The following is a 57,671-nucleotide window of genomic DNA, read 5'->3' as shown; positions in this document are numbered from 1 at the left end:
TAAGCCATTCTCCCGCGGGCGGCGTCGAGGTCCTGAACTCGCGCCGCCCGTCCCTTGTCCAGCTATGCGTCCGTCCTGCCCGGTGCTAGCGTCGCTACAGGCGGGAAGCAGTGGGGAAGTTTTGATGCCAGATGGCGATGGCGGGGAGGCCGTACGCCCTTTTCTGCGGTTGGTCGGCGTGCGCAAGACCTATCCTGGGGTCGTCGCACTTGCCGGCTTCGACATGACCGTCGCGCCCGGCGAGGTGATCGGCATTGTCGGCGAGAACGGCGCCGGCAAATCGACCCTGATGAAGATTCTCGGCGGCGTCACCAAGCCGGACTCCGGCACGGTGGAGATCGATGGTGCGCTCTATGACGGGCTGACCGTCGGCGGCTCCATGAAGGCGGGCATCGCCTTCGTCCACCAGGAACTCAACCTCTTCGACAATCTGGACGTCGCCGCCAATGTCTATATCGGGCGCGAACCGCGCCTGGGCGGCATCCTCAACCTCGTCGACGAGAAGAAGATGCGTGCCGATGTGGCGCCCTATCTCAAGCGGCTGGGCGCCAATTTTGCGCCCGAGACGCCGGTGAGCCGGCTGTCGCTGGCCCAGCAGCAGATGGTCGAGATCGCCAAGGCGCTGACGATGAACGCCCGCCTCGTCATCCTCGACGAGCCCACCTCGTCGCTGCCGCTGTCCGAGACCGAGAAGCTGCTCGAAGTCATCGCCGGCCTCAAGGCCGAAGGCATCGCGGTGATTTTCATCTCGCACCGCCTCGCCGAAGTGGAACAGTCCTGCGACCGCGTCATCGTCCTGCGCGACGGCGTCCTCGTTGGCGCGCTGACCAAAAGCGAGGTCACGCATGATCGGCTGGTCAAGCTGATGATCGGCCGCGCCCTCAAGGTTGCCTATGCCGCGCCGAGGCACGAGCCCGGCGCTTCCGTGCTCAGCGCCCGCGGTGTGCGGACCTCGAGCTATCCGACACACGACGTCGATGTCGATCTCCATTCCGGCGAAATCCTCGGCCTCGCCGGCCTGGTCGGCTCCGGCCGCACCGAGCTTGCCCGCGTGCTCTTCGGCATCGACCCGGCCCACGCCGGGACCATCCGCCTCGATGGCAAGCCGCTGGTGCTGAAGTCCGCATCCGATGCCGTGGTCAACGGGATCTTTCTCGTTCCCGAGGACCGCAAGGGCGCCGGCATCCTGCTCGACCTGTCGATCGCCGAGAACATCTCGCTGCCCAATCTCGAGGCCTATGCGGCGAACGGCCTGGTGGTCCCTTCCCGCGAGCGCGCGCAGGCCGAGGAGAGCAAGCGCGAACTGAGCATCAAGGCCCCGACCGTCTTGACCCGTACCGGCAGCCTCTCCGGCGGCAACCAGCAGAAGGTCGTGCTGGCCAAATGGCTGGCCATGCAGCCGCGCGTGCTGATCTTCGACGAGCCGACACGCGGCATCGACGTCGGCGCCAAGGCCGAGATCTATCGCCTGATGCGCGGTCTCGCCAACGAGGGCGTCGCCGTACTGATGATCTCCTCCGACATGGAGGAGGTGATCGGGGTCTCCGACCGCATCGCCGTGATGCATGAGGGCCGTATCTCCGGCCTGCTCACGCGCCCGGACTTCACCGAAGAAAACGTGCTGACGCTGGCGATCGGCAAACCGCTCCGGAAGGCAGGCTGAGGGACAAATGAACAAGAAGGACTCGACATGAATAAGAAGGACCTGGGCCTCTTGGTCCTCATCATCGTCGTTGGCCTCGGCGTCTACCTCAAGAACCCGCTGTTCCTGAGCCCCAACAACATCGCCAACACGGCCAACCTGATCGGCCTGTTCGGCCTCTTCTCCATCGCCCAGGGCTTCGTCATCATCACCGGCGGCATCGACCTCAGTGCCGGCTCGATGATCGCCCTGCTCGGCGTGCTGTTCGTCGATCTCGTCGGCAACAAGGGCGTGCCGTGGCCCATCGCCTTTGCCATCGTGATGGTCATCGGGCTGGTGCTCGGCCTCATCCACGGGTTGCTGATCACCCGGCTCAAGATGCAGCCGTTCGTCGTGACGCTCTGCGGCCTCTTGATCTATCGCGGCGTCGCCCGCGGCTACACCGCCGATGCCACCGCCGGCTTCCCCTTCGGTTCGGAATACCCCGGCCTCGATTTCTTCGTCGCACGGGTCGGCGGCGTACCGGTCTCGGTCTACCTGCTCGCGGTCGTCGCCATCATCGCCTGGTTCACGCTGCACCGCTCGGTGTTCGGCCGCTACCTCTTCGCCATCGGCAAGAACGAGGAAGCCGCCCGCTTCTCAGGCATCCGCACCGGCGTCATCGTCACCTCGGCCTACATCATCTGTGCCGGCCTTACCGCGCTCGCAGCGGTGTTCTTCGCCATGTACACCCGCTCCGTGCAGCCGAGTTCACAGGGTAATTTCTATGAGCTCTACGCTATTGCGGCCGCAGTGCTCGGCGGCTTCTCGCTGCGTGGCGGCGAGGGTTCGATCGTCGGGGTGATCCTCGGCACTATCCTGCTGCAGGAGTTGCAGAACCTCGTGAACCTCCTCGGCATCCCCTCCTCGCTCAACTTCGCCGTGATGGGCGGCGTGATCCTCATCGGCGTGCTCGTCGACCAGCAATGGGGGGCCTTCCGCGCCCGCCGGCGGATCGCCGAAGCCGCGCGCGAACGCGACCCGCGCAGCCCGCCGGCGACGACGAGTGCCGAGACGCAGTAGCAGCCCTACGAAGTGCTTTTCGGCGGATGCATGGCGCTGATCTCGATGCTCGCCCAGGCAAACAGCCCTTCGAGCTCGGCGAGATCCGGCACCGGCGGCCCCAACTTGAGCGCCGCCTCGGCCTCTTCGCCGGCCGGCAGTGCCATGACGGCGGTCATCAGCACCGTAACCCCCTCCGGAATTGGCCCCCGAAGCTGCGGCACGATCGTCCGCGCCGAGATCAGATTGGTATTGGGCAAGGCCAGGTAGTTCCGCCCCGCCCGCTCACCCCTGAGGTCCGCAATGGCGCTGACGTCGGTCGGCGCGTGGGTGATGGCGAAGCCGGTCCCCACACCGGTTGTCACGCCGTCCGTGCCGTCCGGGCGGGGAATGGCAAACCCACCCTCCGTCGCGTGCAGCTTGCGCGGCGTGGTGATCCGGTGGATGCGGATGTGCCATGGCGAGGCGGGCTTGAGCCAGGTCTCAACCTTCACGTCGCGCCACGGGTGCCACCTGGCAAAAATGGCGTCGCCGGCGATCCGTGCCGTCGCATTGTCCTCGCGCACCCGGTAGTGCCGGCGGTCGTCCGACAGCGCCAGCATGCCGTCGAACGCCCCCAGTTCGTAGGCCCCATCGTGCACTTCGACCGAGAAGGCGTAGCGCGATGAATAGACGAACTTCGAGTACTTCTCGGGGCCGGCCCGTAGCCCGGCATTCTGCTGGCCGCCGGCGAGGGCGACGACATTGCCCGGCGTATGCATCATCACCATGCCCGGATGGCGCAGCACTACAGTCCGCGCATCGTGGGCTGCCGGCAGTTCCTCGGCGGTCCAGAACGGGTGATCCGCTGGCAGCGCCAGCGGCAGGAAGGCCTTGAACGCCCAGTAGGGCGAGCCGGCCGAGTTATAGCTCTCGGACATAAAGAGGTTCGGATAGGCGTAGCCCACCGATAGCACACCGTCACGGTTGGCGATCGGTTGCTTCGACCACCAGCGCAGGTGCCTCAGGTAGTGCCCCTTGATCTCGCCCCACGGCAGGGCCTCGATTCCCGCATAGGCGAGCCCGCCCCAGAAGGCGCCGCAGGCATAGCGGTAGGTCAGGCTCCGCCCGAACGGCAGCACCCCACCCTCGTCGTCGAACCAGTGCTGGAAGTCGCCCGCGAACTGCCGGGCCCGCTCGGCCAGGCGCTCGGCCCGCGCATCGTCGCCTTTCTGCAGCTGCGAGTAGAGCAGGCTATAAAATTGCATGGCGAAGGGGATGTAGTGGTCGACCTGGCGGACATTGCCGTCGCGATACCAGCCGTCGCCGATATAGAATCTCTCGAGGTCATCGAGGTAGTCGGTCGTCAGCTGCCGGTCGAATTCGATGCCGCACTGCTCGAGGCCGAGGTCGAGGAGGACGCGGAAGAACTTCCAGTTGTTGTCGATATAGCTCTGCTGGCGCGCCTGTAGAAGGTGTTGCGCGACATTGGCCTTGGCCCGGGCATCGAGCGGCTCCCACAGATGCTGTGGCACCATGCGCAAGGCGAGACCGATGGCCGCCATCTCGACCAGTTGCTGGTGGATTCCCTTGATCGCGCCCCAATATTCCGGATGCTCGGGGTCTGTGCCATTGGCCAGCCCGCGCCGGTAAAGCTCCCAGTGCGGAAACTCGCCGCCGCCGGCGACGAATGGGACAATCCCCCAGAGCGGCCGGGCGAAACCCTCGAGATCGGCCGTGGCGCGATCGAACGTCGCGGCTGTCGCGTCGAGACGCACCCGCGCCCCGCCCGGCGAGAAATAGGGGAGCAGCGGCGCGAACGAGTCCTCGAACGCCCTGCGCACATCGTCGCGGGTCTTGAGCGGGTTGCCCCACATCGGATTGAACCGGACCGGATCGAAAGCCGACATCCCACCTCCAGTGTCGCGGCGAACCCGTCTCGGCGCGCCCGGCCCTCTGGTAGAAAGAAATGCCCCCTCGCTCAAGCGGAGCTTTCGCCGCGCCACGACAAATGCAAGGCGCGCGTTAGGCGGATGGCCGTCCTGTACTGGCGCGGGCGATGAGGCGTGGCTCGAACAATTCGACGCCTCCGCTAGGCTCCGCCTTGCTGCGAATCTGCCCGAGCAGGGTGTCGATCGCCCGTTGCGCCATGGCTTCGACCGGGGCGGCAACCACGGTCGGCGGCGGGCTCATGATGTTGGCGAAGTCGAAATCGTCGATGCCGATCACCGAAACATCGTCGGGCACGGCGATGTCCAGCTCGCGCAGGGCGTTGAGCGTGCCGAGCATCATCATGTTGGAGAGAGCGAAGATGGCGGTCGGCGGGTTCCCATTGCGCATCAGCCGCAGTACCGCGTCATGCGCCACGCCCTGGTCGAACCGGCCCTCGATCAGCAGCCGTTCCTCGACCGGGATGCCGTGCGCCTCATGCGCGGCGAGGTAGCCCCGCAGGCGGTCCTCGCCGGTGATGATATTGGCCCGGCCGCGCGTTACGGCGATGCGGCTATGCCCGAGCCCGATCAGGTGCTCGGTGGCGAGCCGCCCGGCGGTGATATTGTCGAGCTTCACCACATCATAAGGCAGGCCCTCGACGAAGCTGTCGAGCAGCACGGTGGGCACGTGGATCTGTTCGCCGAGGCGCCGGCCGTGCTCGATATCGGAGCGCGTAGGGATGATGATCAGCCCCGCGACGCGCTGCAGCCGCATCATCTCAAGGATCTGCCGCTCGCGATCGTAGTCCTCGCTGGTCGAATAAACGGCGGCCATGTAGCCGGCCTCGAGGCAGGCCGATTCCACCACCTTGGCTACCTTGGCGAAATGCGGGTTGGTGATATCGGGGAGGATGAGGCCGATGAGCTGGGATTGGCCCATCCTGAGGCTGCGCGCCGCCATGTGCGGCACGTAGCCGATCTCGCGCACCGCCGCTTCGACCTTGGCGATGACATCCTCGCTGACCGGCGCCGAGCGGTTGATTGCCGCCGATGCCGTGGACACCGCCACCCCTGCCCGCCGGGCCACATCCTTGATGGTGGCCAATTAGCCAACTCCTCCGACAGCGCCACTCCGACAAAACAGTCTTGCCAAGCGCATCGCGAAATGCACTATACGAAACGTTTCGTGTTAGCAAATCCGGTCATTCGCGGCGGAGGGAGATCCACCCCGCACCACTTTACCGCACCGAGCACGAAACGTTTCGACCACAGAGGCGAAACCGCAACGCGCCAACGGCGCACAAGGGGAGGACTACATGACCAAGCTTTCACGGCGCAGCCTGCTGCTGTCGTCCGCGGCTCTCGCCGCCGGGGCCGGCCTCGGTATCGGCCGCAGCTTCGCGCAATCCGATGTCGCGGCGGCGCTGAAGCTGCAGACCTTCGGCGGCGACGCCGAACTCGCCGGCATCCAGAGTGCCATCGCGCGCTTCAACAAGGCCTATCCGAACGTCACGGTCGAAGTGTCGATCGACCCGATCTCGACCGGCTGGGGCGACTACGTCACCAAGGTGCTCGGCCAGTTCACCTCTGGCTCGGCGGCCGACGTCTACGGCACCGCCATCGAGACCTTCCAGGCCTTCTCCGCGCGCGACCTGTGGCTGCCGCTCAATGATTTCGTCGCCGCCAACACGGGCTTCTCGGACTTCGCACCCAGCCTGTTCGAACAGGGCTCGTACAAGGGGAACATCAACTACATCCCCATCGGCTGGAACAACATCATGATCAACTACAACCGCGACCTGTTCGACAAGGCAGGCGTGGCCTACCCGGCCCGCGGTTGGACCTGGGACCAGTTCCGCGAGACCGCCAAGGCGCTGACGGTCAAGGATGGCTCCGGCACCGTCACCCAGTTCGGCTATGAAGTGCCGAACCAGAACTTCTTCATCCAGCCCTGGTTTTTCTCGAACGGCACCGGCATCCTCAATGCCGACTGGTCCGCCTCCAACATGCTCGACCCCAAGGTCGCCGACACGCTGCAGTTCCTTTACGACCTGATCCATGTCGATGGCGTCTCCCCCATCCCGGGAGCCGAGACCATGGACAACCAGTTCATGGCCGGCCAGGTGGCGATGATCAATCGCGGCCAGTGGATCGTCCAGAACGCCAAGAAGAACAGCGTCAACATGGACATCGCCATTCCTCCGCAAAAGGAGAAGGAAGCGACCGTCATCGGCTTCGGCGCCTACGCGATCAACAAGACGGCGGCCAATGTCGACCTCGCCAAGGCCCTCGTCCTCGAACTCACCAGCGAAGAGACGCAGCGCGAACAGGGCGAGCGCGGCGGCGGTGTGCCGGGCCGCAAGTCGGCGGCGTCGACCGAAGCCTTCCTCGCATTCCCGCCTAGCGCCTTCCTCTACTACGAGACGCTGCCCTTCACCGTTCCGGTGCCCTCGCCTGCCAATTTCCAGGAAGTCGAGAAGATCTTCATCCGCCACTACACCGCGATGATGTCGGGCCAGGAAACCATCGCCGACGGCACCAAAGCCGCCGACGCCGAACTCAACGAGTCCTTCGCGCGGCTGAAGCAGCAGATGGGCGGCTGAGTTCCTCCCGCGGGAGGGGGATAGTTTGCCGATGCAGACGGCCCCCTCCCATCCTCCCCATAAGGGGGAGGTGCCCCGCCGGCGTAGCTGGCACTGTCGAAGACCGAGCCTCGCCTCTTCACCTCCCCCTTTATGGGGAGGCCGGGAGGGGGTCGTCTCTATCAGTCGGATCAATGCGGACGAGCACCGTGTCCACAGCAAGCATCACAGCACCACGAAAGCGCCAACCCTCAGATCTCCGTCGTGCGCAAGCCCGGACCGGCTATCTCTTCGTGCTGCCGACCTCGCTGCTCTATCTCACCTTCGTCCTCGCCCCGGTGATCCTCACCGTCATCCTGAGCTTTGCCTTCTACGATCCGATGCTCGGTTCGCGCTGGGTCGGGCTCGAGAACTTCCAGCGCTTCTTCACCGATCGGCGCTCGCTGGAGATCCTCTGGAACACGCTGCGCTTCACCTTCTTCGCGGTGACCTTCAACGTCTCGATCGGGCTGATCCTCGCCATTGCGCTGAACCGCGCCATGCCCGGCTGGCTGCTCTATTTCTTCCGGCTCGCCTTCTTCCTGCCGGTGATCATCGCGGCGGCCTTCGTCTCGATCGTCTGGAGCTACTTCTTCGGCGACGACCTCGGCGTCATCAACTACTTCCTACGCCTTGTGGGCATCCCCGGCGTACGCTGGCTCACCGATGCGAGCACGGCCATGACCTCGATCGTCATCATGGACGTGTGGAAGAACACCGGCTTCTTCATGATCATCTTCATCGCCGCCCTCCAGGGCGTGCCGAAGAACATCATCGAAGCCGCCGTGATGGACGGGACGCCGGCGTGGCGGCAGTTCTTCCGCATCACCCTGCCCTACATCTCGCCGGTCGTGTTCTTCTGCATCGTCTACGCCTCGATCGGGGCGCTGCAGGTCTATGAGTCGATCGTCATCCTGACCCAGGGCGGGCCCGGCGACGCCACGCGCTCGCTCTCGATCCTTATCGTCGAGCAAGGCTTCGGCAGCTTCCAGATCGGCTACGCCGCGGCGATCTCGGTGGTGATGACGGTGATCATCCTCATCATCACCGCCATCCAGCAACTCCTGTCGCGCAAGTGGGTGCAGCGATGAACAACGCCCTCCAGACCCAGGCCGCGAAGCGCTGGCTCGACTACACCATCATCGCCGTCATCGCCGTGCTCGCCATCGGCATGCTGCTGCCGTTCCTGTGGCTGTTCTCGGTGTCGTTCAAGCCGGTCTCAGAAGCCTACAAGCTGCCGCCGACCTTCTGGCCGACCAGCCTCGACCTCTCCAACTACGCTGCCGTACTCGCCTCGCGCGTTCCGTTCGTCCAGATTTACGGCAACTCGCTGCTGATCGCCGTGGTGGTGACCATCGGCCAGCTCGTCACCTGCACACTCGCCGCCTTTGCCTTCGCGCGGCTCGAGTTCCGCGGTCGCGATACGCTGTTCTTCATCCTCCTCGTCGGGCTGATGTTCCCGGCGCAGGTGACGATCCTGCCGATCTATCTTGGCTATGCGCGGGTCGGGCTCATCAACCAGCCGATCGGCCTCGCGCTCATGTACCTGACCTCGAGCTTTGGCGTGTTCCTGATGCGCCAGTTCATGCTCAGCCAGCCCAAGGCGTTGGAGGAAGCGGCCCTGATGGACGGTGCCGGCTACCTCAAGATCTTCTGGCGCATCTCGCTACCGCAGCTGCGCCCCGCCCTCTCGGCACTCGGCATCATCACCTTCACCCAGACCTGGAACTACTATTTCCAGGCGCGCGTGCTGCTCGGGCGTGAAACCTCGATGACCCTGCCGGTCGCCATGGACGTGCTGCGCGGCTACCTCGGCTCGGGCAGCCTCTCGCTCGTGATGGCGGCCATGAGCATGTCCATCCTGCCCGTCGTGCTCCTCTTCCTCATTGCCCAGAAGTTCGTGATCGAAGGCATCACGATGAGCGGCATCAAGAACTGACAGGGACTGCTTTTCATGTGGGACGACCTCGCCGCCATCGACAAACGTTTTCACTATGCCGGTGAGCGCTCCCGCTACCTCGCCTTCCCGTTGGGCGGCATCGGGTCGGGCGGATTCTCGATCTCTGGCAGCGGCCGGCTGATCGATTGGTCGTTGCGCAACCGTCCGGCGCTGCAGAGCTACAACGGCTACTCGCACTTCGCCATCAAAGCGGAGAAGAACGGCGAGCTGGTCGACGCGCGCGTGCTCAACGGCCCTTACGACCTCAACCCCTCCGGCGCGCCGGGAATGCGCAAGATGTTCGACGGCTTCGGCCATGGCGCCAACCGCCAGACCATGGTCGGCGTACCGCATTTCAAGCATGTCGATTTCTACGGCCGCTTCCCCACCGCCGACCTCGTCTTCTCCGATGAGCGCTTCCCCGGCGCCGTCCGCATGACCGCCTTCTCGCCCTTCATCCCGCACGAGGATCGCGACAGCTCGATGCCGGCGGCGATGCTGGAATTCGAGATCGTCAACTCGACTGGGGAGGAGCTGACCTACACGCTCGCCGGCACGCTCGGAAACTACGGCTCCAACAGTGGCCGCCACGAGTTCCGAACGGCCAGTGGCATCAGCGCCATGCACCTCACCTCTGCTGACCCGGAGCTCAAGGAAAGCGACCGCGGTGACCTCACCATCGCGACGGATGCCGACGAGGTCGAACACACCGACTACCATTTCCGCGGCCAGTGGTTCGACGACCTTGCCGTCTACTGGAAAGAGTTCGCCCGCCCCGGCCCGCTCCCGACCCGCCACTACGAAAAGCCGCGCACCCGGCACATGTACCTCCAGCCCGAGCACACGACGCTCGGCGCCAAAGTCACCGTGCCGGCCGGCGGCCGCAAGACCGTGCGTTTCGTCATCTCCTGGAGCTTCCCCAAGGGCGATGTCTACTGGGCCCATCGCTCGAAGCCCGACGGAGTGATCCCCGATAAGGCGACCCCGACCTGGACCAATTACTACTCGACCCAGTGGGCCGACTCGCTGGCCACGGCCACCGATGCCCTCACGCGCTGGGACCAGCTCAAGGCAAAGACCCTCGCCTTCCGCGATGGCCTCTTCGACACCACCCTCCCCGCCGAAGTGAAGGACGCGGCGAGCGCGACCCTGGCCCTGCTCCGCACCGCGACAGTGATCAGGCTCGAGAATGGCGAGCTCTGGGCCTGGGAAGGCCAGCACACCAATGACGGCTCCTGCGAAGGCTCCTGCACCCATGTCTGGAACTACCAGCAGGCGCTGGCGCATCTCTTCCCGGCCATCGAACGCACCCTGCGCGAGACCGAGTTCACCTACAACATGCTGCCCTCGGGCGGCCTGACCTTCCGCCAGAAGCTGCCGCTCGGCAACGGCTTCGACATCATCGGCCCCTGCGCCGACGGGCATTTCGGCGCCATCATCAAGACCTATCGCGACTGGAAGCTCTCGGGCGACACCGAGTGGCTGAAGCGCTACTGGCCGCAGGTGAAGCGCGCCATCGAATATGCCTGGAGCGAGGAAAACTCCGACCGCTGGGACCCGGACCAGACCGGCATCCTCTCCGGCCGCCAGCACCAGACCCTCGACATGGAGCTCTTCGGCCCGAACTCATGGCTCGGCTCCATGTATGTCGCGGCCCTCCTCGCCACCTCGGAAATGGCCGATGTTGTTGGCGACGCCGAGCTCTCGGCCAAGACCGCGGAGATGGGCAAGGCCGGCGCCGAATATATCGACCGCGAGCTCTTCAACGGCCGCTGGTTCGTCCAGAAGATCGACCTTTCCGACAAGTCGGTGCTGACCCCGTTCGACACCGGCCGCGCCGCCGGCGTCCTCGCCGATAGCTTCATGGACGTCTACTGGTCCGACGAGTTCGGCGAGATCAAGTACCAGATGGGCGAAGGCTGCATCTCCGACCAGATCCTCGGCCAGTGGCATGCGGAGGTCGCCGGCATCGGCCAGTTCCTCGACAAGACCCGCATCGAGACGGCGCTGAAGTCGGTCCATGCGAACAACTTCCGCCCCACCCTTGCCGATCACTTCAATCCCTGCCGCAACTATGCCTTCGAGGACGAGGGCGGGCTGCTGATCGCCACCTATCCCGAAGGCATCCGCCAGCCCATGGTCGCCGCGCCCTATGCCGAGGAAGTGTGGACCGGCATCGAGTACATGTCGGCCTCGCACATGATCATGCACGGCCTTGTCGCCGAGGGCCTCGAGATCGTCCGCGCCGCCCGCGACCGCCACGACGGCGCCGCCCGCAACCCGTGGAACGACATCGAATGCGGCTCCTACTACGCCCGCTCGATGTCCGCCTGGCAGTTGGTCAATGCCTTCTCCGGATTGCAGGCCGATTTCGTTGCCGGCACGCTCAGTTTCTCTCCGAAGGTCGCAGGTGACTACCGCCTCTTCTGGTCGGCCGGCACTGCTTTCGGCACCCTCACCCGGTCCGGCGACGAAATCAGCATCGAGCTTCTCGGTGGGTCGCTGAAAGCCGGCCAGAAGATCATAGTCGATGGCCGGACATTCGCCGCGCCATCACCCGTTGTGACCCCCGACTGCCAGTAGAGTCCATGGCCGAGATTCAGCTCAAATCGGTGACCAAGAGCTTCCAGTCGCTGGAAGTTATCCACGGCATCGACCTCACCATCCGCGACGGCTCCTTCACCGTCTTCGTCGGCCCCTCCGGCTGCGGCAAGTCCACCTTGCTACGCATGATGGCCGGCCTCGAAGAGGTCACCAGCGGCGAAGTCCAGATCGACGGCACCCGCTGCGACCACCTGCTGCCCTCGGCCCGCGGCATGGCCATGGTGTTCCAGTCCTACGCCCTCTATCCCCACATGAGCGTCGAGCAGAACCTGAAATTCGGGCTGGAAAATCAACGACTTGCCAAGCCAGAGATTGCTACCCGGGTGAAGAAAGCCGCCGACATCCTGCAGATCGGCCACCTCCTCAATCGCCGCCCGAACCAGCTCTCGGGCGGCCAGAGCCAGCGCGTCGCCATCGGTCGCGCCATCGTCAAGGAACCCAAGGCTTTCCTCTTCGACGAACCCCTCTCCAACCTCGATGCCGAACTGCGCATCAAGATGCGCGGCGAGCTGATTGCGCTGCACAAACGCCTTGGTTCGACAATGGTTTACGTCACGCACGACCAAGTCGAAGCGATGACCATGGCCGACCAGATCGTCGTCCTCAACGACGGCCGCGTCGAACAGGTCGGCTCCCCGATCGAGCTCTACGCCCGCCCCCGCAACCGCTTCGTGGCCGGCTTCCTCGGCGCCCCGCCGATGAACTTCCTGACCGGCAAGGTGCAGGGGCAATCGGTGCTGCTCGACGGCGGTGCCGTCGCATCGCTGCCAGGACGCACCATCCCCCTCACCGAGGGCGCGCCAGTCACTCTCGGTATTCGCCCGGAGCACGCTGAAGTCCGCGGCGGCCCGCTCCTTGTTACGGTAACGACGACCGAAGTGCTGGGTTCGGAAACCATCGTCCATGGCATGGCACCGGGCGATGCGCCGTTCACCGTCGCGATCCGCGGCATCTCTGCGGTGAAGGCAGGCGACACGATCGAAGTCGGCTTCCCGCCGGCCTTCGTGCATCTGTTCGACGAGACCGGCGCTGCCATCGCCGCCACGGACGACTGGCGCGCGGCCTATCTGACCGGCTGAGGCCCCACAGGCGGCGCGCCCACGCTGTCGCGCAGCACGATCGTGCAGGGCACCTCGAAGCGCTGCTCGTTGCTCAGGTGTTCGCCGAGGACGTTATCAATGATCAGGTTGGCCGCGCGGCGACCCAGTTCGGCGGTGTCCTGCTGAACGGTGGACAGCGGCGGCGTCATGAAAGGGCCCACGGCGGCGCCATCGAAGCCGATGACGGATACGTCGTCCGGCACCGTCAAGCCGCCGTCGGTCACGGTCTTGATGAAGCCGATGGCCGTGTCGTCGTTGGCGCAGATCACGGCGGTAGGCCGGCTTTCCGCGGGAAGCTGCAGGAAATCCTGGGCCGCCGCGATGCCCCCGGTGAAGCTATAGTCACCCTGGCTGAGCCGGAGAGCAGTTTCGGGCAGACCGATACCCGACAGCGCATCCCGCACCCCGCGAAGACGCTCGAAATCATGATAGTTGCCGAGCCGACCGCGCACATAAAGGAAACGCTCGTGCCCAAGCGCCGCGAGCTTTTTCGTTGCCGCAACAATGGCGTCGTGATCGTCGCTGACGACACTCGGGATACCCAGTCGGCTCAGATCGAAGTGCAATGAGACGATCGGCAGGCCGGCTTCGACGAGGCTGCGCCCGTTCACTTCCGGCACATTCGTCGCCATCAGCAGGATGCCGGAGACCGTGCCGCCGAGCGCCACCGTGAGAATGTGCTCGTCAGTCTCCGCTTCGCGCGAGACGTTGGCGATCAGCAGCGAGAACCCCCGCTCCACGAGGCTGCTCGCCACGACCCGCAGCACCTCGGTCACGGTCTGCGACGCACCGATATAGAGCTCGTCTGGCATCACGATCATGATGGTAGGCGGGGTCCCGACCCGCAGGTTGCGGGCAGTCTGGTTGCCACCGGTATAGCCGAGCTTACGGGCGGCGGCCTCGACCTTGAGGCGGGTCGGTTCGGCGATGCGCCCTGGGATGGTCAGCGCACGGCTGACCGTCGACGTTGCCACTCCGGCTTCCCGGGCGACGTCGGCAATCGAGGGTCCTGCCGTCCGAATGTCCGCCCGCTTCGCCATGGCCTCTCGATCCTGACCCGCTTTTAGCGGGATTTTCTCGCATCGGCAGACAGTTATGACCGTCTACCCACAGCTCTCTTGGTGCGCCCCGATTACCGCAAGTCTCCGTTTTCCGCCTGTTTACAGTTGCCCGGACTTCAGCTCGGCAGCGAGGTGACGACAGGCACGGACCGTCATCGCCATGATCGTCAGCGTCGTTCCCGACACTCCGCTGCCGGCAAAGGCGCTGGCATCGGTGACGAGGAGGTTGGGGACATCCCAGCTCTGGTTCCAGCGATTGAGCACCGAGTCGGTCTTTGTGCTTCCCATCCGCGCGCCGCCCGCTTCGTGAATGGCGGCGCCCATGACCATGGTCTTGCCGAACAGGGTTCGGAACGCCAGCCGGCTGAACGGATCCGCATCGGGGTAGGCGCCCCTGCCCTTTTCGACGAGCCCCAGGGGCGAGCCGACAAACTCGAGCTCGCCGCCGACGCCCTCGACGGTCTCGACCAGTGCGTCGATCTCACGCTTCAGCGTCTCTTCGTCCTCCGGCCCGATCTTGCAGCGGATGTGTGGGATCGGCACGCCCCAGCTGTCCTTGCGGCGAGGATCGAGCGTGATCCGGTTCTCGGCATCAGGCACCATGGCGCCGTAACCGAAGAAGCTGAACCGCGATGGGCCATCGTCCGCGGTTCGGCTGCGCCCGACCGACCCCTGGTAGGCGAAATCGGTGCCGGCCGTGACGCCATCCTCCTCGAGAAAACGCGGCAGGTAGATGCCACCGGACGGCCGGTAAAACGAATCGGCCGGCGCGGTATCGGCCGTAGACCAGCCTTTGGCCGGCGGGAAGGTGCCGGCTGCGACGCAGGGCAGTTGATCCATGAAATAGCGTCCGAGCGTGCCCGAACTGTTGGCGAGGCCCTGTTGATGGGCCGGTGAAGCGGAGTTCAGCATCAGCCGTACGCTCTCGACCGGGGACGCGCAGAGGACGACCGACCGGGCGTGCAGCACCGTCATTTGTCCGGTCTGCGTGTCGATGGCCTCGACGCCGATGGCCCTCGTGCCGCTCGCGTCGGTCAGGACCTTGCGGACGACGGTGTTGTAACGAATGTCGAGCCTGCCGCTGGCAATCGCCTCCCGCATCGGCCGCAACACCCGGGTCGGCTCCGGACCGATATAGCGCCAGGTCACCACTTTGCGTTCGGGCCACCTCGCCTCCACCGCCTCCTTGAACAGCAATTCGGCCCCGGTCAGTTCGGCACGATGGGCATAGGCGCTGTCGGGCAGCGTCGGCACGCCGTCCACCTGGCCGTAGAGCTCGAGCGATCGTTCGACTTCTTCGTAGAACGGGGCCAACTCGGCGTAGTCGATAGGCCAGTCTACACCCCGCCCGGTGCGGCTCTGCACCTTGAAGTCGTCGTCGGTCCAGCGCAGCAGGACGCGACCGAAGACGTGCGTCCGCCCCCCCGCCTGGCGCGCCCTGATCCATACGAACGGGGCGTCGGGGGGAGTCGAGTATGGGTTCTTGCGGTCGTTGATGAACAGGTGGCGCATCCGGCCATCGAAGAAGGCCGCGCGCGCCTGCACGCCCTGCCCGAGCAATGTCGCCTTGGCGCGCTGCCACAGGTTGATATCCGACTGGCGGGGATTGGCGGACGGGTCGAAGTCGGCCGGGCCGATTTCCGGGCCTGCCTCCAGTTGCAGGACCTTTAGCCCCTGCGCCGAGAGTTCGTGTGCCGCAAAGGACCCTGAGGCACCCGAACCGACTATCAGCGCGTCGAAAGTGACTTCGGCCATCGTAACTATTTGCTCCATCTGGAAGAATTCGCCGGCAGTTGCACCGGCAGGTCCGCCGATTGTTCGGCAAACGAGTCGTCAATCATCGCCAAGGGCTTAGCGAGGTTCGGCGACGACGGCCCGCCAGCCCATGCCAGAGCCGCAGCTCCGGCCGAGACACGACTCGAGCAGTCGCCTATCTCGTGGGCACAAATCCCGCTTGCGTACAAAATCATCATATGCAACCAATAGCCGCGTGGCAATCGATTGCCAAGAGAAACCGGTACCCGACGAAGGAAGCTTCGGCAACCTCCTGGAGGGCTCCAGATGTGCCTACTCATCCCCCAGCTTGAGACAGAGGTATCATGTCCATCAAACACCTAGCCCGAACGGCAGCCCTGCTTGCTGCAACGTCACTGACCGTCTCGCTCGGCCTCGCCGGCACCGCCTTCGCCCAGGCCATCGATGATGCCCCGGCCACCGGCGCCTTGCAGGTCTGGATCGGTGGCGCCGAAGGCGAGAAGCTCCCGGCCTTTCTCGCGGATTTCGAAAAGGCGAACCCGGAGCTCGATATCCAGGTAACGCAGATTCCGTCGGACCAGTTCGACGCCAAGCTGCTGACCGCGATCGCTGCCGGCACGGTGCCTGACCTCGTGCGGGTCTACTCCCAGAGCCAGGCCAGCCTGATGGCCACCGGCGCCTTCGCCGCGGTTCCGGATGGACTGGTCAATCCTGACGACTTCTTCCCGGGCGCCTATGGCACCAACGTCAAGGGCGGCGTGGCCTATGGTGTGCCGATGGACGCCTACGCCACCTTCTTCCAGTACCGCAAGGATCTGGCGGAAAAGGCCGGCCTCTCGGCTCCCAAGACCTGGGACGAGATGAAGACGTTCGCCAAGGCCATGCAGGCCCAGGGTGCCACGTGGGGCCTCGGCATGGATATCGGCTACGACATCTACAACGCACAGGGTCTCAACGAATACGTCCACCAGAACGGCGGCAGCTTCATCAACGCCGACCAGACGCAGTGGACCATCAATTCCGCTGAGAACATCGCGGCGCTGGAATACTGGGGCTCGTTCTTCACCGAGGGCCTGGCCTCGCCCGACGGACCGAAGTTCCTCGATACCGTGCCATGGTTCACCACCAATGAGATCGCCGGCAAGGACATCGGCCCCTGGTTCGAACAGTGGCTCGTCGACGCCAATGGCAGGGACTGGGTCGACCAGAACCTCGGCACCGCGATCATGCCTGCCGGTCCGGCCGGCAGCTTCTCGGCCCTCGGTTCGGGTAGCCTCGCCGTGCTGAAGGACGGCAAGAACCAGACCGCAGCCTGGAAGCTCGTGCGCTACTGGAGCCAGCCCGCAACCCAGGTTGCCTGGTACAGGGAATTCGGCAGCCTGCCGGCCGTCAAGGCCGCATGGGACGATCCCGCCATCGCTGGCAACGCGCTGCTGAATGCCGAGCGCGAGGCGCTGCTGACCGCCGTGGACATCCCCCAGGTCCCGACCTGGAATCAGGTGGGCACCTATCTCGGCCAGCAGATGGAACTGGTTGCCCGCGGCCAGGCGACCGCCAAGCAGGTGCTCGACGACGTGCAGAGTTTCGCGGAGTCGGCCGGCGTCGGCAACTAAGGCCCCGAGTTCGCAGGGGAGGCGCGCCGTCTCCCCTACCCTTTTCCTTGATTGTCTCTCTCCCGGAGAACTCCGTTGGCTCACGCGGATATCAGGCAAGCCCGGCCCACGCGATGGCAGGCCGCGACGGCATGGATGTTCGTGGCGCCATTCCTCTTGGTGTTCTTCGTCTTTACAGCGATCCCCGCCCTCATCGCGCTGTTCTACAGTTTCACCGATATCGGGGTTGCCGACATAAGGCGTCCATTCGGCGTCGACTTCGTGCTCTTCGATACCTTCGTCCGCGTCCTGACCAATGCCGGCTTTCTCAAGTCGCTGGGAACGACCGGCACCTTCATCGTCCTGGGCGTGCCGCTGACCATGGCCATCGGCCTGGCACTGGCCCTGGCGCTCAACAGCGGCATCAAACACCTGCGTGCCACCTATCGGGCCGCCTTCTATCTCCCGGTCATCACCAACGTCGTCGCCGCAGCCGTCATTTGGCAATACGCTTTCACGCTCAAGGGGCCGGTCAACACCTTCCTCGCCTCGGTCGGACTGGCAGGGCCGAACTGGCTCGGCGACCCCAACATGGCGATCACCACGGTCATCCTGCTGACCACCTGGCGCAATGTCGGCACCTGCATGGTGCTGTTCCTCGCCGGGCTGCAGGCCATCCCCGGCGACGTCTATGAGGCCGCGGCCATCGACGGCGCTTCGTCGTGGCGGCGGTTCACCTCGATGACCCTGCCGCTGCTGCGGCCGGCGACCGTGCTGGTGACGGTGCTGATGACCGTCTCCTACATGAACATCTTCGATGAGCCCTACCTGCTGACCAAAGGCGGGCCGATCGGCTCGACCCGCTCGGTCGCCCTCTGGGTCTACGAGCAGTTCGGCCATGGCAACATCGCTTCGGCCATGGCCGGCTCCTACGTGATGCTCGCCATCGTCGTGGTGCTCGGGCTCCTCCAGTTGCGCCTGCTGCGGGCAAGCCAATGATCAAGAATTCGGCCCTCCGCACCTCGATCCTCTACGCCGCGCTGACCCTCGTCGCCGTCATCGCGCTGCTGCCCTTCGTCTGGGTGTTCTTCGGGGCGTTCAAGACCCAGGGCGAAATCCTCGCCGCGCCCGGCGCCTGGCTGCCGCAGGATTTCGGCAATTTCGGCAACTTCATCGAGCTGTTCACGAACCGCCAATTCGGCACCTACATGACCAATTCGCTGATCGTGTCGGCGCTGACGGTCATTGCGAACGTCCTGTTCAGCTCGCTCGCCGGCTACGCGTTGGCGAAGATCCCGTTCAACGGCAGCCGCTTTGTCTTCGGCTGCATACTGGCGGCGATGATGATCCCCTACATCGCCCTGTTCGTTCCCTCGTTCTTCATCATCGTGCAGTTCGGCCTCGTCAACACACTGGCCGGCATCATCCTGCCCATCACCGTGATGCCGATCGCAGTTTTCATCATGCGCCAGTTCGCCCAGTCGGTACCGGACGAGCTTCTCGAAGCCGCGCGCCTCGATGGTGCCGGGGAACTCCGAATCTTTTTCGGCATCTTCCTGCCGCTGGTCGGGCCGGCCCTTGCCACCGTCGCCATCATCACTTTCCTCAATTCCTGGAACTACTTCCTGTGGCCGCTGATCGTCGCACAGGACCAGGGCACCTATACATTGCCGGTCGGTCTCGCCGTCGCCTCGCAGGCCGCGCGCTCGACCGATTACGGCCTGTTGCTCGCTGGCGCTGTCGTCGTGCTGCTGCCGGTGCTGATCCTCTTCCTTTTCCTCCAGCGCTACTTCGTCCGCGGCGTTGCCGTTACCGGGCTCAAATAGCCCCAAGCCATTTCACCAGTGCACTTAAGGGAGACGCCCATGACCACGAGGCTGGCGACCGATATCATCACCTTCTACCACCCCCAGTTCTGGGGCCTCGAGACCGAGGGCCAGTTGCAGGAGTGGGCCTCCGCCAACCTCGACACATTCTGGACCAGGGTCCTCGGCTCGCTTGCCGAGGCAGGCGTCACCGGCCTCGAACTGACCTTCGCTCCCGGCAGCATCGACAACGTGCTCAAGGCCTTTGGCAGCGCCAAGGCTTTTCGCGCCGAACTCGAGGGCCGCGGGCTCGCCGTCGTCAGCTCCTTTATGGCCGATGCGCCGGCCTGGACCGCCGATGCCGACCTCCCGGCAATCGTCGCAGATGCCGAGAAGCGCGCGGTGTTCCTGGCCGAGGTGGGCGGCGACATCCTCGTCACCGGACTTCCGATGCGCCGGACCGCGGGTGAGCGGCCGCCCCTGTTCGTCGATGCGGCCTATATAGGCCACATGGCCCGCATCGCCCATGCCGTCGGCGAGGCGATCAGCCATCAGGGCGTCAAGCTCGCCCTCCATACCGAATCGAACAGCACCCTGTGGTTCGAGCGCGACATCGACCTGTTCATGGCCTTCACCGATCCGCGTTACGTCTGGCTGTGCCCGGACTCCTGCCACATCACCCTGGGCGGCGGCGATCCGGTACACGTAGCGCGGCGCTACGATAACCGGATCATCCTGGCGCACTGGAAGGACGCGGTTGGCAAGATCGAGTCAGACCTGGTGATCGACAAGACCATCTACGCCCAGCAGCAGCGCTACATGGCCGATTTCGGCGCCGGCGTCGTCGACTGGAAGGCGTGGTCCGACGCGATGCTGGCGACCCCCGGCCGCGACACGATCCTCCTCGAACTGGACGCTGCTAGCGATCCAGTCGCCGCGCTCAAGGCCGGCCGTGCAGTCGTCGAGACCGCCCGCTCGTGATCGACTTCAGCGTCTCCATCGAGATGGCCTTCGCCATTGGGGACCCGCCGTTTCCCGATCGCGTCCGGGCAGCAGCCGATGCCGGCTTCCGGGCAGTGGAGATCTGGGACTGGCGCGACAAGCCGTTGCGCGAACTCGGACAAGCGCTGCGGCAGACCGATACCAAGCTGCACACGCTCTGCGTCGAGGACTGGCGCGACAAGTCCCAACTCGGCGACCCCGGCTCGCACGCCGAGTTCGTCCGGCGCGTATCGGAGACAGCGGCGGTCGCTGTCGAACTCGGCGCCCCCAAACTCGTCGTCCTGGCCGGGGACCTCGTCGCCGGCACCGACATCGATGTGCAAAGGGCTACCGCCCGCGACGCCCTTGCCAAGGCCTCCGACGCCGTCTCGGCCTTGCCGACCGAACTGCTGGTGGAGGTCGTGAACCGGCAGTTCGAGGGTCCGAACGCCCTGCTGCAGGATTCCGCGACGGCCCTGCGCCTGCTGCGCCAGCTGGCGCGGCCGAATGTGCGGTTCCTCTATGACCGCTATCACGCCATTCTCAACGGCGAGGCCCTGGGCTGGGCGGTGGACGGGAGCATGGACCTTGTCGGCCACGTTCAGGTCGCCGACGCCCCCGGACGGCACGAGTTCGGCACCGGCGAGCACGACTGGGTCGAGGAATTCCGCTGGCTGATCCCCGCGGGATACAGCGGCTACGTTGGCATCGAAGCCGAGCCCCTCGGCCCGAGCAGCGCGCTCCACGCGGGGGCAGTTTCGCTACTACACAAGGCCATGTGATCGGCGTCCGCCAGCCGCGTGGCTAGCGCTCCAGCCGGGCCAGGAGGCTGGACGTATCCCAGCGTTCGCCGCCCATGGCCTGCACTTCGGCGTAGAACTGATCGACCAATGCGGTCAGGGGCAACGTGGCACCGTTGCTGCGGGCTTCATCGAGCACGATGCTGAGATCCTTGCGCATCCAGTCGACGGCGAAGCCGAAGTCGAACTTGCCGACATTCATCGTCTTGTAGCGGTTTTCCATCTGCCAGGACTGAGCAGCGCCCTTCGAAATCACCTCGATCACGGCCTCGATGTCCATGCCGGCTTGCTTGCCGAAATGAATGGCCTCGGCAAGGCCCTGCACCACGCCGGCAATGCAGATCTGGTTCATCATCTTGGCCAGCTGGCCGGAACCGGAGGGGCCGAGCAGCCTAGCGGCCTTGGCAAAACTCATGATCACTGGCTGGGCCCGATCGAAGATCGGCTGATCGCCGCCGACCATGACGGTGAGCTGACCGTTCTCCGCCCCCGCCTGCCCGCCGGACACCGGGGCGTCGAGGAAATCGAAACCAGCCTTCCGGGCAGCGGCATAGAGTTCGCGGGCCACATCGGCCGACGCGGTGGTGTGGTCGACGAAGATCGCGCCCTTCGCGATGCTCCTGAAAGCGCCGCTCTCCCCCAGCGTCACTTCGCGCAGGTCATTGTCGTTTCCGACGCAGGCGAACACCAGGTCCTGGCCCTCAGCCGCCTCGGCCGGGGTCTTTGCCAGCCGGCCACCGTGCTCGTTAACCCATGTCTCGGCCTTGGCAGTGGTGCGGTTATAGACCGTCACCTCGTGACCCTTGGCCTGGAGGTGCCGCGCCATCGGGTAGCCCATTACGCCGAGCCCCAGGAATGCTGCTTTGACCATTGTCGTTCGTCCTTCGTCGACGCGAGTGTGCGTTTCATGCGTGGGTGCCGCGGATCGGGATGCGGCACGGCGGTGATGATGCTGTCTTGGTACAGGGGCGTTCGGGCGTCGAACAGATGGTTTTCACGGACTGGATCTCGACGATCTTCCCGCGCCGCATCAACGGCGACCCCATCGCAGAAATAGTGAACCACGCATCGCCACGCCGAGCTTGCGCTGCATACGCGAAATGAGGTTAGCAGTTCCGGCAATTGCGCGGGCAGCCGCCACAACATGCGGCGCCGGTCCGTTTTATCTATTGCGAGCAATAGCCCATTGGACGAGTATCCGCCCGATAGGAGTTACGAATGGTTCAGCGTCAGGACACCTCTGGAAATCGGCTTGACGATGCGGCGCGGGCGGGTTGGCTTTATTATGTGGCCGGGAACAACCAGGAGCAGGTGGCGCAGAAGCTTGGGGTGTCGCGGCAGACGGCACAGCGGCTGGTTTCGCTGTCGGTGAGCGAAGGGCTGATCCGCGTCCGGCTCGATCATCCGATCGGGCGGTGCATGGAGTTGGCGGAGCAGCTGCGGCAGCGGTATGCGCTCGATTATGCCGAGGTCGTGCCTACCGATCCCTCCGCCCCCGACGCCATCCACGGCGTCGCCATCGCGGCCGCGGCGCAGATCGAGCGGCGGCTCAAGGAGAGTGCGCCGACCGTGATGGCGCTCGGCACCGGCCGCACGCTGAAAGCCGCGATCGAACAGCTGACGCCGATGGAGGCGCCGCAGCACAAGATCGTATCGCTGACCGGCAGCATGGCGCCCGACGGCTCGGCCGCCTTCTACAACGTCATTTTCAACATCGCCGACGCCGTGAAGGCCCGCAGTTTTCCGATGCCGCTGCCGGTCATCGCCTCCTCGCCCGAGGAGCGTGACATGCTGCTCAGCCAGCCGATGATCCGCGAGACACATGCACTGGCCGCGCAGGCCAATATCAGCTTCGTCGGCATCGGCGATCTCGGACCCAATGCGCCGCTGCTCGTCGACGGCTTCATCTCGCCGGGCGAACTGAAGCAACTGCAGAAGGCAGGCGCCGTCGGCGAGATCGTCGGCTGGACTTTTGACGCGCAGGGTAAGCTGCTGGACGGCCTGACCAACGATCGCGTGGCGAGCGCGCCGCTGCCGTCGCGTGAGACCTCCACCGTCGTGGCAATCGCCATCGGCGAGAGGAAATTGCCCGGCATTCTTGCCGCATTGAGCCGCCGCCTGGTCAACGGCTTGATCACCGACGAGCGCACCGCCGAGTCGCTTCTCTCGGCCAAATAGTCAGCATATCTGCCATTTTTTCCGAGCCGTATGAACCGTGCATGAGCAGCGGATGAACGCGTTTTCTCTGCATTTCCGGGGTTTCGTGCCCGCTTGACATCATCCTAAAGTTGGTGAGTAATTGCCCAAGCGCGAGACAAATGCTCGCCTATGGGAGGACATCGATGAAACTGCTACCGCTTCTGTCGGGCGTGCTTGCGCTTGCGCTCGGCTCGACAGCCTACGCCCAGACGACGCTCACCATCGCCACCGTGAACAATGGCGATATGGTCCGCATGCAGGGCCTGACCGACGACTTCACCGCCAAGAACCCCGATATCCAGCTGCAATGGGTGACGCTCGAGGAGAACATCCTGCGCGAGCGCGTCACCACCGACATCGCCACCAAGGGCGGCCAGTTCGACGTAATGACCATCGGCACCTACGAGGTTCCGATCTGGGCCAAGAACAACTGGCTGCTGCCGCTCGACAACCTTGGGGCCGATTACGACGTCGATGACCTCTTGCCCGCCATCCGCGGCGGACTGAGCGCCGACGGCAAGCTCTACGCCGCGCCGTTCTACGGCGAGTCGAGCTTCATCATGTATCGCAAGGACCTGTTCGAGAAAGCCGGGCTGACCATGCCCGACGCTCCGACCTGGGAGTTCATCGGCGAGGCGGCTCGCAAGATCACCGACCGCGCTGCCGACATCAACGGCATCTGCCTGCGCGGCAAGGCCGGCTGGGGCGAGAACATGGCATTCCTGACCGCGATGTCGAACTCGTTCGGCGCCCGCTGGTTCGACGAAGCCTGGAAGCCGCAGTTCGACCAGCCCGAATGGAAGAACACGCTGCAGTTCTATGTCGACCTGATGAAGGATGCCGGCCCGGTCGGCGCCTCCTCGAACGGCTTCAACGAGAACCTGACGCTGTTCCAGCAGGGCAAGTGCGGCATGTGGATCGACGCCACGGTCGCCGCCTCGTTCGTCACTGATGCCAAGGCAAGCTCGGTCGCCGACAAGGTCGGCTTCGCGCTGGCCCCGGATACCGGGCTCGGCAAGCGCGGCAACTGGCTCTGGGCCTGGTCGCTGGCCATTCCGGCCGGCTCGCAGAAGGCCGAAGCCGCCCAGAAGTTCATCTCCTGGGCAACCAGCAAGGACTACCTGGCGCTCGTCGCAGCCAAGGAAGGCTGGGCCAACGTCCCGCCGGGTACCCGCACCTCGCTCTACGCCAACGCCGACTACCAGGCAGCGGCGCCCTTCGCCAAGATGACGCTCGACTCGATCAACGCGGCCGATCCGACCGCACCGACCGTCAAGCCCGTGCCCTATACCGGCGTGCAGTTCGTCGCCATTCCCGAGTTTGCCGGCATGGCGACCACGGTTGGCCAGCTGTTCTCGGCGGCACTTGCCGGCTCGACCAGCGTCGATGATGCCCTGGCCCAGGCCCAGCAGACCGTCGATCGCGAGATGCAGGCGGCTGGGTATTACTGAGGTCTCCCTCCCGAGCGACTGCCCGGCGGTTCGCCGCCGGGCTTCTTCAAAGACGAAAACTCGATGAGGGTGGTGATCCTCCCCTGTGCGCAGCACGGGGGAGGATGACGGAGAGACCGGCGCACGCCAGCGCCAAGAGGGGGGAACGACATCATGGCCACCAAGCAGACACATCGCCTCGCACGGCTGATGATGACGCCTTCGGTCGCGGTGCTGCTGGTGTGGATGATCGTGCCGCTGGCGCTGACCATCTGGTTCGCTTTCCAGCGCTACCGGCTGACCAATCCCGCGATCTCCGGCTTTGCCGGGGTCTCGAATTTCAGCTTCTTCGTCACCGACCCGGCGTTCTGGCCGGCCATTTTCAACACCCTGCTGATCGTCGTCGGCGTGCTGGTGATCACGGTCGGCCTCGGCATCGGGCTCGCCCTGATGCTGGACCAGCCGATCTGGGGCCAGGGGATCGTCCGCATCCTGATGATCTCGCCCTTCTTCGTGATGCCGCCGGTCGCCGCGGTGATCTGGAAGCACGAGCTGATGAACCCGACCTGGGGCGTGTTCGCCGCGATATCCCGGTTCTTCGGACAGGAGCCGGTCAACTGGCTCGGCAACTATCCGCTGTTCTCGATCATCCTGATCGTCGCCTGGCAGTGGCTGCCGTTCGCGACGCTGATCCTCTTAACCGCCATGCAATCGCTGAGCGAAGAACAGAAGGAGGCGGCCGAAATGGACGGCGCCAACGTGTTCCGGCGCTTCTGGTACATCATCCTGCCGCATCTGGCGCGGGCCATCACGGTCGTGATCCTGATCCAGACCATTTACCTCCTCGGCGTCTATGCCGAGATCCAGATCACCACCGGTGGCGGCCCTGGCTTTGCCAGCACGAACCTGCCGTTCCTCATCTACAACGTCGGCGTCCTGGGCGGAAACATCGGCGCGGGCGCTGCGGGCGGGTTGGTGGCGGTGGTACTGGCGAACATCGTCGCAGTATTTTTGATGCGGGCGGTAGGGAGGAATTTGGATGCGTAAGTTGCTCCACACGCAGGCCGTCATCCCGGCGAAAGCCGGGACCCACTGCTCGGAGGGTGCCTGCGGTCCCATCCATCCGGTCCATCGTCGGCGGAAGGTCGGCAAACTCAGCGCTCGTGGAGCGGTCCGCGCACTGGGTCCCGGCTTTCGCCGGGATGACACCGTGCCAAAGTTCGAAGCCGGCGCTTCCCGCCGCCCCCTCCACCGCCTCCGGCGGTCCCCTTCCCCCGCTTCGCAGGGGAGGATGGCGGAGAGGCCGGTGCGGTTGGCTCCCCCTTCATCCGCCCGTCGGGCACCTTCTCCCACAAGGGGAGAAGGGTCCTCCACAAGCAGCTCAGTCGGGCCTTCTCCCTTGATGGGAGAAGGTGGGCGAAGCCCGGATGAGGGTGGGGCAGCAGTCACGATTTCTGGGGGAGAACTCTAATGGCACGCGCCGTATCCACGCGCCGCAAGCTCACCATGACGGTCCTCGTCTGGCTGGTGGCGCTGATCATCTTCTTTCCCATCCTCTACACCATCATCACGAGCCTCAAGACCGAGGGCGAGGCTGCGACAGGGTTCTCGATGATCCCGTCCTTCACCTTCGAGAGCTACTCGGCGGTGCTCGACCAGCAGGATTACTTCCGGCCGTTCTTCAACTCGGTGGTGATCTCGATCGGGTCCACCGTCATAGCGCTGCTGATCGCGGTGCCGGCGGCCTGGGCGATGGCGTTCACGCCGACGCCCAAGACGCGCGACGTGCTGATGTGGATGCTCTCGACCAAGATGATGCCGGCGGCGGGCGTCTTGGTGCCGATGTACCTAATCTTCCTCTACACCGGGCTGCTCGATACGCTCCTCGGCCTCACCATCATCCTGACGCTGGTGAACCTGCCGATCGTAGTGTGGATGCTCTACACCTACTTCAAGGAAATCCCGGTCGACATCCTCGAGGCGGCGCGCATGGACGGCGCGACCCTGCCCAAGGAGCTGGTCTATGTGCTGCTCCCGATGGCCGTGCCGGGCATTGCCTCGACGCTTCTGCTCAACGTCATCCTCGCCTGGAACGAGGCCTTCTGGACGTTGCGCCTTTCGACCGACGACGCGGCGCCGCTGACCGCCTTCATCGCGTCGTTCTCCTCGCCGCAGGGACAGTTCCTCGCCAAGCTGAGCGCCGCATCGGTGCTGGCGATCCTGCCGATCCTGTTGCTGGGCTGGTTCAGCCAGAAGCAGCTGGTGCGCGGTTTGACCTTCGGCGCCGTGAAATAGAGGATTTCAAATGGGCTCGATCACGCTCGAACACGTCAACAAGAGCTTCGGTGGCCACCAGGTCATTCCCGATGCGTCGCTGGAGATTGAAGACGGCGCTTTCGTCGTCTTCGTCGGGCCCTCGGGGTGCGGCAAGTCTACTCTCCTCAGATTGATCGCCGGCCTCGAGGACACGACCTCGGGTGTCATCAAGCTCGACGGCGTCGACGTTACCGACAAGGGGCCGGCACATCGCGGCCTCGCCATGGTGTTCCAATCCTATGCGCTCTACCCGCATATGACGGTGCGCCAGAACATCGAGTTTCCGCTGAAGATGGCCAACCTCGACAAGGCGGTAGCCGCTCGCAAGGTCGAGGAGGCCGCGCGCGTCCTCAACCTCAATGACTATCTCGATCGCAAGCCCCGCATGCTCTCGGGCGGCCAGCGCCAGCGCGTCGCCATCGGCCGCGCCATCGTCCGCGAGCCCAAGGCGTTCCTGTTCGACGAGCCGCTCTCGAACCTCGATGCCGCCTTGCGCGTCAACATGCGCATCGAAATCACCGAGCTGCACCAGCAGCTCAAGACCACCATGGTCTACGTCACCCACGACCAGGTCGAAGCCATGACCATGGCCGACAAGATCGTGGTGCTGAACGCCGGCCGGATCGAGCAGTACGGCTCCCCGATGGAGCTCTACAAGACACCGGCCAACAAGTTCGTCGCCGGCTTCATCGGCTCGCCCAAGATGAATTTCCTCGAAGGCGAGCCGGCCAGCAAATATGCCGCCGCGAGCATCGGTATCCGGCCCGAGCATATGCGGATTTCCCGTGAATCGGGCGAATGGGCTGGCCGCGTTGGGGTTGCCGAACATCTGGGCTCCGATACCTTCCTTCACGTGCATGTGGATGGTGCGGGTCTCCAGACGGTTCGGACCGAGGGGGATAGGGATTTCACTCCAGGCGAAACCGTCTGGCTCAGTCCCGACCCCGGCCGAATCTACCGCTTCGACCAGTCCGGCCTGGCGCTCCGCTGATTTACAGGGCCGCTTCCCCCGGGAGCGGCCTCATCTTGACGAGGTTACCCGATGCCCACCGAGCTCTCCGCCGCAAATCTCGAGGCGATTTCCACCTTCGCCGCGGTCCCGCGCTACCAGCAGTCGGAGCTTGAGGCCGGCATCGTGCATTTCGGTGTCGGCAACTTCCACCGGGCCCATCAGGCTGTGTACCTCGATGAGTTGTTCAGTCTAGGCCTCGACCACGACTGGGCCCTTGTCGGCGCCGGTGTCCGCGACACCGATACCGCCATGCGCGCGACGCTCGAGGAGCAGAACTGGCTGACCAGCGTGGTCGAGCAGGAAGCGAAGGAGAGCACTGTTCACGTCACGGCCCCGATGGTCGACTTCCTGCCCGTCGGCGATACCCGGGCCATTATCGGCAAGCTGGCCGATCCGAAGATCCGCATCGTCTCGCTGACGATCACCGAGGGCGGCTACTACATCGACCCGGCGACCCAGAAGTTCGACGCCAGCCATCCCGATATCCGCCATGACGCCGAGCAGTTCGATGCACCCAAGACGGTGTTCGGGCTGATCCTCGCCGGCCTGAAGCGCCGCCGCGACGGCGGCATCCCGCCCTTCACCGTGATGAGCTGCGACAACATCCCGGGGAATGGCCATGTCACCGAGAACGCCGTGGTCGGCCTCGCCGAACTGATCGAGCCCGAACTCGCCAGTTGGGTCCGCCACTCCGTCGCCTTCCCCAATGGCATGGTCGATCGCATCACGCCGGCGACCGGCGAGCGGGAGCGAAGGCTCGTTGCCGAGGAGTTCGGCATTGCCGATCGCTGGCCGGTGTTCTGCGAAGGCTTCAAGCAGTGGGTGCTCGAGGACAAGTTCCCTCTCGGCCGCCCGGCCCTCGAGAAAGTTGGCGTGCAGTTCGTGCACGATGTCGCCCCGTTCGAGCTGATGAAGATCCGCATCCTCAACGGCGGCCACGCCACCATCGCCTACCCCGCCGGCCTCATGGACATCCACTTCGTCCACGAGGCGATGGAGCATCCGCTGGTTCGCGGGTTTCTCGAAAAGGTCGAACGCGATGAGATCATCTCCGTCGTCCCGCCGGTCCCGGACACCGACCTCGACGACTATTACGCGCTGATCGAACGCCGCTTCTCCAACCCCAAGATCGGCGATACCATCCAGCGCCTCTGCCTCGATGGCTCCAACCGCCAGCCCAAATTCATCCTGCCCTCGGTCCGCGATCGCCTGGCCCAGGGCCAGTCCGTCATCGGGCTCACGCTCGTCTCCGCCCTCTGGGCCCGCTACTGCTATGGCGAAAGCGACAGCGGCAAGCCGATCCCGCCCAACGATCCCAGCTGGTCCCGCCTCACGGCCCTCGCGGCCAGAGCCAAGGCCGATCCCGCCGCCTGGCTTACGATGACCGACATTTTCGGCGATCTCAGTGGTAACCCCACCTATGTCGCCGCCTTCACCCATGCCCTGTCGACGCTCTGGCAGGTGGGTACCAAAGCAACGCTGGAGCGGTATCTGGCGGGATCGCTCTGACCGCCTTGCCCACGGCTTAGGCCCAGTCTACCGATAAGTGAGGGAGGGCCTGTCGTGACCGGAAAGAGCAGCGCGCACCGTTGCTGATGGCGCCGATCAAGCTTGTCATCTTCGATTGCGACGGCGTGCTGGTGGACAGCGAGCCGCTCGCCATGCGGGTGCTGCTCAGGATCATCGCCGAGCAGGGCATCGAGATCGATCGCGCGACGGCCTTCCGCTCATATCTCGGGCGCAGCCTCGCCTCGATCTCCGAGAGTCTCAACCAAAGTCACGGCGCGCGGCTCAGCGACGCCGCGCTGGAGGGCATGCGCGACCAGCTTTTCGCCCTCTATCGCCGGGAGCTGAAGCCGACCGCGTGGATCGGAGAGGTGCTTCAAGGCCTCGAACTGCCCTTCTGCGTCGCCTCGTCGAGCCATGTCGAGCGCATCCGGCTGAGCCTCGAGCTCACGGGGCTGTTGCCGCGCTTCGAGGGCCACATCTTCTCGGCCAGCATGGTCGCGAACGGCAAGCCGGCGCCGGACCTCTTCCTGCACGCGGCGCGCGAAATGGGTGTGGCACCGGAGAACTGCCTCGTCATCGAGGACTCGCCTGCCGGCATCATGGCGGCGCGGGCGGCCGGAATGCGGGTCTTTGCCTATCTCGGCGGCGGGCACATCGAGGAGAGCGGTCTTCGCCCCGAGATCGAAGCGCTGCGGCCCGATGCGATCATGGACGATATGCGGGCCCTGCCCGGCCTGCTCGAGCTGCATCATGCCCGCGAGGCGGGAGAGGCGAGGCTGCTGGTCGCCGTCGATGTCGGCACGGCAAGCGCGCGCGCCGGGGTCGCGACGCCCACCGGCCATCTCATCGGCCGCGCCGAGCATCCGATCGAGATCGAGCGCACCGACGCGAACGTGGCCGCGTACAGCTCCGAACAGATCTGGGGCGCAGTGGGCCAGGCGGTGCGCGACGCGATGCGGGTTGCGGGGGCCTACCCGGACGAAGCGGTCGGCATCAGCTTCGATGCGACCTGCTCGCTGGTCGTCCGCGACGCCGAAGGCGGACCGCTCGCGGCGACGGCCGGCGGCGAGGCGCGCTGGGACACGATCGCCTGGTTCGATCACCGCGCGCGGGCCGAGGCGGAGAAATGCACGGCCGGCGGCCACCGTGTGCTCGATTTCATCGGCGGCGTGATGTCACCGGAGATGGAGGTGCCCAAGCTGATGTGGCTGAAGCGCCATTTGCCCGAGACGTGGCGGCGCGCCGGCTACATCTTCGACCTCGTCGACTTCCTGACCTGGAAGGCCTCGGGCTCCCCTGCCCGCTCCGAATGTACGCTGGCTTGCAAATGGACCTATCTCGCCCATGAAACGCCCGGCTGGCAGCGCGATTTCCTCGCTTCCGTCGGCCTCGCGGACCTGTTCGAACATGGCGGCCTGCCTGAGGTCGCGAGCCCGATCGGCCATTCACTCGGACCGCTGACACCGGGCGCGGCGGCTTTCCTCGGCCTCTCGCCCGGGTGCAGGGTCGGCGTCGGCCTTATCGACGCTCATGCCGGTACGCTCGGTTCACTCGCGCGCTTTGCCGACGAGCCCGGCAACATCCATCGCCACCTCGCGCTCATCGCCGGCACCTCGAGCTGCGTCATGGCGTTGTCGAGCGAACCGCGCCCGACACCGGGAGTTTGGGGTCCATACGCCGGCGCAGTTCTGCCTGGCACGTGGCTCAACGAGGCCGGCCAATCGGCGACCGGGGCGCTGCTCGACCACCTGCTGCGCGTACACGCAGCCGGCGGCGAGTCGACGCCGGCGCTCCACCGGCGCGTCGTCGAGCGGATATTGGAGCTGCGCGCCGCCGAAGGTTTCGGCCTCGCGTCGCGCCTCCACGTATTGCCGGATTTCCACGGCAACCGCTCCCCGCTCGCCGATCCCCAAGCGCTCGGGGTGATCGCCGGCCTGTCGCTCGACAGCGATTTCGACAACCTCTGCCGGCTCTACTGGCGCGCCTCGGTCGCCATTGCCGTGCAGGTGAGGCACATCCTCGAAACGCTGAACGAACGTGGCTACGCCATCGACACGCTGCACGTCACCGGCGGCCACACGCGCAACCCGCTGCTGATGGAACTCTACGCCGATGCTACCGGCTGCATCGTGATCCAGCCCGCGACCCAGGATGCGACCCTGCTCGGCGTCGCCATGGTCGCAGCGACAGCCGCCGGCATCTTCCCGGACCTCGCCGCCGCCTGCGCCGGTATGGCGCAACCCGGCCACGCCCGCCGGCCCAACCCGGCTGCCCGCGAGCAGTTCGAGCGCGATTACCAGGTGCAACTCGCCATGCAGCGCCACCGCATCGAGCTCGACGCCATCGCCTGATTTGGCGCGCGCCGCCCCCGTCAGCCGACGCGGCCGAAGAGGTTCCCGGCGTTTGGAATATGCCGGACGATGTCATCGCTGATATCAGCCAGGCGCTCGAACACACTCGGGTCGACGTCGCCCGCGAGGGCACCGGCGGCTTCCTCGACCTGCCGCGCTGTCCGGCCGCCGATCAGGGCCATGTCGATACCCGGTCGGGACAACACCCAGCGGATGGCGAGATGGGCGAGCGGGCGGCCCGTTTCGGCCGCAACGGCCTTCAACCTCTCGACGCCAGCGTGGACGGTTGGCCAGAGATCGGGGCGAAACGGCAGGATCGTATGGCGCTGATCACCGGGCGGCAGGCCATGGTCGAGTCCGAACCGGCCGGTCAGAATGCCGTGCGCCAGGCTCGAATACCCGATGACCTTGATGCCATGCGCCATGCAGTAGGGGATGACGTCGTCCTCGGCGTAACGCCAGAGCAGATTGTAGCCGAGCTGGTGTGCGTCGATCGTTCCGACTTTGCCAACCTGCTGCATCTCGGCGACCGAGAAGTTGCTGACGCCGACAGCGCCGAGCTTGCCTTCGGCACGCGCCCGTTCGAGCCCTTCCATCACCGGCCGCATGTCGCGTCCGGTACGCGGCCAGTGGATATAGTAGAGGTCGATCCGATCGACACCGAGCCGGCGCAGGCTGCCCTCGACCTGCGCGTACATCGCGTCGGTGGTGCTGTCGGCGGGATCCGCCTTCGAGGCGATGAACAGCTGGTCGCGGCGTTCGCGGATGAAGCGGCTGTAGAGGTCCTCGGAGTGACCCTTGCCGTAGCCGGCGCCGGTATCGAAATGGCGAACGCCGGCGTCGAAGGCGGCCTGCATCGCGGCGAGCCGGTCCTTGTCCGCATCACTCGGTGCGGCATAGGGCATGTACCACGAGCCGCCAAAGGCCAGCGGCGGCTGATCGATGCGGCTGTTGCCGATGCGGATCGGTGCAAGCGGCCCGAGACTGTCCATCGGCTCAGACCGGACGGACGAGCGAGTGCGGAGGTTCGCCGCTATGCAGCGCGCGGATCGCCTCGTACTGCACGCAGTTGGGCGCCATCTCCATGATCTCGATGCGGTTGCCGTCCGGATCGGTCACCCACATGCCGCGGTTACCATCGACACCGCGCCGCGTCGGAATCAGCGGCGCGCTCGCCGGGATTCCGACGGATGCGAGATGTGCGGCCGTGTGCTCGATGTCGTCGGTGGTGAGGCAGAGATGATGCACCCCGGTATGCTCCGGCCCGACGGCACGGACGCCATCTCCACCCGGGAAAAGCTCGAGGTAGAGCTGGTCGGTTATCCGCACATAGGCGATCCAGGGCCGTCCATCCTCCTGCGTCAGGCGCAGGAACTCAGGGAAGCCGAGCTTGCGATAGAATTCGAGGGACTGTTCCAGGTCGTTTACCCGGAACGCTACGTGCCCAAGGCTGTTGAACGCTGCCATCTGCTGCTTCCTTTTTCGTTCGTCGTGTCAGGTGCTGTCGCGAACGACGAGCTCCGGTTCGATGAGGGTGATGCGGGGTTCGGGCGGCTGGTCGCCGGCCGAAATCAAGCGAAGCAGGCGGTCGACGGCCAGGCGCGAGACGACGTCGACGGCATAGTTCATCGTCGACAGCGTCGGCTCGGCGAACTCGGCAAACTCGATATTGTCGTAGCCCATGATCGCCACGTCCTCAGGCACCCGTCGGCCGTTGCGATGGCACCAGCGCAGGGCCCCGAAGGCGAGCGAGTCGTTGTGGCAGAACACCGCCGTCGGCGGCCGGTCGATGCTCATCAGTTCATCGAACCCATAAAAACCGTGCGTGGCGTAGTGGCCGTTGGTCGCAACAACCAGCTCCGGATCGAATGGGATGCCGGCTTGCAGAAGGGCCTGCTGGTAGCCCTCGAACTTCTCGTTGTTGCCGCTGCCGGGCGTCGGGTTGAGCAGGCCGATCCGCTTGTGGCCGAGTTCGATCAGGTGGCGGATGGCGCGCTGGGCGCCGCTGCGGTCGTCAACGCTTACTGCATCAATGCCCGCATCGGGGCCGGCAATCAGCAGCACCACCGGGAACTGTCGGCTCAGCGCCTTGATATGATCGAGCTCGTGGTGCACCGCCGGGTAAATCAGGATGCCGTCGACGCGACGAGCGCGGAATGTCTCGAGCGCCCGCTTTTCCTCCGCCAGGGAATGGTTCGAGGTGGCGAACAGCGTGCCGTAGCCACGCTCGGCCAAAGCCAGTTCGACCTGCTGTGCCGTTTGGGTGAGCGTGGGGTTCATGATGTCGGTGAGCACCAGCCCGATGGTCTTGGTCTCGCGGCTTACGAGCGACCGCGCGACATGGTTGGGCTGGTAGTTGAGCTCATCGGCAGCACGACGGATCAGCTCGCGCGTCTCGGCCGGGATGCGCGGACTGGCGCGCAGCGCTAGCGACACGGTGTTCGCGGAGAACCCGGTCTTGAGGGCGATATCCTTGAGGCGGATCGTCGAGCGTACGCTCATCTGGGATTAATCCGGTTGCCGGGCAGCGCCCTGAGGTGCTGCCTGGAGCATTTCACCGTTTCGGTGAAATGGTGAAATGCTCCATGTTCTTGAGTTGTCGCGCTTTCGAACCGGAAAAGTCTGCAACTTTTCCTGAAAGCGCTTAGCTACGTGAACCCGGCAGGCTCCGCAACGCGGGGCTCAAGCCAGCGCCTTCTCGCCGCGCAGCCGGGCGATGGCCTTGAGCTGCAGCGAGTCGGCGGCCATTTCCATCAGTTCGATCCGGTTGCCGTCCGGATCCTCGATCCAGGCCTGCCAATTGCCATCGAGCGCGAGCTTCAGCGGCATCAGCAGCGGGATGCCGGCGGCCTCGATCTGCCGCACCAAGCCCTCGATGTCTTCGACCGCGAGGCACATGTGGTTCATGCCATTGGCGTTCCAGCCCGGGGCCCGATCGTTCTCGGCGCCGGGGAACACTTCGAGATACTGGTCGTCGGTGATGCGGAGATAGACCAGCCAGGTGCTGCCGTTGTCATGGTGAAGCCGCAGCATCTCGGGAAAGCCGAGCTTGTTGACGTAGAAGTCGAGCGACCTGTCGAGGTCCGTGACTTTGATGGCGACGTGCGCGAGACCCGCGATGCCCTTCATTCTTCTCCACCCTGTTTTCCCGCAGTTCGACCCACGGATATGAACGATAATACGTTCGGCTTAGCCTAGTTGGCTACAAAAGCCTGTCAATACCTCATGTTGAGGCTCGATTGACCGGCAGGGGTTGACCCATCGCACGATAACAGATTATCGATAATACGTTCGATGCGAGACCGGCCCGGCAAGTGGCAGGCGGCGTCGAGGGGAGGGAGCATGCCAATCCGCTGGAGCCGGACATCGCCTCAGCTGGCCCTGACGCCAGCCCTGCTGATCACAGCTGTCGCGTTCATCGGCGCGATCGGCTGGACGGTCTACATGAGCCTGACGCGTTCGCGCCGGTTTGCTGAATACGAGATCGACTGGAGCGAATGGGGCCGCCAATACGAGCGCCTGTTCAAGGACAATGGCTGGCAGATCTCGCTGCAGAACCTCGTCATCCTCGGTATCGGCTCGACCCTGGCCATCGCCTTCGGCTTTGTGCTCGCGGCGCTGATCGACCGCGAAAAGCGGGGCGAGGGCTTCTTCCGGACTGTGTTCCTCTATCCGCTCGCCGTGTCGCTGATCGTTACCGGCGTCGCCTGGCGCTGGATGTTCAACCCGAGTTTCGGCGTGCAGAAGTTCCTGCACTCGATCGGGCTCACCTTCATCGATTTCGACTGGCTGTCGCACGCCGACACGGCCATGTACGGCATTATCCTCGCCTATATCTGGCAGGGCTCGGGCTTCTACATGGCCCTGATGCTGGCAGGGCTCAAATCCATCAACAGTGAGATCTGGAGCGCCGCGCGCCTCGATGGCGTCAGCGTCTGGCGGCTCTATGTCGAGATCATCATCCCGATGATGAAGTTCACCTTCCTGACCTGCGCCATCCTGCTCTCGCTCGGTGTGGTGAAGGCCTATGACGTGGTCGTCGCCATGACCAATGGCGGACCGGGTCAGGCCACCTGGGTGCCCGGCTACTTCACCATCAACGCCTACTGGGCAAAGTCGAACCTCGGCTACGCCTCGGCCGCCGCCGTGATCATGCTGCTGATCACTGCCGCACTGTTTCTGCCTCTGGCCCTGCTCACGGTCCTCCGTGAACGCGCCCGGCAGGCGGCTGCACAATGACCATCGCCCTCGAACGCTCATCGCTCGAAAAGCCGGCCGCCTTGCCTGTCGTGGAGGAACGCGCGCCGCGTTTTCCGCGCCGAAAGAGGGGCATCACCGGGCGCTCGATCGCCATCATCGCGTTCCTCGCCATGTGCGCGCTGTTCTTCTGCGTGCCGCTCTACGTCATCGTGACGACGTCGTTCAAAACCATGGACCAGATCCGGCAGGGCGAGATCTTCTCGCTGCCGGCCCCCTTCACCCTCGATCCCTGGTGGAACGCCTGGAACAACGCGTGCTCCGGCATTCGCTGCGAAGGCCTCAAGATCGGGTTCTGGAACTCCGTCGCCATCCTGCTGCCGAGCCTGTTGCTTTCGATCAGCCTCTCGGCGGTCACCGGCTATGCGCTGGCGCTGTGGAAGGTGAAGTGGGCTGGAGCCTTCTTGTTCCTGCTATTCATCTGCGCCTTCGTGCCGTTCCAAATCATCATGATCCCGCTGATCATCATGACTTCGTGGGTGAAGGTCTACGGCACCGTCCTCGGCATCGCGGTAATCCACGCGGTCCTGGCCATGCCGATCCTGACGCTGATCTTCCACAACTACTACAAGGGCATTCCGTCCGAGATCATGAGCGCCGCGATGATGGACTCGGGGTCCTTCTGGCGCGTCTTTCTCGAGATCATTTTGCCGATGTCGGGCAACATCCTGATTGTTGTCCTCATCCTGCAGATCACCTCGATCTGGAACGACTTCCTGATCGGGCTGACCTTCGGCGGCCTGGGCACGCAGCCGATGAGTGTGGTGCTCGCCAACGTGGTGATCACCACCACCGGCGAGGCCGCCTACAACCAGAACATGGCGGCGGCCCTGCTCACGGCGATCCCACCGCTCTTCATCTATTTCGTCCTCGGCAAGTTCTTCGTGCAGGGCATCACGTCCGGCGCGGTCAAGGGGTAGGCATGCCACGCGTTCAGTTCGAAGACATCATCAAGAGCTACGGGCGCTTCACGGTGCTCAAGAATCTCGATCTTACGGTGGAGGACGGCGAGTTCCTGGTGCTGCTCGGCCCCTCGGGCTGCGGCAAGACCACGCTGCTGAACCTCCTCGCGGGCCTTCTCGACGTCTCGGCCGGGCGCATCACCATCGGCGAGCGCGACGTCACCGATCTTGATCCCAAGGATCGCGGGCTGGCGATGGTGTTCCAGTCCTATGCGCTCTATCCGACCAAAACGGTCGAGGGGAACCTGCGCTTCGGGCTATCGGCGCAGAAGCTCGACCGGGCCGAGGTCGACCGGCGCGTCGCCTGGGCGGCAAAGCTGTTGCAGATCGAACCGCTGCTGGCGCGGAAGCCGGCCCAGCTCTCGGGTGGGCAGCGGCAGCGCGTGGCGATCGGCCGGGCGCTGGTCAAGCAGGTGCCGGTGTTCCTGTTCGACGAGCCGCTCTCCAACCTCGATGCCAAGCTTCGCACCGAGATGCGGCTCGAGATCAAGAAATTGCACGACGAGCTCAAGTCGACCATCGTCTACGTCACGCACGACCAGATCGAGGCCATGACCATGGCCACCAAGATCGCGGTAATGGACGGCGGCGTCATCCAGCAGCTGGGCACGCCCGACGAGATCTACACAAGGCCGCAGAACCTGTTCGTCGCCGGCTTTATCGGCTCGCCCGCCATGAACCTGAGGCGCGGCACGGTGACCAAGAGCAACGGCAGCGTCCGTGCCACCGTCGATGGCCATGAGTTCGATCTCGGCGCCTATCCGTTCGAGACCGCGCCGACCGACGGTCAGCCCATCGTCGTGGGCCTCAGGCCGGAGCATTTCGGCGTTCCGGGCGAGGCGGTTCCGGACGCGGCGGGAAGCTTCGAACTGCCGGTCCAGTACACCGAGCGCACCGGCGCCGACGCCACGGGCTATCTCAGGCTCGGGGACGGTTTGCTGGCGGTCCGCATGGATCCCGAACGCTCGGGCGCCCTGAGGCAGGGCAACACGATCCGCGTCGCCTATCCCGGCTCACGGCTCAACGTCTTCGACGCCACCACGGGCCAGCGCCTTTGACGCGCTCGGTAAAAGACACTCCGGGAAGCATCTGACCACCGGAGCAGCAGGAGACTTCGTCAAAACGACTGCAACGCCCCGCAAAGGGGACAGAGGGAGAGAGAAGATGACCATTCGCAAGTTACTCGTGGGCGCCACCGCCGCCCTGATGCTGGGGATCGCGCCACTCGCCAGCACCGCCGCGGAGCTGATCGTCTACCACGGCTGGTCGACCAAATCGGAAGTCAACGCGCTCAACACGCTGCGCGCGGCGCTGGAGGCCAAGGGCCACAGCTGGAAGGATCTCGCCATCCCGCACAACTCGGGCGTCAACGTCTCGATCGTCAATCTCGTCACGGGTGGCGAGCCGCCGAACGCCTTCGTCAACTCCGACCCCGGCGTCTTTCGCGACCTCGCCGGCATGGGCCTCGAGCGCGACCTGACCGATTACTACAAAGAGATCGGCGCCTATGACGGCTTTTTCCCGATCATCCGCGATCTCTCCACCGTCGATGGCAAGATGGTGAAGGTGCCGCTCTTCATGCACATTGACGGCATGGTCTACTGGAACAAGTCCGTGGCCGAGAAGGCCGGCGTCGACCCGGCCAGCTGGACCAGCGTCGACCAGATGATCGGCGACTTCCAGAAGGTGAAGGATGCCGGCTTCGCCCCGGCCGCCGTCGGCTCGCAGGCCTTCCAGGTCGGTTACCTGTTCCACGCCATGCTGGCGGCGATCGGCGGTCCCGACATCTACAACCGCATGTACGCACCCGAGCCCGACCCGACGGTGTTCGATACGCCCGAGTTCAGGAAAGCCGTCGAAGTGGTCCGCACCTTCTCCAACGAAGCGGGCCCTGACGCCGAGAACCGGCCGTGGAACGAGACCACCAATACTGTGATCGCCGGACAGGCGCTGTTCCACATCATGGGCGACTGGATGAAGGGCGAGTGGCTCGCCGCCGGCAAGGTGCCGGGCGTCGATTTCGGCTGCGTCGTGATCCCGGGCTCGAAGGCGGTGTCGGTGACCTCCGACGCGATGGGCGTACTGGGCGGCCAGGCGGAAGACGTGGACAAGGCCGAGCTCGACCTCGTCGCTGCCTTCGTCGATCCGGTCGTCTCGGCCAAGGCGAACCAGCAGAAGGGTTCGACCTCACCACGGGCCGACGCGCCGACCGAATACCAGGACGCCTGCAACAAGGCGGCGATGGATGCGCTGAACGTTCCGAACGGCCAGGTGCCGAACCCTTTCAACGTCATCGACGCCGACTGGAACAACGCCATCTGGAACGTGATGTTCAACTACTGGTCCGACAAGTCGCAGACTGTCGACGACGTAATCGCAGCGCTCAAGGATGAGCGCGATGCCATCTTCGGCTAACCTCCCTGGGGCACGCCGGGCTTCGGCCCGGTGTGCCCTGCGTTTTCGGCGGCCGGTTGGCGGGCAGCTACCAGTTGGCGATCCGGCCGTCCGGCAGCACGGCTGTGAGGGCCGGAATGATTTCCTGCTGGAACGGGTAGCGTGCGGCGGCGACCTCGTCGATCTCGATGCCGAGGCCGGGCGCCTCCGGGACAGCCCAGGAACCGTCGACCAGCTGCAGCGGATAAACCGAGCAGATCTCCTCGAACCAGGGAACGATGCCGACGGCCTCTTCCTGGATGACGAAATTGGTGGTGGCGACATCGAACTGCAGCGCCACGGCCCCGGCAACGGGGCCCATGGGGTTGTGCGGGCAGACGCCCATGTGAGCCGCCTCGGCGATCGCCGCGATCTTGCGGCCGCCGCCGATCCCCATGCAGTGAGCGAGGTCGGGCTGGATATAGGCCACGGCCCGCGTCTCGGCCACTTCGGCAAACTCGCGTGGCGTGAACAGCCGCTCGCCCGTGGCCAGCGGACAGTCCACCCGGCGCGCGATGTCGGCCATCGCCGGCGTATCGCCGGGCTGGATCACTTCCTCGCAGAACAGCGGTTTGATCGGTTCGATCGCCTTGATGTAGGCGATCGCCGCATCGAGCGAATCCGGGCGGCCGTGGAAGTCGGTCATGACATCGACACCGTCGCCGACCCGCTCGCGTACCGCGGCGGCGAGCTTTTCCACATGCCTCACGGCCGGCAGAGGGGCGTCGTATCCGGTGTAGGGGACAAAGCCGAGCTTGATGGCATTGTACCCCATCTCGACCGTCTCCTGCACCGCATCGCAAAAGGCGCTGATGTCGGTATTGGAAACCCGTGCGCTCGAAGCGCCGCGCCGCAGGTGGGTGTAGACGCGGACCTTGTCGCGCACCTTGCCGCCCAGCAGTTGCCAGACGGGAACGCCGAGCGCCTTGCCCTTGATGTCCCACAGGGCGTGCTCGATGCCCGAGACGGCCGTGAGGCCGATCGAGCCGAGCGGCCAGAAGCTGAAGCGGGTCATGGCATTGACGATGTGCTCGATGTTCATCGGGTCCTGGCCGACGACAAAGGGCGCGAGATCATCGATGGCGCCCTTCACGGCGCGCGTTTTCCATTCGAGCGTCGCCTCGCCCCACCCCCACAGGCCGGGTTGGTCCGTGAGCACCTTCACGAAGATCCAGTTGCGGTGCACGGCGTTGACGACGACGGTTTCGATGCCGGTGATCTTCAAGACTTCCCCCTCGGTTTGTTCGAGGCAGGCGCCTCGCTTGTCGCTGCAGGCCCGGCGGGCGGTACCCGCCGGGCGAGGTGTGCGCTAGGCCAGTTCGAGCTGGTTGGCGGTGAGATAGTCCCGGTTCATCTCGATGCCGAGACCGGGGCTGCGCGACAGTTTCAGGCTGCCGCGGGAATTATCGAGCGGGGTGTGCATCAGCACATTGTAGATGCTGAGGTCCCAGCGCGAGGTCTCGAGCCGGTAGAAGTTGGGCACCGTCATCATCACATGCGCGCCGGCCAGCACATTGATCGGGCCGCCGGCATCGTGCGGCGAGATCGGCACATAATAGGCCTCGGCCAGCGTCGCGATCTTCTTGAGTTCGGTGATGCCGCCGGTCCATGTCACGTCCGGCATGATGTAGTCGGCGAGCTTGTTCTCGAGGATGGGCACGAAGTCCCACTTGGTATGGGCGCGTTCGCCGACCGAAATCGCGGCGCTGACCTTATCGCGCACCTGCTTCAGCGCCCCGTAGCTCTCGGGCGGCACCGGCTCCTCGAACCAGTCGATATTGCCGGCCTCCTCGAGCGACCGGCAGAGCCGGATGGCCGTCGGCACGTCGAAGCGTCCGTGCGCGTCGATCAGGATCTCGATCTCGGGACCGGCGGTTTCGCGGATCAGGGCGGTCAGCTCCGCGGCCTTGCGTTCGTCGCTTCTAGACATCATGCCGTCGAGATAGCCATCGCGCCGCTCGCGTTCCCGGTGACCCTGATAGGGGTAGGGATCGAACTTGAGCGCCACATGGCCGGAATCGACGATGGCGCGGATCTCGGCGACGACTCCTTCCTTGGTGGTGAACTTGCTCTGGTCGGGGTGCGTGTAGAGCGAAATCTCGTCGCGCACCGGACCGCCGAGCAGTTCGTAGATCGGCTTGTCGAGCACCTTGCCGCGAATATCCCACAACGCGATGTCGATGGCGCTGACGCATTCGCAGGCGGCGCCGCGGCTGCCCATGTAGGTGAAGCTGCGGAACAGCTTGTGCCACAGCCGCTCGATATGGCTCGGGTCTTCGCCGGCGATGACGGCCCCGACCTGCTTGAGGATGGCGCAGAGCGCCCGGTTGGCGATCTTGGTGGTCGAGGTGATCTCGCCCCAGCCCGAGATGCCTTCGTCCGTCGTCACTTCAACGAACAGGTACTCGCCCCAGTACGAACTGTCGGCCTTGACCAGCCACGGCGTTACGCCGGTTATCTTCATCGTCGCCTCCCAAATTGCTTGCGAGCGGCAGGCTCCTCCCGGTCGCTCAAATTCCTAGCTCGCGCGTGCCACCGAGGCCGCCCGCATCTGTTCGAGAATGTGCCGGCCGGAGCCCTCGACATGCGCCGCGACGAGCGCGGCGGCCTTGTCGGCCTCTCCCTCCTTGATCAGCTGGATCAGTTCGCGATGATCGCGCATCACTTGGGCGCGGCGCGCCAGCGTGAACTGGAACCGACGGGTCACGGCGCGCAGCACCTCGCGGTGCTTCCACCAGATCTCGGCGGCCAGCCGGTTGTAGTGACGCTCGTACATGAGCGTGTGAAAGCGGGTGTCGAGCTCGCTGTGGAGGATCAGGTCGGCAAAGTTGTTGGCCTCCATCGCCTCCTGCAGTCGCTCCAGCTCGGCGATGTCGTCGTCGGTCGCCATCCCGACGAACCAGCGGGTGAGCGCCGGCTCGGTGAGGACGCCTATCTCATAGATGTCGCGGACGAACTCCTGGTCGATCGGGCGAACGCGGGCACTCTTGTTGTGCACCATGATGACGAAGCCCTGCGCCCGCAGCAGCTGCAGCGCCTCGCGCACCGGGTTGCCCGAGTAGCCGTGGCGTTTGGCGAGCTCGCCGACAATCAGGCGGTCATTGGCCTCGAGTCGGCCCGAGATGATGTCGTCGCGGATCAGGTCGTAGACCGCCGCGCCCTCCTCGGAGACACCCGTCGGATCGATGCCGGCAGGTGGCCGCGCCTTGAACATGGTCATCCCAGGGCCCCTTCGCGTGGGGCCGCCAAAAGCATTCGACATCGCTCGATCAAGGGTTGGCGTCCAGATAATGTACGATCTGGATTGCTTATAACGAATTTTGGTCCGTATAGTAGGAAAAACCGACATGAAATCGCCAAGTCGGTCGAGATTGTCCACGACCATGCGCGAGGGGCGCCTGGCGGGGAAAAGAGGAGGAACGGAAATGTCTGGGTTAGGACTGGACCGCGCAATTGCGCGAGGGGTGATTGCGGCCGCTTTGGCCACATCGCTGCTGGCGTCGACCGCATTTGCTCAAAGCGTCGACGTATCTAAATGGTCGCCGGAATATGTGCGTTCGATTGCCGGCACGGAGACCTTCGACACGGTCGGGCACTGCAACTCGATCACGCCCACCGACTACAAGGGCAAGCTCACGTTCTGGTACCAGGGCATCTTCGAGGCTGACCCGCAGATCATGCGCGACAACTACCGCGACTTCTTCGCGGCGTTCCGCGCCACCTATCCCGGTATCGAGCTGGTCGAGCAGGGCATTACCTACAACGAGCTGCTCGACAAGTTCCGCACCGCGCTGCTCGGTAACTCCGCCCCGATGGCGATCCGCCTGCAGATCCTGGGCGGCACCGAGTTCGCGTCGAAAGGGTATCTCGAGGAGCTGAAGCCCGAGGACGTGGGCTACGCTGCCGCCGACTTCTGGCCCGGCGCGATGAAGGCGGTCACATGGGACGGCGTGACTTACGGGATCCCGACCAACAACGAGACCATGGCCTTCATCTGGAACGCGGACATCTTCGAGCGGGCCGGCCTCGACCCGAACAACCCGCCGGCCACCTGGGACGATGTCGTCACCTATTCCAAGCAGATCAAGGACAAGTTGGGCATCGCCGGCTATGGCCTCGTCGCCAAGCAGAACGCCGGCAACACACCATACCGCTTCATGCCGCAGCTCTGGGCCTATGGTGGCGGCGTGTTCGACGAGGCGGACCCTTCGCCGACCTATAGCGAGGTCAGGCTGGACAGTCCCGAAAGCAAGCGGGCGCTGCAGGCCTCCTACGACATGTATGTGCGCGACAAGTCGGTGCCGACCTCGGCCCTGACCAACACGCAGGGCGAGAACCAGGCGCCATTCATCTCCGGCCAGTTGGGCATGATGATCTCGCATCCATCCGAATATGCCCGCATGGTCGAGCTCGCCAGCCAGGCTACCGGATCGGACAAGGAAGTCGCCGACAAGGTGCTCGAGAACATGCGCTACGGCCTCATCCCGACGGGACCGGATGGCAAGCGCGCCGTGGTGTTCGGCGGCTCCAACATCCACATCGTGAAGTCCGAGTTTGTCGATGGCGGCAAGGTCGACGAGCCGGCGGCCAAGGCGCTGATCTGCATGTGGACCAGCCCCGAATGGTCGCTCAAGCTCGCCTGGGCCGGTTCTAATCCGGGCAACCTCGGCGGGTTCAAGACCGAGTGGATGAAGCAGCGCCTCGACAGCATCAAGTTCCTCGACATCACGACCTCGATGCTGACCAACGGCATTCCGTTCCCAGCATTGCCGGAGGCGCCGGAGATCATGAACATCATCATCCCCGACATGATGCAGAATGCATTGACCGGCACGATGACCGTGGATCAAGCGGCGGAAGACGCCGCCAACAAGGTCCGTACCCTGCACGGCGGCGGCGGTATCTGACCGCCCGAGACCCAAGAGGACCGGCGCGCTTTGGCGCCGCCGGTCCTCACTGATGGAGCCGAGACGCGCGTTGCACAGCGCGTCAGTGCGCACTCCCCCACCCTGTTGGCATCGTGCCATGCGGCGCCGGATCGGGGGCATTTGGCCTCGCCGGAGGCAGCTTGCCCGTTTCCCAATGTGTCCTTTACGCTTGCCTAGGCCTGCCCTTCCTGCCTAAGCAGGACTCTCGACTGCCGGGGGAGCACTCGTGGTTACGCTCAAGGAAATCGCCAAGGCTGTAGGTGTCTCGCCCGCGACGGTGTCGCGCGTGCTGAATTTCGACCAGACGCTTTCGGTCACCGCCAAGACCCGGCAGGCGATCATCGAAACCGCCGAGGCGATGAAGTACGAGACGCCCCGCGCCCGCAACCGCGCCTATCAGCAGGGGCTCAGCAAGGTCGCGCTGGTACACTATCTGCGGCCCGACCAAGAGCTGGTCGACCCCTACTACGTGGGGCTGCGCCTCGGCATCGAGACGCGCTGCCAGGCCCTCAAGATCGAGACGATCAAGGTCTATCACACCGACAGCCTGCCCGAGGCCTCGCTGCTGCGCAGCGCTTCGGGGATCATCGCCATCGGCCGGCACGACGACAACGAGATTGCCTGGCTCAGAAAGCACAACCGCAACCTGGTCTTCGCCGATTTCAGTCCGCCGACCGACGAGATCGATTCGGTCGAATCCGACCTGATGCTGGCGACGCGCAAGCTCCTGCAATCACTGTGGCAGGCCGGGCACCGGCGGATCGCCTTCGCCGGCTGGGTCGACGTCTACGACGGCGTCGCCGCCAAGCTGCCGGAGCGGCGCTGCCGGGCCTACATCGAGTGGGCGAAGGAAAAAGGCGTCTTCGAAGAGCATCTCTGCCTCACCGGCAGCAAGACCGAAGAGGGCGGCTACAAGCTCACCCGGCAGCTGCTGTCGGGCACCGACAGGCCGGATGCACTCGTCACCGCCAACGACAACATGGCCGTGGGCGCCTATCGCGCCGCCCATGAGATGGGGCTGCGCATCCCCGACGATATCGCGATCGCGAGTTTCAACGATATCTCTGTGGCGCAGTTCATGAACCCGCCGCTGACCACCGTGCACCTCGCCGCCGAGGAGATCGGCGAAAATGCCGTCGAGCTGCTGCTCGAGCGGATGAGCGGGCGGGAACTGCCCAAGCGCGTGACCCTCGCGACCAGTTTGCGCTGGCGCGGCAGCACGCGGCCCCTGCCCCCGGAATCCCCGAACTAAATATTTACTGAAAACTTGCGCAGCGTTCTCCGCGTCGCTAACAATGGCGTCGTGGCGAGCAAACTCGTCGCGATCTTGGAGGAGATCATCGCATCGTTCGACCCGGCTTCGGCCGGACGTCAGGCATAGCCAGCGCTATGCCGGGACCATTGCGACGTTCGCTTAGGTCGCAGCGTCTGGAGGGACGCGCGGCTGACGGCAGAGAGGGGGAATATGTCGGGAACCGATACGCCCATGCGGCAAAAGTCTCTGCTTCGGCAGCTGGCGGACAGCAAGGTCCTCTTGCTCATGTGCGTCCCGGCGATCGTGTTCTTCATCGTCTTCAACTACATGCCGCTCCCCGGCGCGTGGATCGCCTTCACCAATTTCAACTACCGGGAAGGCATTTTCGGCAGCCCGTTCGTCGGCTTCAAGAACTTCGAGTTCCTGATCAAATCCGGCCAGCTCTGGATGCTGACCCGGAACACCATCCTCTACAATCTCGCCTTCATCGTGCTGGGCAACATCCTCCAGATCGCGATCGCGGTAATGCTCAACGAGATCCGGCTGGCCTGGTTCAAGAAGGTCAGCCAGGCCGCGATGTTCCTGCCATTCTTCATCTCGTCGGTGCTCGTCGGCGTCATCGCCTTCAACCTCCTGAACTACGACACGGGCGCCCTCAACGCGCTGATCAAATCGACCGGCGGCGATCCGATAAAGATCTATTCGACCGCCGGGGCCTGGCCGCTGATCATCATCATGGTGCACCTGTGGCAGTCGACCGGTTATGGCTCGATCGTCTATTTCGCGGCGATCATGGGCATCGACCGCAGCCTCTATGAGGCGGCGACGGTCGACGGCGCTTCGGCCTGGCAGCGCATCCGCTTCGTCACCCTGCCGAGCCTCAAGCCGACCTTCATCATCCTCGTGCTGTTCTCGCTGGGCGGCATCATGCACGGCAATTTCGGGCTGTTCTGGAACCTCGTCGGCAACAACGCCGCCCTGTTCCAGACCACCGACATCATCGAGACCTCGGTCTACCGGATGGTGCTGAGCCAGAACAACTTCACCACCTCCACCGCCGTCGGCCTCTACCAGTCGCTGTTCGGTTTCGCCCTCGTCATGACGGCGAACTGGATCGTGCGCAGGATCAACAAGGACTACGCGCTGTTCTGATGACCGACCGTATCGACACCATCATCGCAGAAGGCGGCGTCGGCTTCGGGCCGGCCAAGCCAAAGGCCATCAAGCTCGACGGCAGCGACTTCGTCATCCGTTCGATCTCCTATGTCACCATCACACTCTTCGCGCTGTTCTGCCTCCTGCCCTTCGTCCTGATGCTCTCAGCCTCGTTCTCGAGCGAGTCCGCCATCATGCGGAGCGGCTTCGGCATCTTGCCCAAGGACTTCACCTTCGCCGCCTACGAGTGGATCTTCCGGGCGCCGCGGCAGATCATCGGCTCCTATGTCGTCACCATCGTGATGACGGTTTTCGGCACCGCCATCGGCCTCTTCGTCATCGCCATGACCGGCTACGCGCTGAACCGGAAGGACTTTCCCTTCCGCAACCACATCTCGTTCTTCATCTACTTCACGACGCTGTTCTCGGCCGGGCTGGCGCCGACCTTCCTGTGGATCGCGCGCGACCTGGGGCTGCGCGGCAACTACATGGCGGTGTTCCTGCAACTCCTAATGACGCCGTGGCTCATCATCCTGATGAAGAGCTTCATGCGCACCGTGCCCTACGAGATCATCGAGAGCGGCAAGGTCGACGGCGCCGGCGATTTCCGCATCTTCGCCCAGCTCTGCCTGCCGATGATGAAGCCGGCGCTCGCGACCGTAGGGCTGTTCCTTGCGCTGGGGTACTGGAACGAGTGGTACCTCAGTTCGCTCTACCTGGGCAGCACGGTCGAGTTCAAACCGCTGCAGTACCACCTCTACAACGTGATCAACACGGCGAACGCGCTGCGCAACTCGGTTGCGGGTTCGAATGTCAGCGTCACCGACTTGCCCAGCAATACGCTGAAGATGGCGAGCGCGATCGTGGCCACCGGCCCGATCCTGCTGCTCTACCCCTTCGTCCAGAAATACTTCGTCTCCGGCATCAGCATCGGCGCGGTGAAGGGATGACGATCAGGTCTTGAGTTTCGCGACCGGCGCGGATGACCGGTCGCACCCTCGAAATGCTTCGAGTTGAGGGAATTCACCGCACAAAACGCAGCAACTGAATTCAGAGGAGGAGTCAGAAATGCACAGAAGAAGTATCGTTAGGGTTGGGGCGGCTCTGCTGGTGCTCGGCATCAGCATGCCGGCACTGACGGCGGGCGCGCTTGCCCAGGACGCGCCCACCGAGATCACCATGCTGACGATGGGCAACAAGCCCACCAACGGCCGCCTCGAGGCGATGCTCGAAAAGCTCAACCCGCTGCTGATCGAGAAGGCCAACGCCAAGCTCGACCTGTTCTACATCGAGTGGGCCGACTGGCAGACCCAGTACAATGTCCAGCTGCTGTCGGGCGACGACAATGTCGATCTCGTCGCTACCGCGACCGACTGGCTTTACGCCTGGGAGAACGCCGAAAAGGGCGCCTTCCTGCCGCTATCCCCGGAGATGCTGCAGGCCAACGCCCCCAAGACCTGGGCGCAAGTCGAAGCCGCTGGCCACTGGGACCTCACCAAGCTCCCCGACGGCCAGATCTACTTCGCCCCCGAGGACAACTACACCCAGTACACCAACCACGGCTTCTTCTACCGCGGCGACTGGGCCAAGGAGGCCGGGTTCGAGAACGGCGAGATCACCAAGTTCGAGGACTTCACCAAGTATTTCGAGTGGGTGAAGGCCAACAAGCCCGAAGCCTATCCGTGGGACATCGCGGGAGCCAACGAGGCGGCGCTCACCGGCTACATCCAGGGCCACACCGACTTCCAGACGCTGCAGGGCGTGAGCGCAGGCAACTACGCACCGTTCCACACCAAGGCGTCCGATCCCTACACCGTCACCTCCTGGTACATGGAGGGCGACGCGCTGATCGAAGCGGCCAAGGTCGCCAAACAGTGGAATGATATCGGGGTCTGGCGCGAGGACGCGCTGAACTTCGACGGCGAGCCGCGTGAGCTGTTCTACGCCGGACTCTCTGGCGCCGACCAGCACCACACGCAGACGTTCGTCAACGACATCGTCTACAACATGAACATCAAGCAGCCCGGCTCCGACCCCAAGTTCTTCTACTGGGGCAAGGAGAACGGCAACTTTTTCAAGGACATCTTCACGCACGGCGCCATGGCCGTGAGTGCCTACTCGAAGCACCCGGAGAAGGCGCTGCAGGTCTATGACCTGATCCGCAACGACAAAGAGCTCTACATGCTCTTCAACTACGGCATTGAGGGCGTCGACTACACGATCAATGCCGACGGCGTTCTGGAGCGCCCGGCCGGATGGGACTCCTCGACCATGTCGCTGGGTACCGACTACTGGTGGGGCCGCATGGACGAATTCGAGCCCAAATTGGCCACGCAGGCGCCCAATAAGGACGCCATCATCGCCGAGCTCGATGCGACGGCGAAGGACTACCCGTACTCGACGCTGCAGATCAACAAGTCGAACATCGACCCCACGCTCGCAGCCATGGCCGGCGTGCTGTCGGAGTACATCCCTCAGCTGCAATACGGCAAGTTTGAGGATCCCGCCGCGGCCATCGCCGAGATGCGCCAGAAGCTGAAGGACGTGGGCTACGAGGACGCACGCGCCTCGATCCAGGCGGACATGGACGCCTGGAAGGCCGCCCGCAACCTCTAGGCACCTAACCTGAAGCCGGGCGGGCATGCGCTGATGCGTGCCCGCCCGGCCTTCGCGGAGGATCGAGCAATGGCCACCCTGTTTTCGGCGGATTCCGCGCTGATGCGCGGCCTGGGCGTGCTCGCCGATGTGATGGTCCTCAACCTGCTGTTTGTCGTGACCTCGATCCCGCTGTTGACGCTCGGCGCGTCACTGACGGCGCTGAACTTCACCGCCATGCGGATCGCGACCGGTGAGTGCAATTCGGTGACAGGCGACTACTTCCGCTCGTTCCGCCGGAACTTCCGGCAGGCTACGGTGATCTGGCTGGTGCTGCTCGCGATGATCGCCGTGCTGGCCGCCTGGTATGTCGTCGTCACCAACCTCAACTACGGCGCCTTTGCCGAGCTGATGTTGCTCGCCGTCTGGTATGTGCTCGCCTTCAATTTCGCTGCGGCAGCGCTGTTCGTCTTCCCGTATCTCGCGAACTTCGAAGGCCGGACCCGCGACGTTCTCGGCAATGCCCGGCGGCTGTCGTGGAAGCATCCGTTCACGGCATTGGCCGCCCTCGCGCTGATCGGGCTCGCGGTCATCGTCACCGTCTTCTACCCGCAGTTCACCGGCTACGGCCTCATCTGGCTCTTCGTCGGCTTTGCCGGCATCGCCACCATCAACGGACGCCTGTTTGCGGGCGTCTTCGCCAAATACATCGCCGCCGCACCATCGGCATCCGACCAGAGATAGACGGCCAATGCACACTTACGAAATCAGCCGGTGGGCTTTCACCCTCACGGACACTCCGGATGCCTGGGCGAAAGGCTTCGACGACGCCTCGTGGCGGCCGGTGACGGTACCGCATGACTGGAGCATCGAGCAGGATTTTGCCGAGACCCATTCGAGCGGCACCGGCTATCTGCCCGGTGGCATCGGCTGGTATCGCGCGCACATGTCGCTGCGTGAAGTCGGCGACTTCCTCGGCAAGCACGCGCGGCTCAAGTTCCACGGCGTCTACAAGAACGCGCAGGTCTGGGTGAACGGCTACCATGTCGGCGGCCGGCCCTCAGGCTTTGCCGAGTTCTCGTTCGACCTCACCGAGATCCTCTCCTACGCCAATAGCGACGACCTCGTGATCAGCGTGCGGGTGGAACATTCCGATATCTCCGACAGCCGCTGGTACAACGGCACGGGTATCAACCGTCGCGTGACGATCGAGCTGCATGAACCGGTCCGCGTCGCCGAATACGGCACGGTGTTCGAGACCCTGGCAGCCGACGGGTCGGAGGCAACGGTCCGGGTCGCTCAGAGCTTGGTCAACGACACGGCCGAGGCGGTGACTGTGCAGGTGCGTCACGAGCTTCGCTCGCTGTCGACGGGCCGCACCCACACGTTCGACACCACGGCCGAACTTGCCGCCGGTGCATCCGCCGACACCGTCATCACCGCGACAGTGCCTCGGCCGGAGCTGTGGTCCGACACCAGTCCGAACCTCTATCGCCTCACGACCATCCTCACCTGGGGCGATGGCCAGCGCGCCGACTACGACGACATCGTGGGCATCCGCACCTTCCGCTTCGACGCCGAGCGCGGCTTCTTCATCAATGGCGAACCGCGCACCCTGAAGGGCGTGTGCCTCCACGAAGACGCCGGCCCGTTCGGCACTGCCGTCCCCACCGAGGTCTGGCTGCGACGCCTACTGAAGCTCAAGGAAATGGGCTGCAACGGCGTGCGCATGGCGCACAACCCGCACGCGCCCGAGCTCTATCGCCTTTGCGATGCGCTCGGCTTTTACGTGATCGACGAAGCCTTCGACGAGTGGGAGAACCCCAAGAACAAGTGGTGGCAGGGGCACAATGTCTACCCGCCGCGCCATCAGGGTTATGCGCGCGACTTCCACACCTGGGGCGAGCGCGACCTCGAGAACATGATCGACGCCCACCGCAACCACGCCTCGATCATCGCGTGGAGCATCGGCAACGAGATCGACTACCCGAACGACCCCTATGCCAGCGCCATGTTCGAGGCGATGACCGGCAACAACGACGCCAACAAATCCGCCAAACAGCGCGCCTACGACCCGAACCGGCCCGATGCACGGCGCCTGGCGACCATCTCGCGCCGCCTCGCCGGCATCGTGAAGCGGAAGGACCCGACGCGGCCGGTGACGGTGGGTGCCGCCTTCCCCGAGCTTTCCCGCTCCACCGGATTCCTCGAGCCGCTCGACCTCGTCGGCTACAACTACAAGGAACACCTCTACCCGGCCGACCACGAGAAATTCCCGGCCCAGCCGATTGTCGGCAGCGAGAACGGTCACGGCTATCGCGACTGGCGCGCGGTCACCGACAATGACTTCATCTCCGGCCAGTACCTCTGGACCGGCATCGATTATCTCGGCGAGACCTATCTCTGGCCCTGGCATGGCTCCCGCGCCGGACTGCTGACGGTCGCGGGCTTTGCCAAACACAGTTTCCACCTCCGCCGCAGCTGGTGGGCCGATGAGCCCGTCGCCTACATCGCCACGCGCAAGCGCGGCGACGAGGTGAAGAACCTCTGGTCGCACCCGATCTCGCGCGATTGGGACGCTATCGCCGGGGGCAAAGAGGAAGTGGTCTGCTTCTCCAACGGTGAACCGAGGCTGAGCAGTAGCGGCGCACAGATCGCGCTGACCTTCGACGAGGAGAACGGCTATTGGGTCGCTGGTGACGTTCCGCTCGATGCGCCGCTGGTGCTGGAGACGCTCCGAGACGGCAAGGCTGTTGCACGGGACGCATTCGGGCCGCGCGGCGATGCGGTGCGGATCGACACGGCGATCTGGCAGGCACCCACCGACGCGCAGGGCAAATACGACTCTGCAGGTCTCGCCAGCGATGGCGTTATCCAGGTCGAATGCTCCTTGCTCGACGCGCAAGGCGAGGTCGCCCGCAACGAACTGATCGTCTCGGCCGAGATGGAGGGCGGCACCCTGCTCTTCCTCGAAAACGGCGACCTGAGCGACAACACGCCTTACGCGGCGCGCTACCGCAGCACGTTCGAGGGACGCATCATCGTCTTCGTGCGCGCCGACGGTCCGGCAACGCTGCGCCTCAGCGCTCCGGGCCTGCCGGACGCAATGCTTTCTCTGAACCAGGTGGTCTGAATGCTGATCGATCTCTCGAACAAGGTCGCGATCGTCACCGGCGCCGGTCGCGGCATCGGCAACGAGATCGCAAAGACGCTGGCCGGCGAAGGCGCCATCGTCGTCGTCACCGATATTCGCCAGGAGCTGCTCGACGAGGTTGCTGCCGAGTGGCAGCGCAACGGCTGGACCGGTCTGCAGCTGCTCTGCGACGTACGCGACACCCATGACAACAAGGCAGTCGTCGAGACGGTGGAGGCGGCCTACGGTCGCATCGATATTCTCGTGAACAACGCTGGCGTGGCCGGCGGCGCCCGCGTCGAAGTGCTCTCCGAGGAAGCGTGGGACCTCAATCTGGACGTGAACCTCAAGGGCACCTTCCTGATGTGCCAGGCGGTGATCCCGGTGATGAAGCGCCAGCGCTCCGGCCGCATCCTCAATGCCTCGTCCTTCGCCGCCATCATCCCGGGCATCGGCGGTGCCGCGTACGCAGCCTCCAAATACGGCGTCGAGGGTTTTACCCGCGTGCTGGCGGGCGAGCTGGGCGCGCACGAGATCACGGTGAACTGCTATGCCCCCGGCATGATCCCCACCGGCATGAACCGCTTCGCCGAGCGTACCGATGCCGAAAAGACGCGGCTGCTCGATACGCTGACGCTGCGCCGCTGGGGCAGCCCGAAGGATGTAGCCAACCTCATCTGCTTCCTGTCGTCGGACTTCGCGTCCTACATCACCGGCACGATGATCGACGTCTCCGGCGGCAAATTCGCCACCCAGATGCCCTGGATGGTGCACCGCGAGCCCTGACCTGGGGCGGCCTGACAGCGTCCTGTAGGCAGGCTAGGCTGGCCGGACGCTGGTTGGCTCCCTGAGGAGATTCGCCTTGCTTGATAGTCGGTTGATCCTGGCGCGCGACGGGCTCGCGGCACGCTCGCTCGAGGGCGTCGTACCGGCCGAGCGCTATGTCGAGACGACGCTGCGCCAGGTCGTGGTGCCATCGGCATCGCTGCGCCGCGCGGCTTCGGCTGATGCCGAGCAGATGGACCAGTTGCTGTTTGGGGAGCTGTTCGAGGTGCTGGACAAAGCGGACGGCTGGGCCTTCGGGCAGGCGAGGCGCGACGGCTATGTCGGCTATGTCGAGGTTACGGCACTGGGTGTGCCGGGCGCGACCCCGACCCACACGGTTCGGGCGCTCCGCACCTACGGCTATAGCGGACCGAGCATCAAGACCGCGCCGGTTGGACTCTATTCGATGAATGCGCTGGTCAGCGTCGAAGCGCGCGAGGGACGCTTCGTGAGAACGGCGGGCGGCTGGTTCATCGAGGAACATCTGGCGCCGATAGATCAGCCGGCAGCGGACTTTGTCGCCGTGGCGGAGCGGTTCATCGGTACGCCATATTATTGGGGCGGGCGCGAGAGCCTGGGGCTCGACTGCTCCGGGCTGGTGCAGCAGGCGCTCTATGCCACCGGCCGAAGCTGCCCGCGCGACACCGATCAGCAGGCCGCCCTGGGTGAGCCGGTCGAAAAACTGCGGCGCGGCGACCTCGTCTTCTGGCGAGGCCACGTGGCGATCATGATCAACGACACCGACATCATCCACGCCAATGGCACGCGCATGGCGGTGACCATCGAGCCGCTGGCCGAGGCCATTGCCCGCACCAGCGCGAATGGTGGTGGCGAACCCACGGCTTACCGGCGGCTCTAGCCCTCACTCAGGCATCGGACGGATGAAGTGGTTCGGCGCGATCTCGCGCACCTCCGGCTGCTCGATGGCGGACTGCCGGCGGATCGCCTCGATGCGGTGAAGCTCGTCGTCGAACCGCGCCTCGCCGAAGCGGCGATCGGGATCGGGCACGGCGGAGAGAAGCAGGCGGGTATAGGGGTGCTGCGGGTTGGAGAGCACGCTCTCGGTCTCGCCCCATTCGACGATCTGCCCGGCATACATGACCATGATGTCCTCGGCCACGTAGCGCGCGGTGGCGATGTCGTGGGTGATGTAGAGCACCGCGAGGCGCAGCTGGCGCTTCATGTCGTTGAGCAGGTTCAGGATGCCGAGCCGCACCGAGACGTCGAGCATCGAGGTCGGCTCGTCGGCGATGATCACCTCGGGGTTCACCGCCAACGCTCGGGCGATGCTGATGCGCTGCCGCTGGCCGCCGCTGAGCTCGTGCGGGAACTTCGGCAGGATCAGCGCCGGATCGAGCTTCACCCGCGTCAGCACCTCGGCCATCGCCGCCGCCCGCTCGGCCCGCTTCAGCGCCGGCTGGTGCAGCCGCAGCGGGCGCTCGAGATGGTGGCGGACAGTGTGCACCGGATTGAGCGACGAGAACGGATCCTGAAAGACCATTTGCACTGCGCTGCGATAGGCTTTGAGGCCGAGCGAACCGCTCTCGACCGGTTCCCCGCGGAACAGCAGGCGCCCGGCGTCGGGGCGGTACTCGCGCATGATCAGCCGGGCGGCGGTGGTCTTGCCCGAACCGGATTCGCCAACCAGCGCTACGGTGCGGCCGGGATGGAGGGCGAACGACACGGCACGGGCGGCATGGACGGTACTGCCGGCGCGGTGGAATACCTTCGACACACTGTCGAGGGCGAGGATCGGGGCGGTGTCGGTCATGCCGCACCCATCCGTTCGCCGGTGAGGCGCGGGATCGAGGCCCAAAGCTTTCGCGTGTAGGCGTGCTGCGGCGCACGGTAGATCGCCTGTGCGTCGTTGACCTCGACCAGCTCGCCTTCGAGCATGATGCCGATGCGGTCGCTGACCTGCACCATCAGCGCGAGGTCGTGGGTGATGAACAGCACGGCAAAGCCCAGCTCCGCCCTGAGCTTGTGGATGCGCTCGAGGATCTCGCGCTGCACCACCACGTCAAGCGCGGTGGTCGGCTCGTCCATGATCAGCAGCTTTGGGTTGAGCGCGAGGCAGATGGCGATGACGACGCGCTGGCGCATGCCGCCCGACAACTGGTGCGGATAGGCCGAGAGCCGGTCGGCGGGGATATCGACGAGCGCCAGCAGTTCGGCGGCACGCGCCCGGGCGGCCGGGCGCCCGATGCCGGTGTGGGTCTTCAGCACGTCGTAGAACTGGCGCTCGATGGTCAGCACCGGGTTGAGCGAGTTCATCGCGCTCTGGAACACCATCGCCACCTCGCGCCAGCGCAGATCGCGCAATGCCGCGTCGTCGAGGGCAAGGACGTCGCGTCCGTTGAGCAGGATCTGGCTGCCGCTGCGGATGATGGCCGGCGGGCGATGGAGGCGCGGGATGGCGAAGGCGATGGTGCTCTTGCCGCAGCCGGATTCGCCGGCGAGCCCGAAGAACTCGCCGCGCCCGATATCGAAGCTGACGTTCTTGACCGCATGGAAGTCGCTCTTTGCGCCGACATAGTCGATCGAGAGATTGCGGATGGAGAGGACCGGATCGCTCACAGCTTGCCCTCGCCCCTTCTGATCAGCCCGGCCCAGCGCACCAGCATGCCGCCCGTGCGCAGCCGCGGGTTGGCGATCTCGTCAATGGCGAAGTTGATCAGCGCCAGCCCGAGACCGAGCGTCGCCAGCGCGAGGCATGGGGTGAGGATGTCCCACCAGGCGCCGACCGAGAGCGCCGAGGAGTTCTGCGCGTTGTAGAGCATGATGCCCCAGGAGACGGTGTTGGGATCACCCAGCCCGAGGAATTCGAGCGTCGCCTCGCTGATCACGGCGAAGATGACGCTGCCGATGAAGTTGATGCCGACGATCGAGATGAGGTTGGGAAAGATCTCGAACGCCATGATGCGCCAGCCCGGCTCGCCCAGCATCTCGGCCGATTTGACGAAGTCGCGCTGCCGGATCGACAGCGTCTCCGAACGCGTCACCCGCACGCCCCAGGCCCAGGAGGTGAACCCGAGGATGACCGCGATGACCAGCGGGCTCGCCTGTCCGATGAAGGCGGCGAGCACCAGCAGCAGCGGCAGGTTGGGGATGACGAGGATCATGTTGGTGAAAAAGCTGATCACCTCGTCGACGATCCCGCCCTTGTAGCCGGCGATGATGCCGAGCACGGTGCCGATCACCGTGATCAGCAGCCCCGCCCCGAAGCCGACGGCCAGCGAGACGCGGGCGCCGTAGAGCAGCCGGGTGAAGACGTCATAGCCGAGCCGGGTGGTGCCGAGCAGGTGCTCCGCCGATGGCGGTTGGTGCGGGCGGCCGACGCGCTTGGTCGGCAGGTACTCGGTGAGCAGTGGCGCAAAGACCGCCACGAGGATGACGATGGCGAGGATGGTGACGCCGATCACCGCCTTTCTGTTGCGCAACAGCTGGGAGAGCAGGGCCACCGGTCAGGCTCGCTTCAGCCGAGGATCGAGCAGCACGTAGCTCAGATCGACGAGGAAATTGGCGGCCAGCATGGCGGTCGTCATGATCAGCAGCTCACCCTGGATCACCGGGTAATCGCGGGCGAGGATGGCCTGGTAGAGCGTATTTCCCATGCCCGGATAGTTGAACACCACCTCGGTGACGAGCGAGCCGCCGAGGACGGCGCCGAGCGAGATGGCGAGTGCCGAGACGGTGGGCAGCAGCGCGTTGCGCGCCGCATACCGGAGCATGACGCCGCGGTCGCTGAGCCCCTTGGCGCGGCCCATGACAATGTAATCCTCACCGAGCAGGTTGATCATGTTGTTGCGCATGGTGACGGCGAAACCGCCAGTGAGGACGAGCACCATGGTCAGCATCGGCAGGGTGCCGTGGTAGAGGACGCTCGAGATGTAGGTCCAGCTCCAGGCCGCATCGAGCATGGGGTCGGCGGCATAGCCATTGGGGAACCAACCGAGCGTGTAGCCGAAGGCGAACAGCGTGATCAGCGAGACGACCACCGCCGGCACCGAGCTCGAAAAGATGGCGATGACCGAGACGATGGTGTCGAACAGGGTACCGCGTCGCCACGCCGCCATCACCCCGAGGAAGGTGCCGATGGCGAAGCTGACGAGTGTCGCGATGCCGACGAGGCCCACAGTCCAGATCAGGGCGCGTGCCAACAACTCAGTGACCGGCAGCGGGAAGAACCTGATGGAGCGGCCGAGATCGCCGGTGAAAACGCTCTTGAGATAGGCGAGGTACTGCTCGCCGATCGGCGCATCGATGAAGCCGAAGGTGAGCTTCAGCGCGTTGAGGTTCTCCATCGACAGGTCGGACCCGGCGCCGGAAAACATGATCTGGATCGGATCGCCCGGCATCAGGCGCGGCAGGAAGAAGTTGATCGTCGCCGCAGCGATGAAGGCCGCCAGATAGAACATAAGGCGCCGGAGCAGAAAGGCCATTGGATCGGTGTTTCCGCT

Annotated in this window: 49 protein-coding genes and 1 pseudogene (1 of these 50 cut by a window edge); 34 read left to right on the top strand and 16 right to left on the bottom strand. The window is 64.7% G+C overall.

Annotation, left to right across the window (positions count from 1 at the left end):
• The 3 genes from ACOYW5_RS18095 to ACOYW5_RS18085 all read left to right on the top strand — a co-directional run.
• Window positions 1-3, top strand: the final stretch of a protein-coding gene (locus ACOYW5_RS18095; protein WP_423066285.1) for a sugar-binding protein. Its footprint begins 951 nt before the window's first position; only the last 3 of its 954 coding nucleotides appear in the window; its start codon lies beyond the left edge, outside the window; its stop codon occupies window positions 1-3.
• A 121-nt stretch (window positions 4-124) separates the two neighbouring features.
• A complete protein-coding gene (locus ACOYW5_RS18090) occupies window positions 125-1,663 on the top strand; it encodes a sugar ABC transporter ATP-binding protein (RefSeq protein WP_423066284.1) in 1,539 nt (512 codons plus the stop codon).
• Between the two features lie 27 nt (window positions 1,664-1,690).
• Window positions 1,691-2,704, top strand: a complete 1,014-nt coding sequence (locus ACOYW5_RS18085; protein WP_423066283.1) for an ABC transporter permease — start codon at window positions 1,691-1,693, stop codon at window positions 2,702-2,704.
• 5 nt (window positions 2,705-2,709) lie between these two features.
• Here the strand turns inward: ACOYW5_RS18085 and ACOYW5_RS18080 are convergent, their stop codons facing one another.
• Both ACOYW5_RS18080 and ACOYW5_RS18075 read right to left on the bottom strand, forming a co-directional pair.
• Window positions 2,710-4,572, bottom strand: coding sequence for a DUF2264 domain-containing protein (locus tag ACOYW5_RS18080; protein ID WP_423066282.1), 1,863 nt, complete (start codon window positions 4,570-4,572; stop codon window positions 2,710-2,712).
• Window positions 4,573-4,687: 115 nt separating this feature from the next.
• Window positions 4,688-5,698 (bottom strand): LacI family DNA-binding transcriptional regulator, encoded by a 1,011-nt coding sequence (locus ACOYW5_RS18075; protein ID WP_423066281.1) that lies wholly within the window; start codon window positions 5,696-5,698, stop codon window positions 4,688-4,690.
• 211 nt (window positions 5,699-5,909) lie between these two features.
• On the opposite strand from ACOYW5_RS18075, the gene ACOYW5_RS18070 reads away from it, so the two are divergent.
• From ACOYW5_RS18070 to ACOYW5_RS18050, 5 genes are all read left to right on the top strand, one after another.
• On the top strand, window positions 5,910-7,196 hold the full coding sequence (locus ACOYW5_RS18070; protein ID WP_423066280.1) for an ABC transporter substrate-binding protein: 1,287 nt from the start codon (window positions 5,910-5,912) through the stop codon (window positions 7,194-7,196).
• A 272-nt stretch (window positions 7,197-7,468) separates the two neighbouring features.
• Entirely contained in the window at window positions 7,469-8,305 is an 837-nt protein-coding gene (locus ACOYW5_RS18065) for a carbohydrate ABC transporter permease (RefSeq protein WP_423066279.1), read from the top strand.
• A complete protein-coding gene (locus ACOYW5_RS18060; protein ID WP_423066278.1) occupies window positions 8,302-9,153 on the top strand; it encodes a carbohydrate ABC transporter permease in 852 nt (283 codons plus the stop codon). Before ACOYW5_RS18065 ends, ACOYW5_RS18060 begins: the two co-directional genes overlap by 4 nt.
• 15 nt (window positions 9,154-9,168) lie before the next feature.
• A complete protein-coding gene (locus ACOYW5_RS18055; protein WP_423066277.1) occupies window positions 9,169-11,736 on the top strand; it encodes a GH116 family glycosyl-hydrolase in 2,568 nt (855 codons plus the stop codon).
• A gap of 5 nt (window positions 11,737-11,741) precedes the next feature.
• Window positions 11,742-12,836 carry an ABC transporter ATP-binding protein gene (locus tag ACOYW5_RS18050; protein WP_423066275.1) on the top strand — a complete coding sequence of 365 codons (1,095 nt, stop codon included), beginning with the start codon at window positions 11,742-11,744 and terminating at the stop codon, window positions 12,834-12,836.
• Here ACOYW5_RS18050 and ACOYW5_RS18045 read toward each other — a convergent pair.
• Window positions 12,821-13,897, bottom strand: coding sequence for a LacI family DNA-binding transcriptional regulator (locus ACOYW5_RS18045; RefSeq protein WP_423066274.1), 1,077 nt, complete (start codon window positions 13,895-13,897; stop codon window positions 12,821-12,823). The two genes, ACOYW5_RS18050 and ACOYW5_RS18045, sit on opposite strands and share 16 nt — an antisense overlap.
• 120 nt (window positions 13,898-14,017) lie before the next feature.
• Window positions 14,018-15,673: a GMC oxidoreductase gene (locus ACOYW5_RS18040; RefSeq protein ID WP_423066273.1), complete on the bottom strand. Its 1,656-nt coding sequence runs from the start codon at window positions 15,671-15,673 to the stop codon at window positions 14,018-14,020.
• Between the two features lie 344 nt (window positions 15,674-16,017).
• On the opposite strand from ACOYW5_RS18040, the gene ACOYW5_RS18035 reads away from it, so the two are divergent.
• From ACOYW5_RS18035 to ACOYW5_RS18015, 5 genes are all read left to right on the top strand, one after another.
• On the top strand, window positions 16,018-17,286 hold the full coding sequence (locus tag ACOYW5_RS18035; RefSeq protein ID WP_423066272.1) for an extracellular solute-binding protein: 1,269 nt from the start codon (window positions 16,018-16,020) through the stop codon (window positions 17,284-17,286).
• Between the two features lie 135 nt (window positions 17,287-17,421).
• The gene (locus tag ACOYW5_RS18030; protein WP_423066271.1) at window positions 17,422-18,264 is read left to right on the top strand and encodes a carbohydrate ABC transporter permease; all 843 of its coding nucleotides are present in this window, start codon (window positions 17,422-17,424) and stop codon (window positions 18,262-18,264) included.
• Window positions 18,261-19,091 carry a carbohydrate ABC transporter permease gene (locus tag ACOYW5_RS18025; protein WP_423066270.1) on the top strand — a complete coding sequence of 277 codons (831 nt, stop codon included), beginning with the start codon at window positions 18,261-18,263 and terminating at the stop codon, window positions 19,089-19,091. Before ACOYW5_RS18030 ends, ACOYW5_RS18025 begins: the two co-directional genes overlap by 4 nt.
• A gap of 39 nt (window positions 19,092-19,130) precedes the next feature.
• Window positions 19,131-20,051: a sugar phosphate isomerase/epimerase family protein gene (locus tag ACOYW5_RS18020; protein WP_423066269.1), complete on the top strand. Its 921-nt coding sequence runs from the start codon at window positions 19,131-19,133 to the stop codon at window positions 20,049-20,051.
• Window positions 20,048-20,833 (top strand): TIM barrel protein, encoded by a 786-nt coding sequence (locus ACOYW5_RS18015; protein WP_423066268.1) that lies wholly within the window; start codon window positions 20,048-20,050, stop codon window positions 20,831-20,833. Before ACOYW5_RS18020 ends, ACOYW5_RS18015 begins: the two co-directional genes overlap by 4 nt.
• Before the next feature lie 22 nt (window positions 20,834-20,855).
• Here ACOYW5_RS18015 and ACOYW5_RS18010 read toward each other — a convergent pair whose 3' ends face one another.
• Window positions 20,856-21,722, bottom strand: a complete 867-nt coding sequence (locus ACOYW5_RS18010) for an NAD(P)-dependent oxidoreductase (RefSeq protein WP_423066267.1) — start codon at window positions 21,720-21,722, stop codon at window positions 20,856-20,858.
• 347 nt (window positions 21,723-22,069) lie between these two features.
• On the opposite strand from ACOYW5_RS18010, the gene ACOYW5_RS18005 reads away from it, so the two are divergent.
• From ACOYW5_RS18005 to ACOYW5_RS17970, 8 genes and pseudogenes are all read left to right on the top strand, one after another.
• Window positions 22,070-23,029 carry a sugar-binding transcriptional regulator gene (locus ACOYW5_RS18005; protein WP_423066266.1) on the top strand — a complete coding sequence of 320 codons (960 nt, stop codon included), beginning with the start codon at window positions 22,070-22,072 and terminating at the stop codon, window positions 23,027-23,029.
• Between the two features lie 164 nt (window positions 23,030-23,193).
• Window positions 23,194-24,501, top strand: a complete 1,308-nt coding sequence (locus tag ACOYW5_RS18000; protein WP_423066265.1) for an ABC transporter substrate-binding protein — start codon at window positions 23,194-23,196, stop codon at window positions 24,499-24,501.
• A gap of 153 nt (window positions 24,502-24,654) precedes the next feature.
• Entirely contained in the window at window positions 24,655-25,527 is an 873-nt protein-coding gene (locus ACOYW5_RS17995) for a carbohydrate ABC transporter permease (protein ID WP_423066264.1), read from the top strand.
• Window positions 25,528-25,950: 423 nt separating this feature from the next.
• Window positions 25,951-26,775, top strand: a complete 825-nt coding sequence (locus tag ACOYW5_RS17990) for a carbohydrate ABC transporter permease (RefSeq protein ID WP_423066263.1) — start codon at window positions 25,951-25,953, stop codon at window positions 26,773-26,775.
• 10 nt (window positions 26,776-26,785) lie between these two features.
• Window positions 26,786-27,787 (top strand): ABC transporter ATP-binding protein, encoded by a 1,002-nt coding sequence (locus ACOYW5_RS17985; protein ID WP_423066262.1) that lies wholly within the window; start codon window positions 26,786-26,788, stop codon window positions 27,785-27,787.
• Window positions 27,788-27,838: 51 nt separating this feature from the next.
• Entirely contained in the window at window positions 27,839-29,317 is a 1,479-nt protein-coding gene (locus tag ACOYW5_RS17980; protein WP_423066261.1) for a mannitol dehydrogenase family protein, read from the top strand.
• 86 nt (window positions 29,318-29,403) lie between these two features.
• Window positions 29,404-30,030: pseudogene (locus tag ACOYW5_RS17975) on the top strand (HAD family hydrolase); the annotation flags it as partial.
• A gap of 3 nt (window positions 30,031-30,033) precedes the next feature.
• Window positions 30,034-31,668, top strand: coding sequence for an FGGY-family carbohydrate kinase (locus ACOYW5_RS17970; RefSeq protein WP_423069494.1), 1,635 nt, complete (start codon window positions 30,034-30,036; stop codon window positions 31,666-31,668).
• 20 nt (window positions 31,669-31,688) lie between these two features.
• On the opposite strand, the gene ACOYW5_RS17965 is transcribed toward ACOYW5_RS17970, so the two are convergent.
• The 4 genes from ACOYW5_RS17965 to ACOYW5_RS17950 form a co-directional block, all read right to left on the bottom strand.
• A complete protein-coding gene (locus ACOYW5_RS17965; protein WP_423066260.1) occupies window positions 31,689-32,660 on the bottom strand; it encodes an aldo/keto reductase in 972 nt (323 codons plus the stop codon).
• 4 nt (window positions 32,661-32,664) lie between these two features.
• A complete protein-coding gene (locus ACOYW5_RS17960) occupies window positions 32,665-33,135 on the bottom strand; it encodes a VOC family protein (protein WP_423066259.1) in 471 nt (156 codons plus the stop codon).
• Window positions 33,136-33,162: 27 nt separating this feature from the next.
• Window positions 33,163-34,170 carry a LacI family DNA-binding transcriptional regulator gene (locus tag ACOYW5_RS17955; protein ID WP_423066258.1) on the bottom strand — a complete coding sequence of 336 codons (1,008 nt, stop codon included), beginning with the start codon at window positions 34,168-34,170 and terminating at the stop codon, window positions 33,163-33,165.
• Window positions 34,171-34,350: 180 nt separating this feature from the next.
• A complete protein-coding gene (locus tag ACOYW5_RS17950) occupies window positions 34,351-34,797 on the bottom strand; it encodes a VOC family protein (protein ID WP_423066257.1) in 447 nt (148 codons plus the stop codon).
• Between the two features lie 213 nt (window positions 34,798-35,010).
• On the opposite strand from ACOYW5_RS17950, the gene ACOYW5_RS17945 reads away from it, so the two are divergent.
• The 4 genes from ACOYW5_RS17945 to ACOYW5_RS17930 all read left to right on the top strand — a co-directional run bounded on the left by ACOYW5_RS17945 (window position 35,011) and on the right by ACOYW5_RS17930 (window position 39,302).
• Window positions 35,011-35,907 (top strand): carbohydrate ABC transporter permease, encoded by an 897-nt coding sequence (locus ACOYW5_RS17945; RefSeq protein WP_423066256.1) that lies wholly within the window; start codon window positions 35,011-35,013, stop codon window positions 35,905-35,907.
• Window positions 35,904-36,845 carry a carbohydrate ABC transporter permease gene (locus ACOYW5_RS17940; protein ID WP_423066255.1) on the top strand — a complete coding sequence of 314 codons (942 nt, stop codon included), beginning with the start codon at window positions 35,904-35,906 and terminating at the stop codon, window positions 36,843-36,845. Before ACOYW5_RS17945 ends, ACOYW5_RS17940 begins: the two co-directional genes overlap by 4 nt.
• A gap of 2 nt (window positions 36,846-36,847) precedes the next feature.
• Window positions 36,848-37,945 carry an ABC transporter ATP-binding protein gene (locus ACOYW5_RS17935; protein ID WP_423066254.1) on the top strand — a complete coding sequence of 366 codons (1,098 nt, stop codon included), beginning with the start codon at window positions 36,848-36,850 and terminating at the stop codon, window positions 37,943-37,945.
• 106 nt (window positions 37,946-38,051) lie between these two features.
• Entirely contained in the window at window positions 38,052-39,302 is a 1,251-nt protein-coding gene (locus ACOYW5_RS17930; RefSeq protein ID WP_423066253.1) for an ABC transporter substrate-binding protein, read from the top strand.
• 67 nt (window positions 39,303-39,369) lie between these two features.
• Here ACOYW5_RS17930 and dgoD read toward each other — a convergent pair whose 3' ends face one another.
• The 3 genes from dgoD to ACOYW5_RS17915 all read right to left on the bottom strand — a co-directional run bounded on the left by dgoD (window position 39,370) and on the right by ACOYW5_RS17915 (window position 42,540).
• Window positions 39,370-40,545, bottom strand: coding sequence for a galactonate dehydratase (gene dgoD, locus ACOYW5_RS17925; RefSeq protein ID WP_423066252.1), 1,176 nt, complete (start codon window positions 40,543-40,545; stop codon window positions 39,370-39,372).
• A gap of 84 nt (window positions 40,546-40,629) precedes the next feature.
• On the bottom strand, window positions 40,630-41,784 hold the full coding sequence (locus tag ACOYW5_RS17920; RefSeq protein ID WP_423066251.1) for a mandelate racemase/muconate lactonizing enzyme family protein: 1,155 nt from the start codon (window positions 41,782-41,784) through the stop codon (window positions 40,630-40,632).
• A gap of 54 nt (window positions 41,785-41,838) precedes the next feature.
• On the bottom strand, window positions 41,839-42,540 hold the full coding sequence (locus tag ACOYW5_RS17915; RefSeq protein WP_423066250.1) for a GntR family transcriptional regulator: 702 nt from the start codon (window positions 42,538-42,540) through the stop codon (window positions 41,839-41,841).
• A gap of 205 nt (window positions 42,541-42,745) precedes the next feature.
• On the opposite strand from ACOYW5_RS17915, the gene ACOYW5_RS17910 reads away from it, so the two are divergent.
• The 9 genes from ACOYW5_RS17910 (at window position 42,746) to ACOYW5_RS17870 (ending at window position 54,070) form a co-directional block, all read left to right on the top strand.
• Window positions 42,746-44,227, top strand: coding sequence for an ABC transporter substrate-binding protein (locus tag ACOYW5_RS17910; protein ID WP_423066249.1), 1,482 nt, complete (start codon window positions 42,746-42,748; stop codon window positions 44,225-44,227).
• Between the two features lie 247 nt (window positions 44,228-44,474).
• Window positions 44,475-45,500, top strand: a complete 1,026-nt coding sequence (locus ACOYW5_RS17905) for a LacI family DNA-binding transcriptional regulator (RefSeq protein ID WP_423066248.1) — start codon at window positions 44,475-44,477, stop codon at window positions 45,498-45,500.
• 234 nt (window positions 45,501-45,734) lie between these two features.
• Window positions 45,735-46,655: an ABC transporter permease gene (locus ACOYW5_RS17900; protein WP_423066247.1), complete on the top strand. Its 921-nt coding sequence runs from the start codon at window positions 45,735-45,737 to the stop codon at window positions 46,653-46,655.
• Window positions 46,655-47,608, top strand: coding sequence for a carbohydrate ABC transporter permease (locus ACOYW5_RS17895; protein WP_423066246.1), 954 nt, complete (start codon window positions 46,655-46,657; stop codon window positions 47,606-47,608). The genes ACOYW5_RS17900 and ACOYW5_RS17895 overlap by 1 nt, the downstream gene beginning before the upstream one ends.
• A 118-nt stretch (window positions 47,609-47,726) precedes the next feature.
• A complete protein-coding gene (locus ACOYW5_RS17890) occupies window positions 47,727-49,274 on the top strand; it encodes a DUF3502 domain-containing protein (RefSeq protein ID WP_423066245.1) in 1,548 nt (515 codons plus the stop codon).
• Window positions 49,275-49,343: 69 nt separating this feature from the next.
• On the top strand, window positions 49,344-49,997 hold the full coding sequence (locus tag ACOYW5_RS17885) for a YesL family protein (protein ID WP_423066244.1): 654 nt from the start codon (window positions 49,344-49,346) through the stop codon (window positions 49,995-49,997).
• 7 nt (window positions 49,998-50,004) lie between these two features.
• Window positions 50,005-52,386, top strand: coding sequence for a glycoside hydrolase family 2 TIM barrel-domain containing protein (locus ACOYW5_RS17880; protein ID WP_423066243.1), 2,382 nt, complete (start codon window positions 50,005-50,007; stop codon window positions 52,384-52,386).
• Window positions 52,387-53,172 carry an SDR family NAD(P)-dependent oxidoreductase gene (locus ACOYW5_RS17875; protein ID WP_423066242.1) on the top strand — a complete coding sequence of 262 codons (786 nt, stop codon included), beginning with the start codon at window positions 52,387-52,389 and terminating at the stop codon, window positions 53,170-53,172.
• A 76-nt stretch (window positions 53,173-53,248) separates the two neighbouring features.
• Window positions 53,249-54,070, top strand: a complete 822-nt coding sequence (locus ACOYW5_RS17870; RefSeq protein WP_423066241.1) for an NlpC/P60 family protein — start codon at window positions 53,249-53,251, stop codon at window positions 54,068-54,070.
• A gap of 3 nt (window positions 54,071-54,073) precedes the next feature.
• Here the strand turns inward: ACOYW5_RS17870 and ACOYW5_RS17865 are convergent, their stop codons facing one another.
• The 4 genes from ACOYW5_RS17865 to ACOYW5_RS17850 are packed head-to-tail and all read right to left on the bottom strand — an operon-like array spanning window position 54,074 to window position 57,653.
• Complete coding sequence (locus tag ACOYW5_RS17865) at window positions 54,074-54,982, bottom strand: ABC transporter ATP-binding protein (protein WP_423066240.1); 909 nt, start codon at window positions 54,980-54,982, stop codon at window positions 54,074-54,076.
• A complete protein-coding gene (locus ACOYW5_RS17860; protein ID WP_423066239.1) occupies window positions 54,979-55,788 on the bottom strand; it encodes an ABC transporter ATP-binding protein in 810 nt (269 codons plus the stop codon). The genes ACOYW5_RS17865 and ACOYW5_RS17860 overlap by 4 nt, the downstream gene beginning before the upstream one ends.
• Window positions 55,785-56,666, bottom strand: a complete 882-nt coding sequence (locus ACOYW5_RS17855) for an ABC transporter permease (protein WP_423069493.1) — start codon at window positions 56,664-56,666, stop codon at window positions 55,785-55,787. Before ACOYW5_RS17855 ends, ACOYW5_RS17860 begins: the two co-directional genes overlap by 4 nt.
• Window positions 56,667-56,675: 9 nt before the next feature.
• Window positions 56,676-57,653 carry an ABC transporter permease gene (locus ACOYW5_RS17850; protein WP_423066238.1) on the bottom strand — a complete coding sequence of 326 codons (978 nt, stop codon included), beginning with the start codon at window positions 57,651-57,653 and terminating at the stop codon, window positions 56,676-56,678.
• Between the last annotated feature and the right edge of the window lie 18 nt (window positions 57,654-57,671).

Source organism: Devosia sp. CN2-171 (assembly GCF_049354815.1).
Taxonomy (GTDB): Bacteria; Pseudomonadota; Alphaproteobacteria; order Rhizobiales; family Devosiaceae; genus Devosia_A.
This window is presented reverse-complemented; position numbering and strand designations above follow the sequence as displayed.

Excerpts from the sequence above, each read along its gene's own strand:
- ACOYW5_RS18035 (WP_423066272.1), top strand. The coding sequence starts at position 16,018 with ATGTCCATCAAACACCTAGCCCGAACGGCAGCCCTGCTTGCTGCAACG.
- ACOYW5_RS18010 (WP_423066267.1), bottom strand. The coding sequence starts at position 21,722 with ATGGTCAAAGCAGCATTCCTGGGGCTCGGCGTAATGGGCTACCCGATG.
- ACOYW5_RS17965 (WP_423066260.1), bottom strand. The coding sequence starts at position 32,660 with ATGGACAGTCTCGGGCCGCTTGCACCGATCCGCATCGGCAACAGCCGC.
- ACOYW5_RS17945 (WP_423066256.1), top strand. The coding sequence starts at position 35,011 with ATGCCAATCCGCTGGAGCCGGACATCGCCTCAGCTGGCCCTGACGCCA.
- ACOYW5_RS17970 (WP_423069494.1), top strand. The coding sequence starts at position 30,034 with ATGCGGGCCCTGCCCGGCCTGCTCGAGCTGCATCATGCCCGCGAGGCG.
- ACOYW5_RS18005 (WP_423066266.1), top strand. The coding sequence starts at position 22,070 with ATGGTTCAGCGTCAGGACACCTCTGGAAATCGGCTTGACGATGCGGCG.
- ACOYW5_RS18020 (WP_423066269.1), top strand. The coding sequence starts at position 19,131 with ATGACCACGAGGCTGGCGACCGATATCATCACCTTCTACCACCCCCAG.
- ACOYW5_RS17955 (WP_423066258.1), bottom strand. The coding sequence starts at position 34,170 with ATGAGCGTACGCTCGACGATCCGCCTCAAGGATATCGCCCTCAAGACC.
- ACOYW5_RS18085 (WP_423066283.1), top strand. The coding sequence starts at position 1,691 with ATGAATAAGAAGGACCTGGGCCTCTTGGTCCTCATCATCGTCGTTGGC.
- ACOYW5_RS17850 (WP_423066238.1), bottom strand. The coding sequence starts at position 57,653 with ATGGCCTTTCTGCTCCGGCGCCTTATGTTCTATCTGGCGGCCTTCATC.
- ACOYW5_RS18080 (WP_423066282.1), bottom strand. The coding sequence starts at position 4,572 with ATGTCGGCTTTCGATCCGGTCCGGTTCAATCCGATGTGGGGCAACCCG.
- ACOYW5_RS18050 (WP_423066275.1), top strand. The coding sequence starts at position 11,742 with ATGGCCGAGATTCAGCTCAAATCGGTGACCAAGAGCTTCCAGTCGCTG.
- ACOYW5_RS17920 (WP_423066251.1), bottom strand. The coding sequence starts at position 41,784 with ATGAAGATAACCGGCGTAACGCCGTGGCTGGTCAAGGCCGACAGTTCG.
- ACOYW5_RS17900 (WP_423066247.1), top strand. The coding sequence starts at position 45,735 with ATGCGGCAAAAGTCTCTGCTTCGGCAGCTGGCGGACAGCAAGGTCCTC.
- ACOYW5_RS18070 (WP_423066280.1), top strand. The coding sequence starts at position 5,910 with ATGACCAAGCTTTCACGGCGCAGCCTGCTGCTGTCGTCCGCGGCTCTC.
- ACOYW5_RS18040 (WP_423066273.1), bottom strand. The coding sequence starts at position 15,673 with ATGGCCGAAGTCACTTTCGACGCGCTGATAGTCGGTTCGGGTGCCTCA.
- ACOYW5_RS17930 (WP_423066253.1), top strand. The coding sequence starts at position 38,052 with ATGACCATTCGCAAGTTACTCGTGGGCGCCACCGCCGCCCTGATGCTG.
- ACOYW5_RS17885 (WP_423066244.1), top strand. The coding sequence starts at position 49,344 with ATGGCCACCCTGTTTTCGGCGGATTCCGCGCTGATGCGCGGCCTGGGC.
- ACOYW5_RS17880 (WP_423066243.1), top strand. The coding sequence starts at position 50,005 with ATGCACACTTACGAAATCAGCCGGTGGGCTTTCACCCTCACGGACACT.
- ACOYW5_RS17865 (WP_423066240.1), bottom strand. The coding sequence starts at position 54,982 with ATGACCGACACCGCCCCGATCCTCGCCCTCGACAGTGTGTCGAAGGTA.
- ACOYW5_RS17915 (WP_423066250.1), bottom strand. The coding sequence starts at position 42,540 with ATGACCATGTTCAAGGCGCGGCCACCTGCCGGCATCGATCCGACGGGT.
- ACOYW5_RS17895 (WP_423066246.1), top strand. The coding sequence starts at position 46,655 with ATGACCGACCGTATCGACACCATCATCGCAGAAGGCGGCGTCGGCTTC.
- ACOYW5_RS17890 (WP_423066245.1), top strand. The coding sequence starts at position 47,727 with ATGCACAGAAGAAGTATCGTTAGGGTTGGGGCGGCTCTGCTGGTGCTC.
- ACOYW5_RS18000 (WP_423066265.1), top strand. The coding sequence starts at position 23,194 with ATGAAACTGCTACCGCTTCTGTCGGGCGTGCTTGCGCTTGCGCTCGGC.
- ACOYW5_RS18055 (WP_423066277.1), top strand. The coding sequence starts at position 9,169 with ATGTGGGACGACCTCGCCGCCATCGACAAACGTTTTCACTATGCCGGT.
- ACOYW5_RS17935 (WP_423066254.1), top strand. The coding sequence starts at position 36,848 with ATGCCACGCGTTCAGTTCGAAGACATCATCAAGAGCTACGGGCGCTTC.
- ACOYW5_RS17980 (WP_423066261.1), top strand. The coding sequence starts at position 27,839 with ATGCCCACCGAGCTCTCCGCCGCAAATCTCGAGGCGATTTCCACCTTC.
- ACOYW5_RS17990 (WP_423066263.1), top strand. The coding sequence starts at position 25,951 with ATGGCACGCGCCGTATCCACGCGCCGCAAGCTCACCATGACGGTCCTC.
- ACOYW5_RS18060 (WP_423066278.1), top strand. The coding sequence starts at position 8,302 with ATGAACAACGCCCTCCAGACCCAGGCCGCGAAGCGCTGGCTCGACTAC.
- ACOYW5_RS18025 (WP_423066270.1), top strand. The coding sequence starts at position 18,261 with ATGATCAAGAATTCGGCCCTCCGCACCTCGATCCTCTACGCCGCGCTG.
- ACOYW5_RS17995 (WP_423066264.1), top strand. The coding sequence starts at position 24,655 with ATGGCCACCAAGCAGACACATCGCCTCGCACGGCTGATGATGACGCCT.
- ACOYW5_RS17950 (WP_423066257.1), bottom strand. The coding sequence starts at position 34,797 with ATGAAGGGCATCGCGGGTCTCGCGCACGTCGCCATCAAAGTCACGGAC.
- ACOYW5_RS18090 (WP_423066284.1), top strand. The coding sequence starts at position 125 with ATGCCAGATGGCGATGGCGGGGAGGCCGTACGCCCTTTTCTGCGGTTG.
- ACOYW5_RS17910 (WP_423066249.1), top strand. The coding sequence starts at position 42,746 with ATGTCTGGGTTAGGACTGGACCGCGCAATTGCGCGAGGGGTGATTGCG.
- ACOYW5_RS17960 (WP_423066259.1), bottom strand. The coding sequence starts at position 33,135 with ATGGCAGCGTTCAACAGCCTTGGGCACGTAGCGTTCCGGGTAAACGAC.
- ACOYW5_RS17875 (WP_423066242.1), top strand. The coding sequence starts at position 52,387 with ATGCTGATCGATCTCTCGAACAAGGTCGCGATCGTCACCGGCGCCGGT.
- ACOYW5_RS17940 (WP_423066255.1), top strand. The coding sequence starts at position 35,904 with ATGACCATCGCCCTCGAACGCTCATCGCTCGAAAAGCCGGCCGCCTTG.
- ACOYW5_RS17985 (WP_423066262.1), top strand. The coding sequence starts at position 26,786 with ATGGGCTCGATCACGCTCGAACACGTCAACAAGAGCTTCGGTGGCCAC.
- ACOYW5_RS18045 (WP_423066274.1), bottom strand. The coding sequence starts at position 13,897 with ATGGCGAAGCGGGCGGACATTCGGACGGCAGGACCCTCGATTGCCGAC.
- ACOYW5_RS18030 (WP_423066271.1), top strand. The coding sequence starts at position 17,422 with ATGTTCGTGGCGCCATTCCTCTTGGTGTTCTTCGTCTTTACAGCGATC.